This is a genomic window from Microvirga pakistanensis (genome assembly GCF_004458765.1).
Classification (GTDB): Bacteria; Pseudomonadota; Alphaproteobacteria; order Rhizobiales; family Beijerinckiaceae; genus Microvirga; species Microvirga pakistanensis.
Genome location: NZ_SPJX01000710.1, coordinates 1 through 55,934, shown reverse-complemented (window position 1 = coordinate 55,934; position 55,934 = coordinate 1). Strand labels below are relative to the sequence as shown.

General features: G+C 66.4%; 53 protein-coding genes (1 of these 53 running past the window's edge). 30 read left to right on the top strand and 23 right to left on the bottom strand.

Annotation, left to right across the window (positions count from 1 at the left end; translation table 11 throughout):
* The 4 genes from E4K09_RS27085 to E4K09_RS27070 form a co-directional block, all read left to right on the top strand.
* Positions 1-2,023, top strand: the 3' portion of a protein-coding gene (locus tag E4K09_RS27085; protein ID WP_134500716.1) for a TonB-dependent hemoglobin/transferrin/lactoferrin family receptor. Its footprint begins 131 nt before the window's first position; the window shows 2,023 of its 2,154 coding nt (coding positions 132-2,154); its start codon lies beyond the left edge, outside the window; the stop codon is at positions 2,021-2,023.
* 39 nt (positions 2,024-2,062) lie between these two features.
* Positions 2,063-2,398, top strand: coding sequence for a heme-degrading protein HmuQ (hmuQ, locus tag E4K09_RS27080; RefSeq protein ID WP_134500715.1), 336 nt, complete (start codon positions 2,063-2,065; stop codon positions 2,396-2,398).
* Complete coding sequence (gene hutX, locus E4K09_RS27075; RefSeq protein WP_134500714.1) at positions 2,398-2,928, top strand: heme utilization cystosolic carrier protein HutX; 531 nt, start codon at positions 2,398-2,400, stop codon at positions 2,926-2,928. The genes hmuQ and hutX overlap by 1 nt, the downstream gene beginning before the upstream one ends.
* Before the next feature lie 103 nt (positions 2,929-3,031).
* Positions 3,032-3,772 carry a HugZ family pyridoxamine 5'-phosphate oxidase gene (locus tag E4K09_RS27070; RefSeq protein WP_425293889.1) on the top strand — a complete coding sequence of 247 codons (741 nt, stop codon included), beginning with the start codon at positions 3,032-3,034 and terminating at the stop codon, positions 3,770-3,772.
* A 102-nt stretch (positions 3,773-3,874) separates the two neighbouring features.
* On the opposite strand, the gene E4K09_RS27065 is transcribed toward E4K09_RS27070, so the two are convergent.
* The gene (locus tag E4K09_RS27065; protein WP_134500713.1) at positions 3,875-6,043 is read right to left on the bottom strand and encodes a calcium-binding protein; all 2,169 of its coding nucleotides are present in this window, start codon (positions 6,041-6,043) and stop codon (positions 3,875-3,877) included.
* A 363-nt stretch (positions 6,044-6,406) separates the two neighbouring features.
* Here E4K09_RS27065 and E4K09_RS27060 point away from each other — a divergent pair, with 363 nt between their 5' ends.
* On the top strand, positions 6,407-7,306 hold the full coding sequence (locus E4K09_RS27060) for a YihY/virulence factor BrkB family protein (protein WP_134500712.1): 900 nt from the start codon (positions 6,407-6,409) through the stop codon (positions 7,304-7,306).
* On the opposite strand, the gene E4K09_RS29560 is transcribed toward E4K09_RS27060, so the two are convergent.
* Complete coding sequence (locus tag E4K09_RS29560; protein ID WP_166802539.1) at positions 7,307-7,471, bottom strand: hypothetical protein; 165 nt, start codon at positions 7,469-7,471, stop codon at positions 7,307-7,309.
* Between the two features lie 265 nt (positions 7,472-7,736).
* Here E4K09_RS29560 and E4K09_RS27055 point away from each other — a divergent pair, with 265 nt between their 5' ends.
* On the top strand, positions 7,737-8,204 hold the full coding sequence (locus E4K09_RS27055; protein WP_134500711.1) for an Hsp20 family protein: 468 nt from the start codon (positions 7,737-7,739) through the stop codon (positions 8,202-8,204).
* Between the two features lie 237 nt (positions 8,205-8,441).
* On the opposite strand, the gene E4K09_RS27050 is transcribed toward E4K09_RS27055, so the two are convergent.
* The gene (locus E4K09_RS27050; RefSeq protein WP_134500710.1) at positions 8,442-8,993 is read right to left on the bottom strand and encodes a sigma-70 family RNA polymerase sigma factor; all 552 of its coding nucleotides are present in this window, start codon (positions 8,991-8,993) and stop codon (positions 8,442-8,444) included.
* Between the two features lie 385 nt (positions 8,994-9,378).
* Here E4K09_RS27050 and E4K09_RS27045 point away from each other — a divergent pair, with 385 nt between their 5' ends.
* The 10 genes from E4K09_RS27045 to E4K09_RS27000 all read left to right on the top strand — a co-directional run bounded on the left by E4K09_RS27045 (position 9,379) and on the right by E4K09_RS27000 (position 18,359).
* The gene (locus E4K09_RS27045; protein ID WP_134500709.1) at positions 9,379-9,792 is read left to right on the top strand and encodes a response regulator; all 414 of its coding nucleotides are present in this window, start codon (positions 9,379-9,381) and stop codon (positions 9,790-9,792) included.
* A 98-nt stretch (positions 9,793-9,890) separates the two neighbouring features.
* Entirely contained in the window at positions 9,891-10,400 is a 510-nt protein-coding gene (locus E4K09_RS27040; protein ID WP_193557362.1) for a hypothetical protein, read from the top strand.
* A 120-nt stretch (positions 10,401-10,520) separates the two neighbouring features.
* Positions 10,521-11,135, top strand: coding sequence for a ribonuclease D (locus tag E4K09_RS27035; RefSeq protein WP_134500708.1), 615 nt, complete (start codon positions 10,521-10,523; stop codon positions 11,133-11,135).
* A 104-nt stretch (positions 11,136-11,239) separates the two neighbouring features.
* Positions 11,240-12,010, top strand: a complete 771-nt coding sequence (lptC, locus tag E4K09_RS27030) for an LPS export ABC transporter periplasmic protein LptC (protein ID WP_134500707.1) — start codon at positions 11,240-11,242, stop codon at positions 12,008-12,010.
* Entirely contained in the window at positions 12,007-12,630 is a 624-nt protein-coding gene (locus tag E4K09_RS27025; RefSeq protein ID WP_244610717.1) for an LptA/OstA family protein, read from the top strand. The genes lptC and E4K09_RS27025 overlap by 4 nt, the downstream gene beginning before the upstream one ends.
* A gap of 45 nt (positions 12,631-12,675) precedes the next feature.
* Entirely contained in the window at positions 12,676-13,530 is an 855-nt protein-coding gene (gene lptB / locus E4K09_RS27020) for an LPS export ABC transporter ATP-binding protein (protein WP_134500949.1), read from the top strand.
* Between the two features lie 131 nt (positions 13,531-13,661).
* Positions 13,662-15,086: an RNA polymerase factor sigma-54 gene (gene rpoN, locus E4K09_RS27015; protein ID WP_134500706.1), complete on the top strand. Its 1,425-nt coding sequence runs from the start codon at positions 13,662-13,664 to the stop codon at positions 15,084-15,086.
* Positions 15,087-15,176: 90 nt separating this feature from the next.
* Complete coding sequence (gene hpf / locus E4K09_RS27010) at positions 15,177-15,752, top strand: ribosome hibernation-promoting factor, HPF/YfiA family (protein ID WP_134500705.1); 576 nt, start codon at positions 15,177-15,179, stop codon at positions 15,750-15,752.
* Positions 15,753-15,834: 82 nt separating this feature from the next.
* A complete protein-coding gene (ptsN, locus tag E4K09_RS27005; RefSeq protein ID WP_134500704.1) occupies positions 15,835-16,293 on the top strand; it encodes a PTS IIA-like nitrogen regulatory protein PtsN in 459 nt (152 codons plus the stop codon).
* A gap of 74 nt (positions 16,294-16,367) precedes the next feature.
* Complete coding sequence (locus E4K09_RS27000) at positions 16,368-18,359, top strand: methyl-accepting chemotaxis protein (protein ID WP_134500703.1); 1,992 nt, start codon at positions 16,368-16,370, stop codon at positions 18,357-18,359.
* A 79-nt stretch (positions 18,360-18,438) separates the two neighbouring features.
* Here E4K09_RS27000 and E4K09_RS26995 read toward each other — a convergent pair whose 3' ends face one another.
* The 4 genes from E4K09_RS26995 to E4K09_RS26980 form a co-directional block, all read right to left on the bottom strand.
* A complete protein-coding gene (locus tag E4K09_RS26995) occupies positions 18,439-18,846 on the bottom strand; it encodes a hypothetical protein (protein WP_134500702.1) in 408 nt (135 codons plus the stop codon).
* 202 nt (positions 18,847-19,048) lie between these two features.
* The gene (locus E4K09_RS26990; protein WP_166802538.1) at positions 19,049-19,777 is read right to left on the bottom strand and encodes an SIMPL domain-containing protein; all 729 of its coding nucleotides are present in this window, start codon (positions 19,775-19,777) and stop codon (positions 19,049-19,051) included.
* A gap of 90 nt (positions 19,778-19,867) precedes the next feature.
* On the bottom strand, positions 19,868-20,953 hold the full coding sequence (locus tag E4K09_RS26985; RefSeq protein WP_134500700.1) for a polyamine ABC transporter substrate-binding protein: 1,086 nt from the start codon (positions 20,951-20,953) through the stop codon (positions 19,868-19,870).
* 159 nt (positions 20,954-21,112) lie between these two features.
* Positions 21,113-22,267, bottom strand: a complete 1,155-nt coding sequence (locus tag E4K09_RS26980) for an aminotransferase (protein WP_134500699.1) — start codon at positions 22,265-22,267, stop codon at positions 21,113-21,115.
* 133 nt (positions 22,268-22,400) lie between these two features.
* On the opposite strand from E4K09_RS26980, the gene E4K09_RS26975 reads away from it, so the two are divergent.
* From E4K09_RS26975 to E4K09_RS26965, 3 genes are all read left to right on the top strand, one after another.
* On the top strand, positions 22,401-23,405 hold the full coding sequence (locus tag E4K09_RS26975) for a FecCD family ABC transporter permease (RefSeq protein WP_134500698.1): 1,005 nt from the start codon (positions 22,401-22,403) through the stop codon (positions 23,403-23,405).
* Positions 23,402-24,199, top strand: a complete 798-nt coding sequence (locus E4K09_RS26970) for an ABC transporter ATP-binding protein (RefSeq protein WP_134500697.1) — start codon at positions 23,402-23,404, stop codon at positions 24,197-24,199. Before E4K09_RS26975 ends, E4K09_RS26970 begins: the two co-directional genes overlap by 4 nt.
* A gap of 78 nt (positions 24,200-24,277) precedes the next feature.
* Complete coding sequence (locus E4K09_RS26965; RefSeq protein ID WP_134500696.1) at positions 24,278-26,245, top strand: nucleoside-diphosphate sugar epimerase/dehydratase; 1,968 nt, start codon at positions 24,278-24,280, stop codon at positions 26,243-26,245.
* Here the strand turns inward: E4K09_RS26965 and E4K09_RS26960 are convergent.
* The 5 genes from E4K09_RS26960 to E4K09_RS26940 form a co-directional block, all read right to left on the bottom strand.
* Positions 26,178-27,119, bottom strand: coding sequence for an NAD-dependent epimerase/dehydratase family protein (locus E4K09_RS26960; protein ID WP_134500695.1), 942 nt, complete (start codon positions 27,117-27,119; stop codon positions 26,178-26,180). The genes E4K09_RS26965 and E4K09_RS26960 overlap by 68 nt on opposite strands.
* Positions 27,116-28,207, bottom strand: a complete 1,092-nt coding sequence (locus E4K09_RS26955) for an MraY family glycosyltransferase (protein ID WP_134500694.1) — start codon at positions 28,205-28,207, stop codon at positions 27,116-27,118. Before E4K09_RS26955 ends, E4K09_RS26960 begins: the two co-directional genes overlap by 4 nt.
* Before the next feature lies 1 nt (position 28,208).
* Positions 28,209-29,216, bottom strand: coding sequence for an NAD-dependent epimerase/dehydratase family protein (locus E4K09_RS26950; RefSeq protein WP_134500693.1), 1,008 nt, complete (start codon positions 29,214-29,216; stop codon positions 28,209-28,211).
* Positions 29,217-29,309: 93 nt separating this feature from the next.
* Complete coding sequence (locus E4K09_RS26945; RefSeq protein ID WP_134500692.1) at positions 29,310-30,209, bottom strand: MBL fold metallo-hydrolase; 900 nt, start codon at positions 30,207-30,209, stop codon at positions 29,310-29,312.
* A 96-nt stretch (positions 30,210-30,305) separates the two neighbouring features.
* A complete protein-coding gene (locus E4K09_RS26940) occupies positions 30,306-32,825 on the bottom strand; it encodes an ABC transporter ATP-binding protein (protein ID WP_134500691.1) in 2,520 nt (839 codons plus the stop codon).
* Between the two features lie 316 nt (positions 32,826-33,141).
* Here E4K09_RS26940 and E4K09_RS26935 point away from each other — a divergent pair, with 316 nt between their 5' ends.
* Together E4K09_RS26935 and E4K09_RS26930 are read left to right on the top strand one after the other, a co-directional pair.
* Positions 33,142-33,696 (top strand): hypothetical protein, encoded by a 555-nt coding sequence (locus E4K09_RS26935; RefSeq protein WP_134500690.1) that lies wholly within the window; start codon positions 33,142-33,144, stop codon positions 33,694-33,696.
* Positions 33,697-34,004: 308 nt separating this feature from the next.
* Positions 34,005-34,502: an MmcB family DNA repair protein gene (locus E4K09_RS26930; protein WP_134500689.1), complete on the top strand. Its 498-nt coding sequence runs from the start codon at positions 34,005-34,007 to the stop codon at positions 34,500-34,502.
* Positions 34,503-34,514: 12 nt separating this feature from the next.
* Here the strand turns inward: E4K09_RS26930 and E4K09_RS26925 are convergent, their stop codons facing one another.
* Together E4K09_RS26925 and E4K09_RS26920 are read right to left on the bottom strand one after the other, a co-directional pair.
* Positions 34,515-35,072 carry an ActR/PrrA/RegA family redox response regulator transcription factor gene (locus E4K09_RS26925; protein WP_134500688.1) on the bottom strand — a complete coding sequence of 186 codons (558 nt, stop codon included), beginning with the start codon at positions 35,070-35,072 and terminating at the stop codon, positions 34,515-34,517.
* Between the two features lie 59 nt (positions 35,073-35,131).
* Positions 35,132-36,508 carry an ActS/PrrB/RegB family redox-sensitive histidine kinase gene (locus tag E4K09_RS26920; RefSeq protein WP_134500687.1) on the bottom strand — a complete coding sequence of 459 codons (1,377 nt, stop codon included), beginning with the start codon at positions 36,506-36,508 and terminating at the stop codon, positions 35,132-35,134.
* A 231-nt stretch (positions 36,509-36,739) separates the two neighbouring features.
* Here E4K09_RS26920 and E4K09_RS26915 point away from each other — a divergent pair, with 231 nt between their 5' ends.
* The 4 genes from E4K09_RS26915 (at position 36,740) to E4K09_RS26900 (ending at position 40,582) form a co-directional block, all read left to right on the top strand.
* Complete coding sequence (locus tag E4K09_RS26915; protein WP_134500686.1) at positions 36,740-37,969, top strand: polyhydroxyalkanoate depolymerase; 1,230 nt, start codon at positions 36,740-36,742, stop codon at positions 37,967-37,969.
* A gap of 109 nt (positions 37,970-38,078) precedes the next feature.
* Entirely contained in the window at positions 38,079-38,822 is a 744-nt protein-coding gene (locus tag E4K09_RS26910) for a M48 family metallopeptidase (protein ID WP_134500685.1), read from the top strand.
* 129 nt (positions 38,823-38,951) lie between these two features.
* Positions 38,952-39,206 carry a hypothetical protein gene (locus E4K09_RS26905; RefSeq protein WP_134500684.1) on the top strand — a complete coding sequence of 85 codons (255 nt, stop codon included), beginning with the start codon at positions 38,952-38,954 and terminating at the stop codon, positions 39,204-39,206.
* A 128-nt stretch (positions 39,207-39,334) separates the two neighbouring features.
* Positions 39,335-40,582 (top strand): multidrug effflux MFS transporter, encoded by a 1,248-nt coding sequence (locus tag E4K09_RS26900; RefSeq protein WP_244610716.1) that lies wholly within the window; start codon positions 39,335-39,337, stop codon positions 40,580-40,582.
* A 381-nt stretch (positions 40,583-40,963) separates the two neighbouring features.
* On the opposite strand, the gene E4K09_RS26890 is transcribed toward E4K09_RS26900, so the two are convergent.
* The gene (locus E4K09_RS26890) at positions 40,964-43,105 is read right to left on the bottom strand and encodes a transglycosylase domain-containing protein (protein ID WP_134500683.1); all 2,142 of its coding nucleotides are present in this window, start codon (positions 43,103-43,105) and stop codon (positions 40,964-40,966) included.
* A 142-nt stretch (positions 43,106-43,247) separates the two neighbouring features.
* Between E4K09_RS26890 and E4K09_RS26885 the strand changes: the two genes are divergently transcribed.
* Complete coding sequence (locus E4K09_RS26885) at positions 43,248-44,489, top strand: cation:proton antiporter (protein ID WP_134500682.1); 1,242 nt, start codon at positions 43,248-43,250, stop codon at positions 44,487-44,489.
* 3 nt (positions 44,490-44,492) lie between these two features.
* Here E4K09_RS26885 and E4K09_RS26880 read toward each other — a convergent pair whose 3' ends face one another.
* The 4 genes from E4K09_RS26880 to E4K09_RS26865 form a co-directional block, all read right to left on the bottom strand.
* Positions 44,493-45,935, bottom strand: coding sequence for a UdgX family uracil-DNA binding protein (locus E4K09_RS26880; RefSeq protein ID WP_134500681.1), 1,443 nt, complete (start codon positions 45,933-45,935; stop codon positions 44,493-44,495).
* Positions 45,932-47,146, bottom strand: coding sequence for a putative DNA modification/repair radical SAM protein (locus E4K09_RS26875; protein ID WP_134500680.1), 1,215 nt, complete (start codon positions 47,144-47,146; stop codon positions 45,932-45,934). Before E4K09_RS26875 ends, E4K09_RS26880 begins: the two co-directional genes overlap by 4 nt.
* Positions 47,147-47,457: 311 nt before the next feature.
* Positions 47,458-48,096, bottom strand: a complete 639-nt coding sequence (locus tag E4K09_RS26870; RefSeq protein ID WP_134500679.1) for a PRC-barrel domain-containing protein — start codon at positions 48,094-48,096, stop codon at positions 47,458-47,460.
* Positions 48,097-48,252: 156 nt separating this feature from the next.
* Positions 48,253-48,675 carry an OsmC family protein gene (locus E4K09_RS26865; protein ID WP_134500678.1) on the bottom strand — a complete coding sequence of 141 codons (423 nt, stop codon included), beginning with the start codon at positions 48,673-48,675 and terminating at the stop codon, positions 48,253-48,255.
* 123 nt (positions 48,676-48,798) lie between these two features.
* Here E4K09_RS26865 and E4K09_RS26860 point away from each other — a divergent pair, with 123 nt between their 5' ends.
* Together E4K09_RS26860 and E4K09_RS26855 are read left to right on the top strand one after the other, a co-directional pair.
* Positions 48,799-49,440, top strand: a complete 642-nt coding sequence (locus E4K09_RS26860; protein ID WP_134500677.1) for a DUF1345 domain-containing protein — start codon at positions 48,799-48,801, stop codon at positions 49,438-49,440.
* A 151-nt stretch (positions 49,441-49,591) separates the two neighbouring features.
* Entirely contained in the window at positions 49,592-50,140 is a 549-nt protein-coding gene (locus E4K09_RS26855; protein WP_204985798.1) for a GNAT family N-acetyltransferase, read from the top strand.
* On the opposite strand, the gene E4K09_RS26850 is transcribed toward E4K09_RS26855, so the two are convergent.
* From E4K09_RS26850 to E4K09_RS26840, 3 genes are read right to left on the bottom strand one after another with little or no spacing between them, the layout of a single operon-like run.
* Entirely contained in the window at positions 50,137-50,682 is a 546-nt protein-coding gene (locus E4K09_RS26850) for a regulatory protein RecX (protein WP_134500675.1), read from the bottom strand. The genes E4K09_RS26855 and E4K09_RS26850 overlap by 4 nt on opposite strands.
* Positions 50,679-51,431, bottom strand: a complete 753-nt coding sequence (locus E4K09_RS26845) for a phosphatase PAP2 family protein (protein ID WP_134500947.1) — start codon at positions 51,429-51,431, stop codon at positions 50,679-50,681. The genes E4K09_RS26850 and E4K09_RS26845 overlap by 4 nt, the downstream gene beginning before the upstream one ends.
* Positions 51,432-51,474: 43 nt before the next feature.
* Positions 51,475-52,668, bottom strand: coding sequence for a winged helix-turn-helix domain-containing protein (locus tag E4K09_RS26840; protein ID WP_134500674.1), 1,194 nt, complete (start codon positions 52,666-52,668; stop codon positions 51,475-51,477).
* Between the two features lie 227 nt (positions 52,669-52,895).
* Between E4K09_RS26840 and E4K09_RS26835 the strand changes: the two genes are divergently transcribed.
* Complete coding sequence (locus tag E4K09_RS26835) at positions 52,896-54,398, top strand: MDR family MFS transporter (protein ID WP_134500673.1); 1,503 nt, start codon at positions 52,896-52,898, stop codon at positions 54,396-54,398.
* On the opposite strand, the gene E4K09_RS26830 is transcribed toward E4K09_RS26835, so the two are convergent.
* On the bottom strand, positions 54,399-54,632 hold the full coding sequence (locus E4K09_RS26830; protein ID WP_134500672.1) for a hypothetical protein: 234 nt from the start codon (positions 54,630-54,632) through the stop codon (positions 54,399-54,401).
* A gap of 298 nt (positions 54,633-54,930) precedes the next feature.
* On the opposite strand from E4K09_RS26830, the gene E4K09_RS26825 reads away from it, so the two are divergent.
* Positions 54,931-55,934, top strand: a 1,004-nt coding sequence (locus tag E4K09_RS26825; RefSeq protein ID WP_134500671.1) for a helicase HerA domain-containing protein, incomplete at its 3' end; no start/stop codon positions are given.

The window sequence follows — 55,934 nt, the reverse complement described above, 5'->3', positions numbered from 1 at the left end:
CGCGAACGGGGAGCCCGTGCTGGAGCTCGACACCATCACGGTGACGTCCGGCAAGACCGAGGACAGGGTGATCGATGACCTAGCCGGGTCGAGCGTGGTGACGCGCCGCCAGATCGACCTGCTGCAATCCTCGCGCGTGTCCGACGTTCTTCAGGGCGTGCCCGGCGTCGCCGTGCAGGAGACGGGCACCGATCCCGGTCAGGCGGTCAACATCCGGGGTCTGCAGGATTTCGGCCGCGTCAACGTGCTCGTCGACGGCGCCCGGCAGGATTACCAGGTGAGCGGCCACGGCGCGAACGGCACCTTCTACCTCGATCCCGAGCTGATCGGGCAGGTGGACGTGGTGCGCGGGCCGGTGTCCACCGTCTATGGCTCGGGCGCCATCGGCGGCGTGGTGTCCTTCCGGACGCGGACCATCGACGACATCCTGGCTCCCGACGAGCGCTATGGAATCGTGCAGAGGCTGGGCCTGGGAACGAACGGGGCGGGGGCCGTCACCAACACCATGGCCGGCGCCCGCATCGGCACGGCCGCGGACGTGTTCGGCCAGTTCGTCTATCGCAACACGGATACCTATCGCGACGGCAACGGCGACAGGGTCGAGGATTCCGATTCCGAGCTGACCTCGGGCCTGTTCAAGTTCAACGTCTTCCCGGCGGACGGCCATGCCCTGAGCGGTTCGGTTCTGCTGCAGAACTACACCTTCGCCAACAACGGCGACACGGGTGTCGGAACCCGCTTCAGCAACGACGTCACGGCCAACACCTATACCCTCGGCTACCGCTTCAGCCGGCCGGACAATCCCTGGATCGATCTGAGCGTGAAGGGCTATTACACCACCACCGAGGACAACAAGCGGGTCGTGGCGCCGAGCGGAACCTACGGGGCGATCGGCGTGAGGCCGGGCGACATTCTCGACTACAGCATGGACACGCTGGGCTTCGACATCAGCAACACGTCGCGGTTCGACGCTTTCGGGATGGGGCATGCTCTGACGGTCGGTATCGACGGAGCGCGCGACCGGGGCGAAACCGTCGATCGGGCGGGCGGCTACGGCGCGGCCTTCACGCCGTCAGGAGAACGCAGCCTCTTCGGCGGCTTCGTTCAGGACGAGGTGCGGATCACGCCCTGGCTGCGCACGATCGGGGCGTTGCGCTTCGACACCTACGAACTGGATGGCGGCGGCGTCAGCGCGGACGGTTCGCGCGTGTCTCCGAAGATCACGGTGGGCGTGGAGCCGATCACGGGCATCGAGTTCTACGGCACCTATGCGGAAGGGTATCGTGCGCCGTCGATCACGGAAACCCTCATCCAGGGCACCCATCCGTTCCCGATCTTCAACATCCTGCCCAATCCCAACCTCCGGCCCGAGGTCGCGCGCAATCTCGAGGGCGGCGTGAACCTCCAGCACGACGACGTCTTCACGGAGGGCGACAGCTTCCGGGCCAAGATCTCCGTGTTCCAGAACCGGATCGACGACTACATCGACATCGTCGCGGTGGGGCCGGTCTACAACGTGCCGGTCGTGCCGGGCATGCCGGTCGAGGCCTGCGCCTTCGCTCCGTATCTCTGCCTCATCGGGATTCAGGACCAGCAGTATCAGAACATCGCGAGAGCCCGGCTGCACGGAGCGGAACTCGAAGCGGCCTACGACTGGGGCGGCGGATTCGTGACCGTGGCGGGCACTGTCATCGAGGGCAAGAACGACATCACGGGCGATCCCCTGAACTCCGTCATTCCGAACCGCATCAGCACCACGCTCGGCTTCAGGCTGCTCGACAGCAAGCTCACTCTCGGCACCCGCCTGACTCTCGTCGACAGCAGCAAGGAGGATGTCACGAATCCTACCGCAGGTTACGGTCTCGTCGATCTCTTCGCATCCTATCGCTATGACGAGAACATCAGCGGCGACATCACCATCCAGAACCTGTTCGACCGGCAATACACGCAATATCTGAACAGCGAGCCGAGCCCCGGCCTCACGGCCAAGTTCGGTCTCACGGTGAAGTTCGCAAGCCGCTGACAGCCGCTCAACTCCCCCGATCCAAGGAGATCGTTTTCGATGTTCATCGCCATGAACCGCTTCAAGGTTCTCAAAGACGTCACCGAAGAATTCGAAGAGCGCTGGCTCACGCGCGAGAGCCATCTCAACGAACTCGAAGGCTTCCTGGAATTCCACATGCTGCGCGGACCGGAGCGTGAGGATCACGTGCTCTATTCCTCGCACACCCTGTGGGCCAGCAAGGCGCATTTCGAGGCTTGGACGCGCTCGGAGCAGTTCCGCGCCTCGCATACCCGCGCCAGCACCGGCGGCAACAAGCCGCTGACCCTCGGCCATCCCGAATTCGAGGGTTTCGAGGTTTTCCAGACCATCCGCCGCACGCCGAAGGCGGCCTGATGAACGCGATCACGACGATGCAGGACATCGAGGCCTTGATCCGCGAGGATCTCGCGGCAAGACCCGACGGGGTTCTGGAAGCGATCGCGGAGGCGCGCGACGTGCCGCTCCAACGGGTGCTTGATTGTCTGGAACCCCCGGCGGCGGCGCGGGTTTCGGGCGAGCTCTACGAGACGATCTGGCATGATCTCACCACCTGGGGGGACATCACCTTCGTGGTGCACACCCGCGACGGCGTGTTCGAGTGCAAGGGCAGGGTGCCGCCGGGCACGTCGGGACGCGGCTATTTCAACATCCACGGCAGCAGTCCCATCGGCGGGCATCTGCGTATGGATCGCTGCCGCGCGATCTATTTCGTCGACCGCCCGTTCTTCGGCAAGCGCTCCTGCTCGGTGCAGTTCGTGAACCAGGACGGCGGCGTGATGTTCAAGATCTTCGTCGGGCGCAACGAGGACCGCAGCCTCAAGGCCGACCAGCTCGCCCGCTTCGAGGCCTTGCGCGCCGGTTGTCTCGGACGGGGGGAGAGCTAGAGCGCTTTCCCCTTGCGGGGAATCGGCTCATTTCTTCGATTGCCGCATTTTTGATCGGCGAAGCGGAGCCAATTCGCCGAAAAAATGCTCTAGGATCGCGGCCATGATGGAAAAAGACCCAACTCTTCCGGTGGACGACGAGGCGCGGCAGCTCGCCAAGAGGCTGATCCGCACCGCGCGTTCCGGCGCGCTCGCCACCAACGGCGCCGACGCGGGCATGCCCTTCGCCAGCCTGGTGGCGGTGGGCACCGATCTCGACGGCTCGCCCGTGATCCTCACATCGCAGCTCTCGGTGCATACCCGCCTGCTCGCGGCGGACCCGCGCTGCTCGCTCCTGCTCTCCGCCATCGGCAAGGGCGACCCGCTGGCTCATCCGCGCCTCACCCTGCTCGCCGAGGCCGAGAAGCTCGAGCCCGGTTCGGACAAGGCGCAGCAGGTTCGCCGCCGCTATCTCCTGCAGCATCCCAAGGCGGCGCTCTACGTGGACTTTCCCGATTTCGCCTTCTGGCGGCTGAACGTCGCCTCGGGCAGCCTCAACGGCGGCTTCGGCCGCGCCTACCGCATGGCCCGGGAGGATCTGCTGACCGACATGTCCGCCTTTCCGGGCTTTGCGGAGCTGGAGGCGAGCGCCGTCGCGCACATGAACGAGGATCATGCGGAGGCGGTCGCGCATTATGCGACGAAGCTCTGCGGCGGCCGCGAGGGCGCGTGGCGGCTGATCGGGATCGATCCGGAGGGCCTGCAGCTGGCACTGGGCGACGACCTCCTGCGACTGACCTTCCCGCATCCCTTACAAGGACCGGAGGAACTGCGCCCCACGCTCGTGACGCTCGCGCGATCGTGACGGCGGCCCGACCGCATGCTTTGCGGTGGATAGGCGCGGTTTGCTTCCGGTGCCGGATGGAGCGCCCCGACCATGGGCCGAGGCGCTCCAAGGTTTTCTTCATCAGATGACGTAGAAATCCGCATTGGTCAGAGCAGGTTTCGTGGTCAGCTTGGCGAACAGGACGGCCTTGTAGGCGCTGCCGGATCCGTCCTGGTCGTAGTACAGGAAGCCCGACGCCTTGTCGTAGAGGATGCGATCGTCCGACTCCTTGGCGAGCTTGCCCAGCTGGAACGCCCCCTTGGCGAGGGGGCCGGTCGTCTTGAGGCCCGTGAAGATCGCGTTCTCCAGCCGGATCGTATCGTCGACCACCACGAAGTCCTGAATCGTATCCACGTTGGCGGATGCACTCGGGGCCGTATCGAACACGAAGCTGTCCTTGCCGGCCCCGCCCGTGAGGATGTCGTTGCCGCCCTTGCCGTTGATGAGGTTGGCGCCCGCATTGCCCGTGACGGTATTCGCAATGGCGCTGCCGGTGAGGTTGATCACCGTCGTGGCCTTCGCGTCGATGGTGAGCAGAACCTCCACGCTGGCCGTGGACCTCAGGGCATAGCTCGTGCCGGCATAGACCGTGTCGGCTCCTTCGCCGGCGATCTCCTCCACCCAGTCCTGCGCATTGTCGACCACGTAGACGTCGTTTCCGCGCCCGCCTGCCATTCCGTCGGCGCCGCCCTTGCCGTCGATGCGGTTGTTGCCGGCATTGCCCGTGATGTTGTTGTTGGTCGAGCTTCCGGTCAGGTTGATGGCCGCGGTGCTCAACTCGTTGGTGGTCTGGAGGACTTCCACTTCGGCACTGGCGCGCAAGGTGAGGCTCACGCCCGTCAAGACCGTGTCGTAGCCGCCGCCCGCCACCTCGATCACCTGATCCAGGCCATCGTCGACATCGTAGGTGTCGTGACCCGCGCCCCCGTCCAGGACATCGGCTCCGGCTCCGCCCGAAAGGGTGTCCCTTCCATTTCCGCCGCTCAACGAGTCGGCGCCCCCCTCGCCGCTGAGATCGTCGTTGCCGTCGCCGCCGCTCAGGGTGTTGTTGACCCCGTTGCCGATGATGACGTCGTTGACCCTGGTCCCGATGACGATCTCGATGCCGCTGACCTTGTCGACGGTTCCAAAGCCGTCGCGAACTGTGGACCCGGCCAAGTCGGCGCGTATGCCGGCGGGGCCGCCGCGGCGAAGGTCGGGCATGTAGTTGAGCGTATCGATGCCGCCGCCGCCGTTGATGCTGTCGTTGCCGCCGAGGCCTGTGAAGGTCTCATTGGCGGTCGAACCGATCATGGTGTCGGCGTTTCCGGTTCCGCGCACGGCCTCGATGCCGCTGATGGTGTCCTGGAAGCCCCAGGGATCGCTCACGACCCTGCCGGCGAAATCGATCTTGATGCCGTTGCGGCCGGCATAGGCGTCGTACCAGACCGCGTCGATTCCGGCGCCTCCCGACAACCTGTCGGCGCCCTCGCCACCCTCGAAGGTGTCGTCTCCCTCAAGGCCGTTGAGAACGTCGTTTCCGGAGAAGCCGATGAGCTGGTTGTCGGATGCGTTGCCGGTGATGCTATCCGACCAGAAGGTCCCCTCGACGCCCTCGATGAAGGAGAACACGTCCGTATCACCGAACGGATCGGTGAAGGTGCCGGTTCGAAGGTCGAACGTGATGCCCTTGTCGACCCCTTGCGTTCCGGGCAGCCTCAGGTCCCAATAGCTGAGCGTGTCGTAGTCGAGCCCGCCGGCGACGTAATCCTTGCCGCCATAGATCGTGTCCGATCCCGCGCCGGGGTTGTACTGGTTGTTGCCTCTCCCACCCTGGAGAACGTCGTCGCCGTTGCCCGCGAAGAGGGAATCGTCCTTGTCGCCGCCGTCGAGCGTGTCGTCCCCGGCAAAGATGAGGGAGATCACACCCGACGGAGAGTTCCACCCATAGGCGAGGGACGCGCCGAAATCGGCGGCGTCGACGGAGAAATCGGTGATGTCGGCAAGCTTCGTCGTCCAGTCGCGGGTCCAGAGCTGGAGGCCCGTGACGGTGCCGCTGATCCATCCGACCGGGTCCGCCGGATCGTAGACGAGATCCACGCCCTCGACGACGAGCCTCTCCCCGGAGGGGATGTTCATGAAGATGGCGGTGGGAGAGCTCAAGGACACCGATTTCGACGATACTCCGGAGAACATCATCTGGTAGCGGAAGTAATCGTAATCGACAGGTTCGCCATCGAGGCCGATGGCACTGGTGCTTATGGTCGCCATAGAAGTCCAACTTTTGTTATATTATTTCATGAAAACGAGCGTATTCATGTGGCGGAAATTCTATGAGACTTCAGTTTTCGAATGGTGAAAGGCCAAGACTAAACTTAGTCGGTAAGCAGGTATAAGGTAATTCTTTCGTCGATGGGCTGCAGCCGGAGGGGCGAGGCCGTTCTTGGAGCCAGTCACGTCTGTCCTTTCGATGTCAACCAGCGGAGAGAGGAAAACCCGGCTCTCCCGTCCCCGGCATGATCGCCCCACAGCGGCATCTTGGGGCCTTGTCATCCGCCTGCCGAGCTTGCAACAAGGAAGCAGGATCGCGCAGGCCCCGGCGCGGCCCGCCGATCCTCAAACCTCACGCGCGCCATGCTCCTTGCCATCCTGTCCACCCGAATCCGCCCGACCCTTGCGGCTGTCGCCGACGCGGGGGCGAGCTTTGCGCGCAACGACGGCTTGGCCATGGCGAGCCATGTAGCGCTCTCCCTCGTCGTCGCCTTGTTTCCTTTTCTCATCTGCGTGGCGGCGCTCGCGGCCTTTCTCGGCGCGGGGCGCATCTCCATGCATATCGTCCACCTGCTCTTCGACGTCTGGCCCGAGGGCGTGGCGGGGCCGCTGGCAAGCGAGGCGGACAAGGTTCTCGTGCCCAAGCGCAACGTGCTGACGGTCTCCGTCGTCATCACGCTTCTGGTGGCGACCAACGGCGTCGAGAGCCTGCGGGTGGCCCTCTGCCGCGCCTATGGGGCTGCGCGATCCAGGCCCTGGTGGCAGGCGCGGCTCATCGGGATCGGCTTCGTGGCCGGGGGCGCGCTCGCGCTGGTGGCGGCATCCGTTCTCGTGGTGCTGTGGCCCACGATCTGGCGGACCGCCGGATCCTATGTGGCGGACCTGAAATCGGTGCGCCTCACCTACGACCTCGTTCGGTATGCCCTGGCCTCCATCGTGCTCGTGGTGGGATTGACGGCGGCGCATCTCTGGCTGGCGGATACGCGGCCGGCCTTGCGGGACGTCGCGCCCGGCATCGCGGCGACGCTCGTGCTGTGGCTCGCGGGGGCGACGCTCTACGGCGAGTTCCTGGCGCATGTCGCCCACGTGAAAGCGACCTATGCGGGGCTGGCCGGCATCCTGACGGCCTTGATCTTCCTGCAGATCTCCGCGGCGATCTTCATCTTCGGCGCGGAGCTCAACGCCGCTCTGCGCCGCCGCAGGCAGGCGCGGAACGGGCCGCCGGCCGTGGCGCCGGACACGGTTTGCGTGGCGCAGGTCTGATCAGGAACTCACGTCGTCCTGGCGGCTGCGCTCGCAATCCCGCTTCGGGGTTGCCTGCGGCGGTTGCTGTTGCTGCTGGGAGAGGATGACGGCGTCGGCGGCCAGAGGCGCGGGCGACGGGGCTGCCAGGATCGTCAGGACGGCGAGGGAGAGCGCGCGAAGCATGATCGGTCGTTCCTTCATCGAAGCCGCGCCATCCTAGCGCATCGTGCGCAAAAGGGGACCCGGTTTTCGCTGACGCGACCCTTCGGGTCCGGCGGAACGATGCACCCTTGAAATTGGCCCCGAAGCGGCGCCTGAAGACCCTCTTGAAAATTGGACGCGGCAATCCTAACATCATGATCGCCAAGGCCTTTTGCGGCTTGGCCATACGGGCGCCGGCGGGTGTCCGGCGTCCTTGTGGTTACGTTGCTCATTGGAGGATGTAGCTATGAGATCCGCTTTCGACTTTTCTCCCCTCTACCGCTCCACGGTCGGGTTCGACCGGCTGTTCGATCTGCTCGACCAGTCCTCGCAGATCGATTCCATGGCCAACTGGCCGCCCTACAACATCGAGAAGGCGGGCGAGGACCAGTACGTCATCACCATGGCCATTGCCGGCTTCTCGACCGATGAGATCGAGATCACCCAGAAAGAGAACCAGCTTGTCGTCACGGGCCAGAAGAAAGGCTCCGAGGAGGGCAAGCAATATCTGCATCGCGGCATCGCGACCCGCGCCTTCAAGCAGACCTTCAATCTCGCCGACCATGTGAAGGTCACCGGCGCGAGCCTCGAGAACGGTCTGCTGACGATCGATCTGAAGCGCGAGGTGCCCGAGGCCCTGAAACCCCGCCGGATCGAGATCGCGACCAGCGTCAAGTCTCAGCCGCAGCAGATCGAGCACAGCAAGGCCGCGTAACGGCGGAACCCTTTTCTGCGGATCACGGTGCCGACGCGAAGCCGGCACCGAACCGTGATGCGTGCCTGAAAGGAGGAAGGCCGCCGGCCCGGAGCATCGTGCGGACCCAGAGGGCCGCAACAAACGATGCTCCTTCCTCAGGGAGAAAGCATCGGACCCAAAAGTGCAAATCCACTTTTGGGTCCGATGCTTTACGCCTGGCGGCGCTTCCGGCCTGTTGCCCGAGCCGTTTTGCGGTCAGGCCGAGCTGTGCATGAAGAGCGCGGCCTTGACGAGGCGGTCGGGGCCCAGGTCGTCCTGCGCATCGAAGTTCATCAGCTCCGTGAGCCGGCGGCGTGCGCGATTGATGCGGCTCTTGATGGTGCCGATATTCGTGCCGCAGATCCGCGCGGCGTCTTCGTAGGTCAGCCCCTCCGCCGCCACGAGCAGGAGCGCCTCGCGCTGGTCGAGCGGAAGTTGCGCGAGGGCCTTCAGCATGTCATCGAAATCGAGCCGTGACCCTTGTTCCGGCATCACGGCCACCTTCTCGGCCCATGACCCTTCCGGATCCTCGATCTCCCGCTTCTTGCGACGGGCCTGGGTGAGAAAATCGTTGCGCAGGATCGTGAAGAGCCACGCCTGCATGCTCGTGCCGGGCTGAAACTTGTCGAGATTGCTCAGGCCCTTCAGAAGGGCGCCCTGCACCAGATCGTCGGCGCGGTCGACGCTGCCGCAAAGAGAGATCGCGAATGCGCGCAGATGAGGAATGGCGGCGAGCATCTGCTCCTTCAGGGGTGTCTCAGCCGCCATTCGCATCCCTTCCCATTTCAGAACTCACGAACAGACGCCTCTTGGGGGACTGATGCATTAACCTATGTGAAGCTCCGCCGCTTTCCCGGCAGGCCGGACGTCTCGGAACTAATGAGCCCGCGGAAGGCGGCAAGTCTTTACCGGCAGCGCAGTTCCACCATCGAAGGAAAAGGCTTGCGTGGCAATGGATCTTCGAAGGGTTAGCTTCGTCCTGAAGGGTTAAGCTTTCCCAAATCCGAGAATCACATAGGTGAATGAAGGCCCAAGCGAAAGTGACCAAAGTAACTCTTCGTGGCTCGGTGCCTTGATTCGCCCCACCAGCCTTACCCTACTGCCCTCCAGGCCTCCTTGAGCCTGTGATCGACCTGACAGGTAAGCAGATCCCATGCCCCCGACACGCTGCATGATCGTGGAAGACCAAGCTCTGATCGGCCTGTCGCTCGAGGCTTCGCTCGAGGACGCCGGCTTCGCGGTGGAGGGTCCTTTCATGAGCAAGGCCCAGGCCCTGCACTGGCTCGAGAACGATACCCCGGACATCGCCCTGCTCGACATCATGATCAAGGACGGGACATCGGTGGAGATTGCCCGCACTTTGAGGAGCCGTGGCGTTCCCTTCGCGATCTATTCCGGCCTGCCTCCGAGTGCCCAGGGCCCGTTCGAGCTGCAGAACGTGCCGTGGCTGGAGAAGCCCGTCAGCCGGGAAACCCTGATGGCTGTTCTGGAACAGCTCGTGATGCAGCCGCAATATCCGGCACCGGAGGGCGAAAGCCCGTTTTTCCAGTCACCGGGAAGTCCTTGAAGAACATCGGCCTTCCCGGCCGGGCGCGCATCGGCCCGAAGCGGAACACGGGATGGCGGAAACCCGTTGTTCAAGCGTAACGTGTCCTGGAGGATGCCATGCGCGCATCGTTCAAAATCCTGATGGCTGCGGCCCTGTTCCTGGGCGGTGCCCCAGCCCTCGAGCCGAGCCCCGCCTCGGCGCAGCCCCGCTTCGAACGGGGAATGGGCTCCCGGGCCGCCATTCGGGCGCCGGTCTATCGGCAAAGGGCGGTTGCCGGCCCCCGGTATTACCGAGGCGCCCGCTACTACGGTCGCGGCTACGGGGGCTATCGCCCGACCTATTACGGGCGGCGCTACGGGGGCTATCGCCCGGCCTATTACGGGCGGCGCTATTACTATGGCGGCTATCCCTATTATTATCGCCGCAGCTATGGCTATGGCGGTGGTGCGGTTGTGGCGGGATTGCTCGGGGGGCTCGCCCTCGGCACGATCGCGAGCCCGTATTACGGTTACGGTTATCCCTATTACAGGCCGGCCTATTACGGCCCGCGCTGCGTGCTCGAGCGCAGGCGCGTGGTCAACCGCTACGGCCGCCTCGTCTGGCGGCGGGTCGAGGTCTGCTACTGAGGCTGGCCTTATGCCATCCGGACAAGCCCCGCCTCGCGCGGGGCTTGTCTTGATCGTTGAAGATCGCCTTAAGACAGGCTAGAGCCGCACCTGGCATCTTTCGCAACTGGCTTACCCTCCATGACAACGCGCTTTCATCGCGGCGACCTGCCCGCGGATTATCAGCCCGGCTCCGCGATCGCGATCGATACCGAGACGCTCGGCCTCAACCCGCATCGCGACCGCCTCTGCGTGGTGCAGATCTCGAAGGGCGACGGCGAGGCCGACGTGGTGCAGATCCTCAAGGACGGACCCCGGCCCGAGAACCTGATCCGGGTTCTGGGGGACGAGAGCGTCCTCAAGATCTTCCATTACGCCCGTTTCGACCTCGCGGTGATCTTCCATGCCTTCGCGGTGATGCCGCGGCCGGTCTATTGCACCAAGGTGGCCTCGAGGCTGGTGCGCACCTACACGGACCGGCACGGCCTGAAGGATCTCGTGCGGGAATTTCTCGGGATCGAGCTGTCCAAGCAGCAGCAATCCTCCGATTGGGGGGCCGAGACGCTTACCCCCGCCCAGCTCGACTATGCGGCTTCCGACGTGCTGCATCTCCATGCCCTCAGGGACAAGCTCGACCAGAGGCTGGAACGGGAAAACCGGCTCGGCATCGCCCATCAATGCTTCGCCTTCCTGCCGACCCGGGCGCAGCTTGACCTTCTCGGCTGGCCCGAGACCGACATTTTCGCGCATAGTTGACGCAGGCTTAAACTTTCCCGCATAAACCCCATATCCGTCATAACATCGCCATCACCGATCGGCATGGCGCCTGGAGCGGTGAGACGGAAGGGATTGGATTCAACGTGGCGGGATTTCAGGGCACCACGATGCAGGGGAGCCCGGCCTCGAGGCCGGCCGCGCGCACGCGCGCCTTCAACAAGGCCCGACGCCATTCCCGCTGGGTGCGTTTCGCGAAATTCGCCATTCCCGTCGGGTCCGTCCTCGCGATGGGAGTCGTGGGGTTTTTCGCCTATTTCGAACCCTTCAAGCAGATCGAGAACCTGAGCTTCGACAATATCGGGGTCAGCGGCACGAACGTGACCATGGAGGCCCCCAGGCTCACCGGGTTCAAGAACGACAACAGGCCCTATGAGGTGACCGCCAGCGCCGCCACGCAGGACGTGCGCAAGCCCAATTTCGTGGAGCTGAAGGATCTGCGCGCTCGCATCGTCACCGACGACAAAGGCAGCGTTGCCCGGCTCGAAGCCAATATGGGCGTGCTGGACACCCAGAAGGAGCAGATGAACCTGAACCAGGGCGTCCGCGTGACCACGAATGCGGGCCAGGAAGTCCAGATGATATCCGCCTTCGTGGATTTCAAATCCGGCGGGGTCACCTCCAACGAGCCCGTCACGGTGATCCTCGGCGGCAACGGCCGGATCGAGGCCGAGGGGCTGAAGGTCGTCGACAACGGCAAGGTCCTCAGCTTCAAGGGGCGCGTCCGCACCACCTTCATGCCTTCGACGGCCCCCGAGCCTGATGCTCCCGCCCCGCCGGCCACGGATTCCAAGGCCCCCGTCTCCCCTCCTGCCGCCGAACGCCCGGCGGCTCAACCGACAAGTGTTCGTCCATGATGAGTCTCGCACGCCACGCGCTTGCTCTCGCGCTCCTCGTTCCGGCCGCGACCTCCGCCGCCTGGGCCCAGTCCTCCAAGGAGCGCGCGGTGGGCTTCGGCAATTTCGGGTCCAGCAAGGAGCCGATCAAGATCGACGCCAATAAGCTCGAAGTGTTCGACAGGGAAGGACGCGCGGTATTCTCCGGCGACGTGGTGGCCGTTCAGGGCGAGAGCACCATGAAGTGCACCGCCATGACCGTGTTCTACGAGCAGCAGAACCGGGAAGGCGGCGCCGCGCAGCCTGCCGCGCAGCCCGCCGCGGCACCCTCGCAGGCGCCCGGCGAGAGCGCAATCAGGAAGATCGACTGCAAGGGACCGGTCACCATCGTGTCCAAAACGCAGGTGGCCACCGGCGACAATGCCACCTTCGACCGGGGCGCCAACAAGATCCTGCTCAACGGCAACGCCGCCCTCAGCGACGGTCCCAACGTGACTCGAGGGGAGCGCGTGGTCTATGACATCAATACGGGTGTCGCGAGCATCGACACCAAGCCCGGCGGCCGCGTGCGGGCGCTGTTCGTGCCCGGCAGCGGCGGACCGGCTCCGACCGGGGCCGGCAACGCCAAGCCCAGGCCGTAGCTCCTTTCACAGGGCCGGAGGAGATCCGGCCTTCTCTTTGTGGTGATGGATCCCGTGAAGTCTCTTTTCAACCGCGCCCAATCCGCCCCGGCGGACACGACGACCTTGGCCCGCCAGACGACCGGTCCGGCGCCGCATGTCTTCGGCCGCACGGAGAATACGAGCGTATTCGGCGGTCCGGGCATTCTGGCCGTCAAGGGCCTGCAGAAGAGCTATCGCGGCCGCACGGTGGTGCAGGACGCGGGCCTCAACGTGCGCGCCGGCGAGGCGGTGGGCCTTCTCGGCCCCAACGGCGCCGGCAAGACCACGATCTTCTACATGATCACCGGGCTGGTGCAGGCGGATCGCGGCGTGATCAGCCTCGACGGGCACGACGTGACGGGCCTTCCCATGTATCGCCGGGCGCGCCTGGGCATCGGCTATCTGCCGCAGGAGGCCTCGATCTTCCGGGGCCTGAGCGTGGAGGACAACATCCGCGCGGTCCTGGAGATCGTGGAGCCGAGCCGGAAGGAGCGCGAGCGCAAGCTCGATGCGCTCCTCGATGAGTTCAACATCACGCGCCTGCGCAAGGCCCCGTCCATCGCGCTGTCGGGCGGCGAGCGCCGCCGCTGCGAGATCGCCCGCGCGCTCGCGGGCGAACCCACCTTCATGCTGCTGGACGAGCCTTTCGCGGGTATCGATCCGATCGCCGTGGGCGACATTCAGAACCTCGTGCGGCACCTCACCCGCCGCGGCCTGGGCGTTCTCATCACCGACCACAACGTGCGCGAGACCCTGGGCCTGATCGACCGCGCCTATATCATCCATTCCGGCCGCGTGCTCACCGAAGGCTCGCCGGACGCCATCGTGGCCAACGAGGACGTGCGCCGTCTCTACCTCGGCGAGGATTTCCGTCTCTAATCCGATGCTCCACTCCCAGGAGAGCGCATCGGAGAGAGGTCCAGGATCGAGGCGATCCGCCTTTTGACGTTACGGCCGGCACCGCAGTACAAGAATCAGGCATGCAAGAAGCATGCCCGAAGGATGCGGCGATGAGTGCGATGCAACGGCTCGAGATGCGCCAGGGCCAGTCCCTGACCATGACTCCCCAGCTCGTGCAATCCATCAAGCTGCTGCAGCTCTCCCACGCGGAACTGGTTGCCTATGTGGAGGCGGAGCTCGAGCGCAATCCGCTCCTGCAGGAGGCGGAGGCGCAGGGGGATCGCCCCCTTCCGAGCCTCGCCGATTTCCTGCGCGCCAAGCAGAGACATGCGCAATCCGGCGGACGGATGATCCCGGGGCCCCCGCCGTCGCGGAGCGGCGGCGCGGCCGGAGCCTCGTCCCAAGGGGCGGCCTCCCATGCCGAGCTGGGCCCCGAGCTGGAGGCCACCCTCGCGGGGGCCCAGACCCTGACGGAGCATCTCGAGGCCCAGCTCGAGCTCGCATCCGCCGATCCTCCCCTGCGCGAGATCGGCCGGCATCTCATTCATTCCCTCGACGAGGCCGGATACCTCGCCGAAGGGCTGGGGCCGGTGGCGGACCGGCTCGGCGTGTCGCCCGATCGCATCGAGGCCGCTCTGCGGCTCGTCCAATCCTTCGAGCCCTGCGGCATCGCTGCCCGAAACCTGAGGGAGTGCCTGGAAATCCAGTTGCGGGAACGGGACAGGCTCGACCCCGCCATGCAGATCCTGCTCTCGCGCCTCGATCTCGTGGCCCGGCAGGATTTCGCCACGCTCGAGACGCTTTGCGGCGTGGACCGGGAGGATCTCGCCGACATGCTGGCGGAGATCCGCCGGCTGGAGCCGAAGCCCGGCCTTGCCTTCACGCCAGCTCCCTTCGACGTTCTCGTTCCCGACGTGCTGGTGCGGCCGGCGGCGGACGGCGGCTTCATCGTGGAGCTCAATCCCGACACGCTCCCGCGCATCCTGCTCGACCGCAGCTATTACGCCGAAGTGGCAAAGGCCGTGCGGCGGGACGAGGACAGGAGCTTCCTCTCCGATTGCCTGCAGAGCGCAAGCTGGCTCACCCGCAGCCTCGACCAGAGGGCCAAGACCATCCTGACGGTCGCGGGCGAGATCGTCCGTCAGCAGGAGGGCTTCTTCCGGGAGGGGATCGCGGCGTTGCGGCCCATGACCCTGAAGAGCGTGGCCGAAGCCATCGGGATGCATGAATCGACAATCTCCCGGGTGGTGGCCAACAAGGCCATCGGCTCAGGCGGCGTCACCCATCCCATGAGGTTCTTCCTCAGCGCCGCGACCGGCGAGGGGGAGCATGCGGCCAAGGCCGTGCGCCACCGCATCCGTCAGCTGATCGAGGCCGAGACCCCCGAGCGTGTGCTCTCCGATGAGGCACTTGCACAAGTCTTGAGAGCGGAAGGCATCGCCGTGGCCCGCCGGACCATCGCCAAATACCGGGAGGTCCTGCGCATTCCCTCTTCGGCGCAGCGCCGCAGGAGAAACCGGTTCAGGATGTCGTAGCCGCCGCAAATATGTTTGCTTTGCCGGTGGTTCCGGGCATCATGCGCCCAACCAGTCCCGTCAAATGGGCATTTTGAGAGGGAGACCGCCATGTCGCTGAGGATTTCGGGAAAGAACCTCGATATCGGTGAGGCCCTTCGATCCCAGGTGATGGCGCGCATGGCGGGCACCATGTCGAAATATTTCGACGGAGGCTATTCCGGCCACGTCACGGTTGCCAGGGACGGCACCGGATTTCGCACCGATTGCGTGCTTCACCTGACGTCCGGCATCACCATCGAGGCCTCCGGCGCCGCCCAGGATGCCTATTCCAGCTTCGATCAATCGGCGATTCGCATCGAGAAGCGCCTGCGCCGCTACAAGCAGCGGCTCAAGGACCATGCCAGTCCGGGCCAAGCGCGCGAAACCGGCCTGGAAGCCCCCTATGCGGTCTTCGAGGCTCCCACCGACGAAGCCGTGGAGGAGGAGAGCTATCATCCTGTGGTCATTGCGGAAACCACGAAGCCGCTTCATCGGTTTTCCGTCAGCGAGGCCGTGATGCGGCTCGATCTGACGGGAGCTGCCGCTCTCGTGTTCATCCATGCTAGCACCGGCCGCGTGAACGTCGTATACCGCCGCGGTGACGGGGCGATCGGCTGGGTCGACCCACCGCCCGCTCAGCCTTGATGGGGTTAATCCCTCTTGGCCTGGTTTTTGCCTGGAACGGTGAGAGGCCTGAAAGCCTTCACACCCAAATGCAGCGTGATCAATGCCCTTGCTGGATTTTCTAGACCCTCAGGCCGTTCTGCCCGCCCTGCGCGTGGGCAGCAAGAAGCAGGCGCTCCAGGAGCTGGCCACCCATGCGTCCAAGCTCACCGGCTTGCCCGAGAGCGCCATCTACGAGGCCCTTCTCCAGCGCGAACGCCTCGGCTCGACCGGGATCGGAGAGGGACTCGCCATTCCCCACGGCAAATTGTCGGGCCTGACCCGCATCTTCGGCCTGATCGCAAGGCTTGAGAAACCGATCGATTTCGAGGCCCTCGACGGTCAGCAGGTGGACGTGCTGTTCCTGCTCCTGGCACCCGAGGGCGCCGGAGCCGACCACCTGAAGGCCCTGGCCCGCGTGGCGCGGGTGCTGCGCGAGCCCGGCCTCATCGAGCGGGTGCGCGCCACCAAGGATGCGGCCGCCCTCTACGCGATCATGACCGAACTGCCCAAGGCTGCCTGATCTCACCTCAGCGGCGCCATCTTCACGCAAGCTAGGCTGATTATTGTCCTTCCCATAAAAGGGGATCAAGGGCAATGCTGAACCGTGCCGGGTTGCGTTGGCCGTCTGTCAGGGTGCGCGTGGCGACCCTGAGCGGCGTCATGGTGATGGGCTTCGCGGTGATCGGCGCCGTGTTTCAGATCGGCCGTGGCGAGGTGGAGAACGCCCTCAGGACGCAGCGGATCTATTTCGTTCTGGCCGAGAAAGCCTATCAGTTCCGGGGCCGGGTCGATGCCCTGAAGGCCGTCACCCAGGACTGGGTCGCGACCCGCCAGGGACACCATGGCCAAGCCTTCCTGGCGCAGCACAAGGCCCTGGCCGCGGAGCTCGACGGGATGGGGGCGGCGTCGGGAGCGGCTCTGATCAGGGACGAGATCCAGGATCTCCAGCAGAAATCCGCCGTCTTGATCGAGCAGGGGACAGCCCTCGACAAGCTCTATGCCGGCCTCGGCTACATGGCCCATGAAGGGGCGCTGGGGCGCCTTCTCGCGGCGGAGGACAACCTCGAAAAGCTGATCAGGCCGCTCACCGGAAGCGGCGAGGCGGCCGCCTTCCGTTTATGGGCCGCCACCCTGGGAATGTTCCGGCAGGAGGCCCGCCTCCGTCACGTCATGGACGAGACCCTTTTGGGTGCCTTCGAGGTCGACCAGGGCCGCTTCACCCGGGCCCTGGCGCAGCTGCCCGGTGGTCTTTCGGCCGAGAAGGCCTCAATCGAGCGGGCGGGCGAAGCCTATCGGGCCGCATTCGGCGCCTGGACCGAGCTGGAACAGCAGGTATCCGGGCAGAGCGAGCGTCTGAAGGGACAATTCGACCTGATCGTGCCCGTTCTCGATCAGCTCCTGGCCAAGGTTAATGCGGAAGCGGAGCGGACGGCCGAGGCCCTTACGGCCTCGCAGGAGCGCACCTTCACGCTGATCCTGTGGGCGATGGGCCTGACGCTGCTTCTGGGGCTTGCGCTCAACCTTCTCGTGGGGCGCTCGATCTCGCTGCCTCTGACCCGTCTCCAGCAGGCGATGCAGCGCCTGGCCGACGGGGATGCCCGCGTCGAGGTGCCCTCGACCGCCGCATCCGACGAGATCGGCGCGATGGCCCGCACGGTTCTGGTTTTCCGCGACAATGCCCGCGAGCGCGAGCGGCTGACGCAGGAGCGCGAGGGGCAGGCCGCCTTCGAGGCCCGGCGCGCCGAAGTCATCGCCGAGGCGATCGCCGGGTTCGACGCCTCCGTGGAGCAGATCCTCGGAGAGGTCCGCCGCGCGACCGGCGATCTCGCCACGGCCTCCGGGCAGCTGGAAGGCTCGGCCCATCAGGTGACCCAGCAGGCGCAGGTCGCCGGCAGCGTCTCTTCCCGCACGTCGCAGAACATGGCCACGGTGGCGAGCGCGGCCGAGGAGCTCGATGCCTCGCTGGCGGACGTGGCGGCTCGCACGAGCGCCTCGGCGGAGGCCTCCCAGCGTGCCGTCGAGGAAGCGCGCGGCGCCTCCGGCAGCATGACAATCCTGGCGGAGGCCACGTCCCATATCGGGCAGGTGGCCGATCTCATCCGCTCCATCGCCTCGCAGACCAACCTCCTGGCCCTCAACGCCACCATCGAGGCGGCTCGCGCGGGCGAAGCCGGCAAGGGCTTTGCCGTGGTGGCCTCCGAGGTGAAGGAGCTGGCGGGCCAGACCGCCAAGGCCACCGAGGAGATCGCGCGGCAGATCGAGGCGGTCCAGGCCGCCTCCCGTGAGACCCTCGTGGCGCTCGGCTCCGTGCAGGCCTCCGTGGACGATCTCGCCGGGGTAGTGTCGGCGGTCGCCGGAACGGTGAGCCAGCAGACGGTGGCGGTGTCCGAGATCGCGCGTTCCGTCGCGCAGGTGTCGTCGGAGGCGCAGGCCGGGGCTTCGGCCATCGAGACCACCGGGAACGTGGCCGTCCGCTCGCTCGATGCGGCCCGTGCCGTGGCGCGGCTCTCCACGGCCTTGGACGAACAGGCGGAGCGTCTCGGCCGCGAGATCCACCGGTTCCTCGCCAGCGTCAGGGCCGCCTGACGCCTGCGGCTCTTCGCGTGAGAGGTGCCAGGAGCATCGAACGTAAAAAGTGAGAAGCGGTTTTGCGTGACAAGATGCTCTAGGTCTGCGCCGGGCGGTCGTCCTCGCGGGAATGGATGCGAACCCGGCGGTCCCCCGCCCCGTCCGGCCGATCGGCGGAGGCCGGTTCTTCCTGCTCTTCCGTTCGCTCGGACGCCTGCTGCTCGTCGCGGTCCAGCACGCCTTCATCGTCCAGAATCTGCACGACCCGGCCGACCTCGTCGTCGGCGCAGCTCACGATGACCACGGAGCCGCCGTGAAGCACGCCCTCCACATAGGCATCCGTGTCGGCCCGCGACACGCCCGCGTCCTCCAGAAGGGGGGCGAGGTTGATCGAAGTCGACCAGATGTCGATCCCGCTCCTGGGGATGCCGGCCTGCTCCAGACGGTGTGCTGCGATGTCCGCGTGCCGCGCGCTATGGAAGAGGGAGGTGACGGTTTTCGTCATCGGGCCGGTCTCCTGCCAGGTGATGCGGGCTGACCCGCCTGCGAAGAGATGAGCCGATCCTGTTCGACCGCAGACGTCACCGGGGACTCGACGAGGCGACCGGATGGCGAGAGCGATCGGATCGATAGGCTCCATGGACGAGCCGTCAATCTATCATGGTGCGCCTGGCTTCACCATCCGTCCATCCGATGCGCGAGCCCGATCAGGGCTTCTGCGCCAGCTCCCAGACGAGTTGCACGTTCGCGGTGTAGCGGATCGTCGCCGGCGGCACGAGGGGAACGGATTCGGCGCTCTTGGCTGCCCTCATCTCCATCCGCATGTCCGCATACGGCTCGACAGGCTGGGCGGAGCCGTCGCGGATCTCGACCAAACGGCCCAGGGTCACGCCGGCCGCATTCGCGTAGACCTCAGCCTGGCGCTTGGCGTCGCGCACGGCGGCCTCGCGGGCTTGATCGCCGCCTTCCTCCTGGCGGTCGAGCCCGAAGGAGACGGACTGGAAGGTCATGTCACCGCTGGCGAGAATCTCGCCCGCAAGCTGTCCGACGCCGTCGATGTTGCGGGTCTTGACGCGCAGCCGATGGGTCGCGGAGAACTTCGGCTGCTTGATCTCCTTGCCGTCGGGCCCGATCTGCGGCGGCGTCTGGAAGACCTGGAAGTTCGCCGTCTGGATGTCCTCCTTCTTGATCCCCAATCCTTGAATGCGGGCCAGCACGCGCTCGGTGCCCGCGCGGTTCGCGTTCGAGGCCTGGGTCACCGTATCGCCCCTGGTCTCCACGCTGACGAGAATGGTGGCGAAATCCGGCTTCAGCTCGGCCTCACCCGTGCCCATGACGCTGATCGTCGGCTGGCGCGGCGCGGGAGGAGTCTGGGCGAGGGCCGGAGAGGCGAGGCCGAGAGCCGTGGCAAAGGCCGCTGCGAGGGCGAGGCGCATGGTCGAAAGTCCTTTCCAAAACGAAAGCTCCGCCCGAGGGCGGAGCTTGATGGGCGCAACACTCATGCGCGATCGAACCTGAGCGGCCGATTAACGGCCCGTCTTCACCCTGGTCCACAGGCGGGTGACGGTGCGTTGCGAGCGCTCGTCGTAGGCCGTGTTGGTGAAGAGGCGCTTCATGGTGGCCTCGTCCGGATAGATGCCGGGATCGTTGAGGATCGCCGGGTCGACATGCTGCTTGGCGGCGAGGTTGCCGGACGCATAGGACACGTAGTTCGTGTTCATGGCGGCGACCTCGGGCTTCATCATGAAGTTGATGAACGCGTGCGCCTCGGCCACGTTCTTGGCGTCCGCCGGGATCACGAAGCTGTCGAACCACATCAGCGCGCCTTCGCGCGGGATCACGTAAGCGATCTCGACCCCGTTCTTGGCCTCCTCGGCGCGCTTCTTGGCCTGGATCATGTCGCCCGAATAGCCCACCGCCACGCAGATATCGCCGTTGGCGAGCGCGTTGATGTATTCGGAGGAGTGGAACTTCTGGATGTTGCCGCGGATGCGGAAGAGCGCATCGCCCGCCTTGGTCAGGTCCTCGTTGCGCTTGGAATCGGGGTTCAGGCCCAGATAGGCCAGAACGCCGGGGAAGAGGTCCTCGGGGCTGTCCAGCATGTAGATGCCGCAGGCCTTGAGCTTGGAGGCGATCTCCGGCTTCATCACCAGGTCCCAGGTGTTGAGCGGCACGTCGCCGAGAATCTCCTTCACCTTCTTCACGTTCACGCCGATGCCGGTGGTGCCCCACATGTAGTTCACGGCGTATTCGTTGCCCGGATCGAACACGGCGAGGTTCTTCGTGATCTCCGGCCACTGGTTCGGGAGGTTGGTAAGCTTCGCCTTGTCGAGCTTCTGGAACACCTTGGCGCCGATCAGCCGCTGCACGAAGGGACCCGACGGCACGACGATGTCGTAGCCGGACTTGCCGGCCAGAAGCTTGGTCTCGACGATCTCGTTGTTGTCGTAGGTGTCGTAGACCACCTTGATGCCGGTTTCCTTCGTGAACTCGTCCAGCGCCTTGGGATCCACGTAATCGGACCAGTTATAGACGTTGACCACACGCTCTTGGGCGGCGGCGGCGGTGATAAGGCCGAAGCCCAGAGCAACCGAAGCGAGAAGACGGATCATCAGGGGTGGGAACTCCTCTGGAAAGAGAGAAAAGCCGTGGCCGGCGAGACGCTTACTTGAAATCCTCTTGTGTCCGTCGTCAAGGCCGTCCGGGACGGGCTGTTGATGAGGCGCGGCGCAGGCGGGGATGCTGCCCCAGAGGTTTCATGCGCACGGGTCTCAGGCCGCCCGCTTCACCACGTCCGCGAGCCGCTCCAGACCCGCATCCAGCGTCGCGTCCTTCTTGGCGAAGCAGAAGCGCACCACGTTCTTCACCGCGCCTTCGGCGTAGAAGGCCGAGACGGGAATGGCCGCGACCCCGTGCTCCATGACGAGGCGGCGGCAGAAGGCGACGTCGTCGGTCTCGCCGAGGGCCGAGATGTCGATGTTGAGGAAATAGGTGCCCTGGCTCGGGATCACGTCGAAGCCGAGCGTCCTCAGCCCCGCCGTGAAGCGGTCGCGGCTGCGGGCGAAGTTTGCCCGCATCCCGTCGAAATAGCTGTCCTCCTTGGCCAGGCCGTAGGCGACGGCGGCCTGCAGGTTCGGCGGGGTGGTGAAGGTGAGGAACTGGTGGGATTTCGCCAGCACCTTCATGATGTGGGGGGCCGCGGCCACGAAGCCGACCTTCCAGCCCGTGAGGCTGAAGATCTTGCCCGCCGAGCCGATCTTCACCGCCCGATCGCGCATGCCCTCCAGCCCCAGCACGGGCTGATGCTTGATGCCGTCGAACACCACGTGCTCCCACACCTCGTCCGAGATCGCGATGGCGTCGAACCTGCGGCAGAACTCCGCGAGTAGCGCGAGATCCTCGTTGGAGAACACGGTTGCCGTGGGATTGAGCGGGTTGTTGAACACCACCGCCTTGGTCTTGGGCGAGAAGGCCCGGGACAGGGCCTCCTCGGTGAGCCGGAAATGGGGCGGCTGCAGGGTGACGAATTTCGGCACGCCGCCGGCAAGCCGCACCAGCGGCAGGTAGGCGTCGTACATGGGCTCGAAGAGCACCACCTCGTCGCCCGGCTCCACGATGCCGAGGATCGCGCCCGCCAGCGCCTCGGTGGCGCCCGAGGTCACCATCACCTCCGTGTTCGCGTCGAGGTCCACGCCTTGCCAGTGCCGGTAATGCGCCGCGATGGCCGAGCGCAGCTCGGGGATGCCCATCATCGAGGGATATTGGTTGTAGCCGTTCAGCACCGCGTCCGCCGCCGCGCGCCGCACGTCCTCCGGCCCGGGATCGTCCGGGAAGCCCTGGCCGAGATTGATCGCGCCGGTTTCCCGGGCGAGGCTCGACATGACCTCGAAAACAGTGGTGGGCAGGTTCGCGAACAAACGGTTCATGCCGGTCCCTCAAGCGATGCGCGGTGATGTGGATGCGTTCGTACCACGGAAGAATGGGAAGATCGAACCCGTAACATAGGGTGACACCCGGCGGCGGCGTTGCTATCCCGGACGGGTCAACACCAGTTCCATCATGCGTTTGTCCCGGCTGCCCCTCATCCCCGGCCTCATCCTCGTCATCGCAGGCTTGAGCGTCGCCTCCCTCGTCGTCGGGCCAGCCCCGATCGCGCCCCTCCGGGCGGTGACGGCGCTTGTCTCGGACCAGGGCAGCGCCACCGTCGTGGTGCGCGACATCCGTCTGCCGCGAACGCTGCTGGCCATCCTGATCGGCTGGATCTTCGGGCTGACCGGAGCGGGGCTGCAGGGGCTGCTGCGCAACCCCCTTGCCGACACTGCCGTGTTCGGCGCGCCGCAGGCCGCCGCCTTCGGGGCGGTGCTGGTGATCTATTCCGGTCTCGTGGGCGCCCTATCCTGGCTTTTGCCCTTCGCGGCCATCCTGGGGGCGCTCGCCTCGGTGGCGCTCGTGGTCGCCGTCGCCGGGCGCAGGGCCACGGTGGTGGTTCTCGTCCTCTCGGGGTTGGCCGTCGGGAGCCTGGCCGGGGCAGGCACCTCGCTCGCCATCAGCTTGTCGCCCAATCCGTTCGCCGTCACGGAAATCGTGTTCTGGATCCTGGGATCCTTCGAGGATCGTTCGATGGTCCATGTCTGGCTCGCCGCACCCTTCATCCTGGTGGCCTCGGGGCTCGTGCTGTCCTCCACGAACGGGTTGCGGGCGCTGGCCTTGGGAGAGGAGACCGCGCGCAGCCTCGGGGCGAACGTCATGCGCCTGCGGCTCCTGCTGGTGGCGGGAGCGGCCATCGGGACGGGAGCCTCGGTGGCGGTGGCGGGCTCGATCGGCTTCGTGGGCCTCGTGGCGCCCCATCTGACGCGCCCCTTCGTGGGCTACGACCCGGCCCGCACCCTCGTGCCGTCCGGTCTCGTCGGCGCGGCGCTCCTGCTCGCCGCCGACTGCGCCGTGCGCCTCATCCCCTCGCAGACCGAGATCAAAATCGGCGTGCTCACGGCCATTCTCGGGGTTCCGTTCTTCCTCTGGGTGATCGCCCGCCGCAAGGCGGAGCTGGTGGAGATGCCCGCATGACGGAGCTTCACGCCCGCGGCCTCTCGGTCGATCTCGGCGAGCGCCACGCGCTCTCAAAGATCGACCTCGCCCTGCGGCCCGGCCGCCTCACCGTTGTCGTCGGCCCCAACGGGGCCGGCAAGACGACGCTGATGCGCGCGCTCGCGGGCCTTCTCGAGCCGGCGGGAGGGCAGGTGGCCCTCGACGGGCAGCTGATCGCCAACATGAAGGATGCGGAGCGGGCGCGCTCCATCGCCTACCTGCCTCAGGGCGGCACCATCGCCTGGCCGCTTCCGGTGATCGATGTGGTCGCCCTCGGCCGCCTTCCCCATGGCGAGCGACCCGGCAGCCTCTCCCCGGCCGGACGGGAGGCGGTGACGGCCGCCATCCATGCGGTGGGCCTCGAAGGTTTCGCGAGCCGCGCCGCGACGGAATTGTCGGGCGGAGAGCGGGCGCGCGTCCTTTTGGCCCGCGCCCTGGCGACGCAGGCACCCGTGCTCCTGGCGGACGAGCCGGTCGCCGCGCTCGATCCTCGTCATCAGCTCGTCGTGCTCGACGTGCTGAGACGTCAGGCCCGGGCCGGCAGAACGGTGGCGGTCATCATGCACGATCTGACCTTGGCCGCACGCTTCGCAGATGAGATCATCCTTCTCGATCAAGGAAAGGTTGCCGCCTCGGGAGGACCGGAGACGGTTTTGACCGAGGCGGCACTCGCCACCCATTTCGGCATCCAGGCTCATGTCTCCCGGGACGGAGGCCATCTCATCGTGGTGGCGGATCGCCCGCTCCCGGAGATACACCGGGACGACCAATGATCTGAAATTCTGTAACAGCATCGCATTGACAAAGCGGAGAGCTGGATCGATACCCCCACTTCAGGCAACGGCAAGACGATGAATCGGCAGGATTTCAAGAAAGCGCTTATCATTGTGCACGACCTCGTCATGACGGGCGTGGCCGTCGTCGCGACGTTCTTCGTGCGCTTCGAGGGTGCGGTGCTGAGCGAGCGCCTGGTCTATCTGCCCGCCTTCCTGCCGCTCTTCATCGTCTTCGCGAGCGTCGTCTACTGGTTCTTTGATCTCTACCGGTCCAAGTGGCGCTTTGCCTCCCTGCCGGATCTCTTCAATATCTTCCGGGCCTCCACGGTCCTGGCGCTCGCGCTGCTGATCATCGACTACATCGTTCTTTCGCCGCAGTTCTACGGCTCGTTCTTCTTCGGCAAGATCACGATTGCCCTGTACTGGCTGATTCAGATGTTCCTGCTGGGCGGCCCGCGCCTGGCCTTCCGCTATTTCAAGTTTGCCCGCTCGCGCCACACCCTCGGCCGCGACTCGAACACGCCGACCCTGCTTCTCGGTCGCGGCAGCGACATCGAGATCATCCTGCGCGCCATCGAGGCGGGCACGGTCAAGAAGATGCGTCCGAAGGGCATTCTGTCCTACCGCACCGACGATCTCGGCCAGTCGATCCGCGGCGTGCCGGTGCTGGGCACGTTCGCCGATCTCGACCAGGTGGTGGAGGACTTCCGGGCCCGGGGCGAGGTGATCCGCCGCCTCGTGGCCACGCCGGGCGCGCTCTCGCCCGAGGCCAACCCGGACATGCTGCTGGCCCGCTCCCGCCGCCTCGGCCTGCCGCTGGTGCGCGTCACGAGCCTCGGGGAAGGCATGCGCGACGCGGAGCTGGCACCGCTGGAGATCGAGGATCTCCTGCTGCGCCCGACCGTGCAGATCGACCGGCAGCGGCTGGAGACCTTCATTCGCGGCAAGCGCGTGCTCGTGACCGGCGGCGGCGGCTCCATCGGGTCGGAGATCTGCACCCGGGTGGTGGCTTTCGGGGCGAGCGATCTCATGATCCTGGAGAGTTCGGAGCCGTCCCTGCACCACATCCTGGAGCATCCCTCGCTGATCGCCAGCGATGCCCGTGTGGACGGGGTCATCGCCGACGTGCGCGACAGGGCGCGCGTGCAGGAGGTGATGGACGAGTTCCGTCCCGACGTGGTCTTCCACGCCGCCGCTCTCAAGCAGGTTCCCTATCTCGAACGGAACTGGACCGAAGGCATCAAGACCAACGTGTTCGGCTCGGTCAACGTCGCGGATGCCGCCGTGAAGGCAGGCGTGTCCGAGATCGTGATCATCTCGACCGACAAGGCCATCGACCCGGTCTCCATGCTCGGCGCCACCAAGCGCTTTTCCGAGATGTACGCCCAGGCTCTCGACGCGGAATTCAACGGCCACAACGGCGCACCCCGCCTCATCGCCGTGCGCTTCGGCAACGTGCTGGGCTCGGTCGGGTCCGTGGTGCCGAAATTCAAGGCACAGATCGCCCGCGGCGGCCCGGTCACCGTCACGCATCCCGACATGGTGCGCTACTTCATGACGACCCGCGAGGCGGCCGATCTCGTGCTCACCTCCGCGTCCCATGCGGACGACGGGCGTCACGGTCTTGCGGGCGAGGACGGCTCCTACGAGCGTGCCTCGGTCTATGTGCTGAAGATGGGCCAGCCCGTCCGCATCTACGAGCTGGCCGAACGCATGATCCGCCTCGCCGGCTATGAGCCGGGCGAGGACATCGAGATCGCCGTCATGGGCACCCGGCCGGGGGAGCGGCTGCACGAGATCCTTTTCGCCCGCGACGAGCCCATGGCCGAGATCGGCATCGACGGCGTCATGGCCGCCAAGCCCATCTTCGCGGATCGCGCCAAGGTCGATCAGTGGCTCGAGATCCTGGTGAGGGCCGTCGCAGCCGGCGACCGGGCGGCGGCCGAGCGGGTGTTCGAGGAAGCGATCCCCGAATTTAAGCGCCGGGAGCAGAATCGGCAGCATGCCGCGCCAGTTGCGCCAGCCCGTCTCGCGTCCCGTTGACCGGCCGCCAGCCGAGCTTCGCCAGAGCCTCGGGACTCGCCACGAGAGAGCCGGCGATGCGCTCGTAGGCCTCGCCCCGCCCCGTCAGCGCCGCCGCCGCCGCCAGGGCGAAGGACGGCACGGGGAACAGGCCGGGCCCGCGTCCGGCTCCCTTGCGCAGGGCTCCGATGATCTCAGGCACGCTCAGCGGTTCCGGATCGGCTGCGATGAAGGGCCGCCGCAGGGGGCCGGAGGCTCTCAGAAGCGTCTCGAGGGCGCCCGCGAGATTGTCGAGGGACACGAGGGAGCGTTTGGCTTTCAGGCCGCCCAGCGGCAGGGGCCAGGGCGAACGGGCGAGAGCCAGGAGCGACGCCATGTTGCCCTTCACGCCCGGCCCGTAGACGAGCACCGGGCGCAGCGCCGCCCAGTCGATGGCGAGGTCGGCCAAGCCCTTTTCCGCCTCGAGCTTCGAGCGGCCGTAAGCATCGGTGGGCCTGGGCTCCATGTCCTCGGTCAGAACGCCGTCCGCCACCGGCCCGCTCTGCGCGCGGATGGAGGAGAGGAAGACGAAGCGCTTCACGCCCGCGCGTTCCGCGGCCTTCGCGAGCCTGATCGTTCCGTCCGTGTTGATGGCCCGGTAATCGTCCTCGGGACGGCCCGACATGGAATGGGCGAGGCCCGCGGAATGGATCACCATGTCCACGTCGCGCAGGGCCGCCGCCATGTTCTGGGGCGAGGCGATGTCGCCGATCACGGCGCTCGCGGCGCCTTCCGGCACCTCCGAGGGGCGGCGCAGCAGGACCCGGACCCGATAGCCGCGCTTCGGAAGCTCGCTGAGAAGATGACGGCCGATGAAACCCGTTGAGCCTGTGAGCGCAATCAGGGGTGCATTCATCGGGAAACCTCCACAGGTGCCGTCATACGGGATCGGGAAAAGCGCCTGAGAACCAGGCCGACGAGAACGAGCCCCGCAAGCAGGGCCGCAACCTGCACAACGCTCGACGGCCAAACAAGTGTCACCCCGGCGAGCGCGGCGAGCGCCAGATTGAGCACCAGCACATGGGCGACGACGGCCATCATCGAAAAGCCGTTGTCCGTGGCGCGCTGATAGAAGTGGCTGCGATGCGCCTCCCACACCCGCTCCCCCTTCGCGAGACGCCTGAACAGGGTGATGGTGGCATCCATCAAATAGTAGAGCGGCAACAGGATCGCGGCCACGAACGCGCCGGTTCCGGCGAGTTCGAGCAGCATCCAGCCGACGAGCAGGCCGATGGGCAGCGAGCCCACGTCGCCGAGGAAAAGGCGCGCGACGGGCTTGTTGAACGGGGCGAAGCCGAGAAGGGCGCCGCAGAGGGCTGCCGCGACAAACACGAAGGGCGTGGCGGTCATGATGCCGAGGCCGGCCAGGAACGCGGTGATGGGCACCATCTCGGCCGCGGTGATCCAGTCGAGGCCGTCCATGAAATTGACCAGGTTGACGAACCATACGCCCCCCAGCACGAGAACGGCCAGCTGAACGCCATCCGGAATCCAGGCCGGGAAAACGGGCCTGCCGGCGATTCCCACGACCGCCGCGACGGCAACGAGCTGCAGCAGCAGCCGAGGCACGGCAGGCAACGGGCGGATGTCGTCGACGGCGCCGACGACCGCCAGACCGATGGCCGCGAGAAGCACGATCCCGATGAAGCGGAAGCCGTTGCCGCTGCCCCATTCCAGCTTGATATCGGGCGCGGTGACGACCATCAGGATCGCGATCGGGATCACGGTCGCGGCGAGCACCGCGATGCCGCCGCCCTGCGGCGTGGGGATGCGGTGGCTCGAACGCGCATTGGGCCTGGCAAGCGCATAGCGCTGAAGCAGCGGCATCAGCACCACGATCAGGGCCGCTGACAGAAGGGCCGAGACGACGAGCAGGCCGGCCAGCACGGTTTCTCTCTCCAGCGGGCCGAGAACGCCGAGAGCGAAGTTCCGGAAGGAGACCATCTTAGCTCCCGTGATACTCGCGGTACCACGCGACGAAGCGGTCGACGCCGTCCTTCAGGGAGGTCGCAGGCGCGAAGCCCACGTCCCGGCGCAGGTCCGTCACGTCGGCGCGCGTCTCCAGCACGTCGCCCGGCGGCAGGGGCACGTCCACGCGGTTCGCCTTCCGGCCCAGCGCCGTCTCGATCAGGGCGATCAGGTCGTTCACCTCTTCCGGGTTGTCGTTGCCGATGTTGTAGAGCCTGTGCGGAGCGGCGCTGGTGGCCGGGTCGGGGCGCTCGGCGTTCCAGTCCGGATCGGGGGAGGGGGCCTTCTCCACGAGCCGCACGATGCCCTCCACGATGTCGTCCACGTAGGTGAAGTCGCGCCAGACCCGGCCCGCATTGGCCACCTGGATCTCCCGGCCCTCGGCGATCGCGTGGGTGAACTTGTACACCGCCATGTCGGGCCTGCCCCATGGCCCGTAGACCGTGAAGAAGCGCAGGCCCGTGGAGGGAAGGCCGAAGAGCGAGGCGTAGGAATGCGCCATCATCTCGTTGGCCTTCTTGGTGGCGGCATAGAGGCTGATCGGGTGCTCGGTGCCGTCATGCTCGGAAAACGGCAGCTTGCGGTTCGCCCCGTAGACCGAACTCGACGACGCATAGACCAGGTGCTGGACACCTCCGTGCCGGCAGGCCTCCAGCATGTTCATGAAGCCCATGAGATTGGACGAGGCATAGGGCGTGGGGTCGACGAAACGGACGCCGGGCTGAGCCGCGAGATGGATCACCCGCTCGAAGCGGTGACGCTGGAACAGGTCGCGGGTGGCGGCCGGATCGGACAGGTCGATCCGCTCGCCCAGGAAGCTGTTGCGGGGCGAGAGCCTGGCGAAGCGCGCCTCCTTCAGGGCGACGTCGTAATAGGGGGTGAAGCAATCGACCCCCACCACGTGATGGCCCAGCGCCAGCAGGCGCTCGGCCACATGATAGCCAATGAAACCGGCCGCTCCGGTCACGAGGATGGGTGTCGGCATGCAATAACCCGCTCGGCTGTTTGTCGGCCCGTCGTTTCATGCGGACCGAAGATTCGCGTCGGCGAGGATGAACTTGGTTCTTCGCACGATGCGCTAGACGGCGGGCACCTTAGCGGTCCTGGGCCAATCCGCAACCGCTTCTCCACCGGATGCGTCCAAGGTCACGGATTGCCGCTCGCGCGCCACGAAGGCGGTCGGCATCACCGATTGCATCTCGGCTTCCAGGGCGCGGATGTAGGCGTCGTCGTGGCCCGGATAGAGGTGGAAGATGGCCAGGGCCTTCACGCCTGCGGCGCCGGCGAGTTCCACCCCCTTCCTCCAGGTGGAATGGCCCCAGCCCCGGCAGCGCGGATATTCGGCCTCGGAGAACATGCCGTCATAGATCATGAGATCCGTGCCGCGCACGAAATCGGCGAGGGCCTCGTCCGGCCAGGGTTCGGAATGCTCGATGTCGCTGATGTAGCAGACGCTGCGGCAGCCGTGCCGGAAGCGGTAGCCCGTCGCTCCCCCGGGGTGGTTCAGGGAATGGGTTTCGACGCTGGCGCCGTCGTCGAAGGTCAGGGTTTCCCCGGCTCTGAAGCCCACATGCTCGAACTGGGCCGGAAACTGGCTCAGGCGCACCGGAAACAGCGGCGGCGAGAACAGCTTGTCCAGGGAATCCATGGCGCTGTCGCCGTCGAGATTGCCGCAATAGGTGCGGACCAGCCGCTCCTTGGTGAGGGCGGGCTTGAAGAAGGGCAGGCCGCCCACATGGTCGAGGTGCAGATGGCTGAGGAGGATGTCGATGGTGTCGGGCACGTCGTCGCCGAGCGCGCTGCCGAGCGCCGCGATGCCGGTTCCCGCATCCACGATGAAGAGGCGCTCGCCGCAGCGGATCTCGACACAGGCCGTATGGCCGCCGAATTCCACGAACTGCGGGCCTGAAGCGCATGTGGAGCCGCGGATGCCCCAAAAGCGGACCTGAAGCTCGTCGGAAGTTGCAACTCGGCTCATCGTTGGATCATGCCCGGCTGGAAACCCCATCTCTGTGCGATACCGCACACCACATTCAGATGACCCCAGGAAATTCCGGATAGCAAGTGCGGGCCGTCATGCACTCATCGTCTCCGGTTCCCGCGCCCGGGGAACCGTCACAGGCTCGCCCCGCTCGAAACGGATAACGGCATCGAAAGGCGGATGATCCATGGCCGGGGAAATCGCGGGCGTGACGATGACCAGCCCGCGGCCGACCATGGCGCGGCGAAGGGCCGAGACCAGCCTGTCGGCGGCCGGTCCCGGCAGCCCGTCGAGGGCCCGCTGCACCACGAGAACGCTCGGCCGGCGCACGAGGCAGCGCACCAGGTCGACGGCGGCGATTTCGGTGAGGCTCAGGTCGTCGCCCTGCGGGTCGATCGGAAGATCGAGGCCGATGCGGGACACCTCGCCGTCCAGCCCCCGCTCGGTGAGCACCCGGCGGATCACGTTCTGCACGGCGTCCGCCGCGCCGGCCTGATCGGCGGCGATACGCCCGAAGAGCAGGTTGTCCTGCACGCTCGCCGCCGAGCAGAAGCTCGCCTGGTCGTAGAACTCGATGGAGGGCTTCAGGCTCACCGGCAGCATGCTGGCGAAATCGCCGCGGGCCGTGAGGATCCGCGCTTCGAGCGCCTCGTCGAGGAGCCCGAGGCGGTGGCGGCTTTCGTTGTAGCGCAGCGCAAGGCCGATGAGGCGCTCCTGATCGCGCCCGGGCCGCCGCTGGCTGCTCTGGCGCTCGACCAGATCCTGGAAATAAGGGCGGTCCGAGGCGGAGAAGAACGAGAAGCGCTCGAAGAGCGGATGCCCGTCCGGAACGTCCGCGAAGATCTCCACCATGCTCGAGGCGATGGACAGGCCGATCCGGCTCAAGGTCTTGGTGAGGTCGTTCGCCTCCAGGATGGCGCGTGCGTAGGGATGGGCCGAGAGCCGGTCCTCCCGGAACGTGTCGCCCACCGGCTTTCCGAACAGCAGGTTCTCGCCGATCGTGGCGTAGCGGTTGTAGCGGGCGGCATCGAAGGGATCGACGAAGCGGTCGAGGCCTTCCTCGCGCAGGGCCGACTGCACGAACCGCCGGGCCTCCACAATGGCCGCCGCCACCGCGGGCTCCCGCTTGGGATCGAGCGTTCCGGACAGGCCGCGCGCATGGGTGAGCCGGTCGAGCCCCGTGATCGCGACGGCCTCCGACAGGCGGTGCTCGAGCTCCTCCGCGGGAGCCTGGCTGCCGTAGAGAAGGTTTTCGCGCAGGCTGCCCTCGATGAGCACGGTCTCGCCCGCGAAGGCGATGCGCTGGCTGCGCTCGAAGGGATTGGCCTCGACCAGATCGACGCCGCCATAGGTGATGCGCCCGACCGAAGGGTGGAGCTGCCCGCTGATGAGGGCGGCCAGCAGCCGCGGGCCGGAATCGCCGTCGCCCACGAGGGCGACATGGGACGGAAAGGCGAGGTTCAGGTTGACGGAGGTGATCCGCGCGCCGCTCGCGGGGTCATAGGCCGAGACGCCCTGCGCCACGAAGGCGCCGTTCTCCGGCAGCGAGACCTTGCCCTTCCGAACGTCGCGGGGCGTCAGGGCGGACAGGCTCTTGGCCACGTCCGTCAGCAGGGCGCGGGCCCGCACGGCCATGCGATGCCAGTGCACGAGCTCGCGCACGCCGTAGGCGGCCAGCGCCGAGGCCAGCGCGCAGACCGCCACCGTGCCCGGCGTCAACGGGTGCGACCGGGCAAACCACGCGCCGAACGCCAGCACCGCGACCGGCGCCAGCATGAGCACGACGGCCGAGGTGGAATCGACGAGGGCCAGACGGTATTCGCGCCGGGCCACGGGACGATGTCCCTCGACGAGAAGACGGCGCACCCGGTCCCGCTCGTAATAGCCGGTGCCGTGGGCGCGCATGGCCGGGATGCGGTGTTCGAGATCGGCCAGGATGCCTTCGGCGACCTCGCCTTCCCGGCGGCGGGCGTGGGTGGCGTCGAACCGCAGGAGGGCCCGCCGCCCGTTCAGGATGGCGCCGAGCGCCAGCACGGCGGCCAGCACGGCGCCGAGCGACCAATCCATCACGAGCACGGACGCGAAGGCGAGCCCGATCATGCCGCCGAGCTTGACCGGCACGAAGAGGCTCAGGCCCAGCACCGAGTTTTCCCGGGCAAGCCCGTGGGCGGCCAGCGCCGTGGCGGTGGAGACATCCTCCTGCGCCGTGGGCGGCGCCTTGAGGATGGCCTCGAGAGCCCGGGCGCGGAGCGCCGCCAGGGCGCGCGAGCCGATGCTCACGGCGATCCAGTCGAGGGGGATGAGCAGCAGCGCGATGAGCAGGGGAACGAGCAGGATGCCGACGATGGCGGCGAGCAGGAAAACGTCGGGACCGAGGGGGATTCCCGGAAACAGAACGAGCGGTTCCGGCCGGATGCCCGCCGGCGGCGTGAGGACGACGCGCAGCAGGGGAGGCGGCGTCCCGCCCGTGCCTGAGACGGCCCAGTCCACCACGACCCGGATCAGGTCCAGGCCGGCCAGCAGGAGAAGACCGGACAGAGCCAGAAGAGCAAAGCCGAGGACATGACGGAGCGGAGAGGTTTTCCACGCCAGGCGCAGCGGGTCGCGCTCCATGACACCTCCTTCGTCGATGATGTCTCAAGTGGGATCGAGGTCGCGCAGGAAAGTAGAGCATCGTGCGGAAAAGTGGATCCGGTTTTCACTAACGTGGCCCTACGGGTCGCTTGCGCGGCCCTTCGGATCCGCCCGAACGATGCTCTTCCCTTGAGAGGATAGCATCGGATCAATCCACTTTTGGGGTTGATCCGATGCTATAGCGAAGGCTGGCCGCTCCGGCCAGTCCAAACTCTGCCTTTGGCCCTCGCCGCTCCGCTTTTCGCCCCTATGTCCCCTCCAGGTGCATGTTCCAAGAGGGTGTTCGGACTCCATCATGTCGTCTTCGCTGCCGGTCGACCCGGTTTTCCACCTCATCCTGGAGACTCCAGAGCGCGTGCCGTCGCCCGCTCTGCCGAGCCGCCTGCGCGGGCTCTTCAGGGAACTGGCCGGAGCGGACCCGCAGCGGCCGGTGGAGGAGATCGAGGATCAGATCTGGACGCTATGGAGCTCGCATGAGGACCGGGTAGCGGAGGAGACCCTGGCGGCGGCGGTGGAGGCCATCGCCTCGGGCGAATTGCAGAAGGCCAAGCCGCTGCTCGATCACCTGGTCGCCAAGCACCCCGACTGGGCGGAAGCCTGGAACAAGCGCGCGACGCTCGCCTATATCGAGAAGCGCGATGCGGACAGCCTGCTCGACATCGCCCAGACCCTGCGTCTGGAGCCCCGCCATTTCGGCGCCATCTCCGGTTTCGGCAATGTCTGCCTGCGCAACGGCCATCTCAACGAGGCCCGCGCGGCCTTCCAGATCGCGCTCGCGATCAACCCGCACATGGAGGAGCTGCGGGACATGCTGGAGAATCTCTCCCCGCACAATCTGATGCTTCATTGATCATCGCCCGGCGCCTAAGCGGGGGGAATCCGGAGCCTCTTCCGCCACATGGCCAGCTCTCACCCGATCATCCCCGGCCTTGAGCCGGGCCCCCACGTCTTCGAACTGCAACGCGAAAAGACGGAGATGGCCGCAACAAGTGCGGCCATGACGGGGAGAGGCACGGCTCCGACACCCCCTGGTCCCAGCCTCTCCCATGCTATCACCGGCTTCGTGCCGGTGAGCCCTTTGGGGTGAAGCGCGGCGCGCTTCTCACGCGCGACATTCCTGCCGTTGCAGGACCGGACTGAGCGGCTACTCTGCCTCTCATGTCCGATTCGTCCGCCCTTCGCGTCTCCAACATCGTCTTGTCCCCGGATGGGCGGCAATCGCCCGTGGCCGCCGGCATCCAGCGCGGCGTGCGCCGGCTCTTCGCCCAGCTCGGCCACGTGACGCTGCCCGAATTCACGCTTGCCAACGGACGGCGCGCCGACCTCATCGCGCTTGCGCCGGACGGCGTGCTGACGATCATCGAGATCAAGTCGAGCGTGGCGGATTTCCGGGCCGACCGGAAATGGCCCGATTACGAGGATTTCTGCGACCGGTTCTACTTCGCCATTCCGGAGACGGTGCCGTTCGACATCCTGCCGGAGGATCGCGGCCTGATCATCGCCGACAGCTTCGGCGCGGCGGTGCTCCGTGAGGCCGCGCATCATCCGCTCGCCGGTGCGCGCCGCAAGGCCGTGACCTTGCGCTTCGCCCACGCGGCCGCCTCGGCCCTGCATGCGCTGGCCGATCCGGACCGGATCGCGGACGGACGCTTGTGACGGCCATAGGGCTCAGCGCGGCGCGCGCTTGGCGAGAATCCGCTGCAGCGTGCGGCGGTGCATGTTGAGCCGGCGCGCCGTTTCCGACACGTTGCGGCCGCACAATTCGTAGACGCGCTGGATGTGCTCCCAGCGCACCCGATCGGCCGACATGGGGTTTTCCGGCGGCAGGGCGCGTTCGCCCGGCTGGGCCATGAGGGCCGCGTGGATCTCGTCCGCGTCGGCGGGTTTGGCAAGATAGTCGAACGCCCCCATCTTCACGGCCGTCACCGCGGTGGCGATGTTGCCGTACCCGGTCAGAATGACGCCGCGTGCATCGGGGCGGCGGTTCTTCAGCCGCTCGATGACGTCGAGGCCGTTGCCGTCGCCGAGCCGCATGTCGATCACCGCGAAGGCCGGCGGATCGCTGTCGATCGCCGCGATGCCGTCGGCCACGCTTTCGGCGACGCGCACCTGATAGCCGCGGCCTTCCATGGCGCGGGCGAGACGGGTCGAAAAGGGCCGGTCGTCATCCACGATCAAGAGGCTCTTGTCGGCTCGATCCTCGAACGCAACAGGCGCGTCGGCCATCAGAACATCTCCTTGCATAACGGAACAATTCCTTCCTGAAACAGGCCGAAAGGCCCATTCTAGATATGGGAATTCTTCCCCTGTTCTTTGAGAGACCCCGTGGAGTCTCCCTGCGGCGAAATTGCCGCACCCTGTTCAAACGCATGACGGGGCCAAACGATCCGCGCGACCGCTCCCGTGGCGGGCGGGGCGGCGTTGGTCAGGACCAGTTCCGCGCCCGAGCGCTCGATCAGCGTCTTGGCGATGAACAGCCCCAGACCCAGTCCGCCTCCTTCGTCGTTGTCGGCCTCGGTGCGCTCCGCCGCGCTGCGGGTGGTCACATAGGGTTCGCCCACACGAAGCAGAATATCGGGCGCGTAACCCGGTCCGTCATCGCGGATCTCGATGAAAACCTCGTGAGGGCTCCATCCCGCCTCGATAGTGACCTGGCTGTCGGCGAAGTCCGTGGCGTTGTCCAGAATGTTCGAGAGGCCATAGACGACCCCAGGATTGCGGCGGCCCATGGGCTCGGGCCCGTCGCCGCGGGTCGACACCCGCACGTCGAATCCCACCGCGCGCTGCGGCTCGACGATCTCCTCGACGAGATGGCTCAGCGAGACCGTCTCGAGGAAGCCTTCTTCCTCCTCCCCCATGGAGGTGAGCTTGGTGAGGATCGAGCGGCAGCGCTCCACCTGCTCCTGCAGGAGCCGCAGGTCCTCCGCCACCGGGCCGTCCTTGGGCAGGGCATGCGCAAGCTCCTTGGACACGAGGGCGATGGTGGCGAGCGGCGTCCCGAGCTCGTGGGCCGCGGCCGCCGCGAGGCCGTCGAGCTGCGAGAGGTGCTGCTCGCGGGCCAGGACGAGTTCCGTCGCCGCGAGCGCCTGCGCGAGCTGGCGCGCCTCCTCGGCCACGCGCCAGGCGTAGATGCCCGTGAAGACGGTTCCGAGAAGGATCGCCGTCCAGATCCCCGAGACGTAGAGGAAGGGAAGGCTCAGGGTCTGTCCGGGAAACCAGGGCAGGGGCCTGTGGGTGAGCACGAGAAAGGTGGCGCAGCCCACGGCCAGGAGGCCCAGCGCGAGAGTCCGCTCCGGCGTGAGTGCGGTGGCCGAGATCAGCACCGGCGCCAGGAACAGCATGGCGAACGGATTCTCCAGCCCGCCCGTGAGATAGAGCAGCGCCGCCAGCTGCAGGATGTCGAAGCCGAGCAGGGCCGTGGCGGCGTTGTCGCTGAGCCGGTGGCTCGCGGGATACTGGATGCGCAGCAGCAGGTTCGTCCACACCGATGCGGCGATCACGAGAAAGCACAGTTCGAAGGGGAGCGGGAAACCGAGGCCGAACCGCACGGCCGCGACCGCCGCCGACTGGCCTGCGACTGCGAGCCAGCGAAGCCTGACCAGGGTGTCGAGACGGAGCTGGCGCGGCGACGGTTTGAGACTTTTGGTGGGGATGGCGGCCATGATCGAACAGAATAGGGTCGTTGAACCGTTCGCCAAGCAACGGACTCAGGGTAAACAATCCTATTCGTCGGAGCCGGATGCTCCAAACGGGGTAAAGCACCAGGGAATTCGGCGGCAATGGATAAGGACGTTGCAATAAGCGAAAGGAACTTTAATCTTAAAATTACGGTTGAGGATAAAGCCTACCCCGCGATGCGGGAGAAACCAGGCGCCCGGCCTTTGGGGATACAGATGAATTTTTCATATTACTGGTACGATACGGCACATTGGCTCCTGAAGCCCGCCCGCGCCGCCTCCGATATTACAAAGCTCTTCTTCGACAATCCTGTTAATCCGCTCACCAACACCCCTTACGCGCGCACGGTTTCCGCCGCCTGCGAGCTCTTCGAGCGTACGACCCGCCGCTACGCCAAGCCCGAGTTCGGGCTCGGCACCACCACCCTCGGCAACCGGCAGGTGGCCGTGACCGAGGAGACCGTGTGGGAGCGTTCCTTCTGCCGCGTGATCTCCTTCAAGCGCGACCACGCCATGGCGGCGAATCAGCCCAAGCTCCTCATTGTCGCTCCCATGTCGGGCCACTACGCCACGCTCCTGCGCGGGACGGTGGAAACCTTCCTGCCCACGCACCAGGTGATGATCACGGATTGGGCGGATGCGAGCATGGTGCCCCTCGCCGATGGCCGCTTCGACCTGGACGACTACATCGACTACCTGAAGGCCATGTTCCGGGATCTCGGTCCGGACCTTCACGTGATGGCCGTGTGCCAGCCGGCGGTGCCGGTCATCGCCGCCGTCGCCCGCCTCGAGGCCGAGAACGATCCGGCGATCCCGCGCTCTATGATCCTCATGGGCGGTCCCATCGACACCCGCCGCTCCCCGACGGCCGTGAACCGGCTGGCGGAAGAGCGCGGCATCGAATGGTTCGAACAGCATTGCATCGTGAGGGTGCCGCCCACGCATCCGGGCTTCTGGCGCGAGGTCTATCCGGGCTTCCTGCAGCTCTCCGGCTTCATGGCCATGAACATCGACCGGCATCTCTCCGCCCATTGGGAGATGTTCAACCACCTCGTGGAGGGCGACGGCGATTCGGCCGAAAAGCACCGGGATTTCTATGACGAATATCTCGCCGTCATGGACCTGACCGCCGAGTTCTACCTACAGACCGTCGAGAAGGTGTTCGTCCGGCACGAACTGCCCAAGGGCGAGATGATGCATCGGGACGAGCCGGTGGATCTCAAAGCCATCCGCCGCTGCGCCATCATGGCTATCGAGGGCGAAAGAGACGATATTTCAGGGGTCGGCCAAACCCTGGCGGCCCTCGACCTGACCCCCAATCTTCCGTCCGACAAGAAACTCTATCACCTGCAGGCCGAGGTCGGTCACTATGGCGTCTTCAACGGTTCTCGGTTCAGGGCTCAAATCGCTCCTCGAATCGTTGAATTCATTCAGAAGCAGGGCTGAGAACCACCCCGGAGGGTCTCGTCAAGAGCGTAGCAGCGTTCTCGATACGTTCCTGGGAGCGGCAAACGGCTGCGCTGACAGAATCGACGTGAGCGGGCAGATTGCGGACATGAAATCCGCTCTGTTCCGCCGCGTTCCTGCGGACCCACCTCATTTGAGAGTTTCCCACGAGGGCCAGACATTCAAGGTGGCCCTCAAACGGCGTCCGACCGCCAAACGGATCACGCTGCGCGTCTCCCACGCGACCGGCGAGGTCGTGCTCACGATCCCCGAGCGCACCGATGTGGGCCTGGCCCAGAAATTCGCCGACAGCCACAGCGCATGGATCGCAAGCCGCCTGGCCAAGGTGCCGGACCGGGTGCTCTTCGCGCCCGGCGCGCTCGTTCCCCTGCGCGGCGTGCCGCACCGCATCGTCCATTGGTCCTCGATCCGCGGGATCACCCAGGCGGCCCGCGACAGCGCGGGCGAGCCGATCATCGCCGTTGCCGGCGAGGCCGCCCATGTGGCCCGCCGCGTGCGCGATTTCCTGGAGGCCGAGGCCAGGCGCGATTTCGCCGCTGCCGTGAGAAAGCATACGGCTCAGCTTGGGGTTCAGGCCAAGCGCATCACCGTGCGCGACACCAAGAGCCGCTGGGGGTCCTGCTCGGCCAACGGCGCTCTCAACTTCTCCTGGCGCCTCATCATGGCTCCGCCCTTCGTGCTCGACTATCTCGCGGCGCACGAGGTGGCGCATCTGCGCGAGCTCAACCATTCCTCGCGGTTCTGGAAGATCACCTACCAGCTCTGCCCGCGCACCGACGAGGCGGAAGCCTGGCTCAAGGACTACGGCAGCGCCCTGCACCGGATCGGGTGAGGGGGCTGCCGGTTCCGGCACGCGAACGCCATCAGCTTCGAAAAGCCTGAATGGCCATGGAAGGCCTTTCAGTAAGGGCTTGATTCGAGGGCGCTGAAACATTTTTCCATTCCCCAGAAGGTTGTGGCGGTGGTGTCTCTCATGGGGCTCGTCGCCGCCATGATCGCCGTGATGGCTTGGCACAGGACGACCAAGCTCAAGACCGCCATGGAGGTCGCAGGCTTCCGCGAAGAGGCCGCCCGCGAGGCCATGGACCTGCGGGTCGGCGTCATCGCGATCAGCCGCATGACCTATCAGCTGGCGCAGGAGCCCCGGCGGGCCGCGGATTTCAGCCAGGAGTCCGACCGGCAGAGGAAACCGAAACCGCGGCCCGTCACGTCCTGACCTCGTCCTCAGGCATCGTGGGAGAGGCCGAGCATCTGCGCCAGCAGGTCAACGGCGTCCTGGCGAATGTCGGGGCCGCGTGACCGGCGCGCCGGTCATCGGTTTGAGAGAAAAGAAGCGGATGACAGGTGGGGCTTTTCGGCTTAGGCCAGCCCATCGCCTGTCATGACCGTTCCGATTCCATGCTCAAGCCCGATACCCTCGCCCTGACCGCCGTGCTGGCGCTGCTCACCGCGCTCGGTCCTCTCTCGACGGACATGTACCTGCCCTCGCTGCCGGATATCGCGCTGGGCCTGCAGGCGACCACCGGGCAGACGCAGATGACGCTCTCGGCGTTCCTGATCGGGTTCGCGGCAGGCCAGTTCTTCTACGGGCCGGTGTCCGACCGGGTCGGCCGCAAGCCGGTGCTGCTCCTCGGGCTCGGGCTCTTTACGGTCGCCAGCCTCGTCTGCGCGCTCGCGCCCAATATCGAGATCCTGATCGCGGCACGCTTTCTTCAGGCGCTCGGTGCCTCCGGCCCCATCGTGCTCGGGCGGGCGATCGTGCGCGACTTCTACGAGGGGCCGCGCGCCGGCAAGGAATTGTCGCGCATGGGCTCGATCATGGGCGTCGTGCCGGCCGTGGCGCCGGTCCTGGGTGGGTTGATCGCCCAGGCTTACGAATGGCGTGCGACCTTCGTGGTCATGCTGGCCTGCGGCGTCGCCCTGGCGGCCGTCGTCCTGCTGCGCCTGCCCGAGAGCATCCGGACGAAATCCAGCGATCCGATCTCCTTCGCGGCGATTCTCCGGGGCTTCGGAACGCTGCTGCGCCACCCGGGCTATCGCACCTATGTGAGCTTCTCGATGCTCGCCTATGGGGGACTCTTCGCCTTCATCTCCGGCTCGTCCTTCGTGCTGCAGGGGGTGTATCGCCTGGACGAGCTGGCTTACGCCTTCTCCTTCGCCTTCATGGTCGTGGGCTATATCGGCGGCACGGTCCTGGCGCAGCATCTCGTCGGCCGATACGGACTCGACGGCACCATCCGGTTCGGGGTGGCGAGCCTTGCGGCAGGCGGCGCGCTGATGTTCGTGCTCGTCGCGTCCGGCGTGCCGTCGTCCTTCGCCATCACCGGGCCGATGGCGATCTACGCGATGGGCGTGGGCCTCACCATGCCGCAGGCCATGGCCTCGGCCCTGATGCCGTTTCCGGAGCGCGCGGGCGCGGCCTCGTCGCTCCTCGGCATCTGCCAGATGACGTTTGCCGCCATCCTCGGCATCGTGCTGGGTCAGAACCTCGGCGGCTCGGCCCTGCCGCTGCCCACCGCCATCGCGGGCACCGGCATTGCGGCGCTGATCGCCTTCGCGGGGACGGGGCGGGCGCGCGGAAAGCCGGCGTAAGACGGGTCAGGACATCTCACCGGTCAGAATATCGGTCGCCCGGTGGTCGTGCGGCACGCCCTGGATCAGGATGACGTCGCCCGTGGAGTTCCGGGCCCGCAGGGGCAGGATCTCGTGGTAGGCAGGGGAGGCCGTACCAGTCGAGGGCGTGGGCCCTTCATGCGGCTATGACGCCCGGAAGGTCACCGGGCCGGATAGATCAGATGTAAACTATATAATGTCAGAACGTGCTCGTTGAAAAGGGAGACCCCGGAGGCGCTCGGCCGCTCGAGAAGGCCCGAGTGACGAGATTCCCTTATGAAGTAACGGGTTCGTGGAATGCGCCGAATCGCCCGCTGGCTCGCAAGACGATTTTGCGAGAAAGCAAATTAAGAGGATTTCCTAGAGTCCGAACAGCTTTTCGAAGAAGTTCTTCTCGCGCGACGCCCGGCGCTGCGGCTGTGGCTGAGGCTGAACCCAGCCCGTGTCGTCGTTGCCGGCATTGGCATAGCGCGGATCTGCGCCGGAGCCGGCCACGGGCACGTCGTCGCGGAAGCGCTCGAGGCCGGGCAGCGGCACGGGCTGCTTGTCCTTCAGGGCGATCTGCATGAAATCGTGCCAGACCTCCCTTGGCAGATTGCCGCCGCTGACCCGCTTGGTGAGCGCCCCGTCGTCGTTGCCGAGCCAGACGCCGGCCACGAGGTTGCCCGTGAAGCCGACGAACCATGCATCCTTGTAATCGTTGGTCGTGCCGGTCTTGCCGGCCATCGGCCAGCCGGGAATCTGCGCGGCCCTGGCGGTACCGATCACGAAGGTGTTGTGCATCATCTCGTTCATCATCGCGACCGCGGACGGATCGATGACGCGCCCGAGGCCGCCGGCGGAGGCCGGGCGCTTGTAGATGATCTTGCCGTCGAGGGTCTTCACCTCGGAGATCACGTAGGGCGTCACGCCGGTGCCGCCGTTGGCGAAGGCCGCATAGGCGCCCACGAGTTCGAGCGGCGTCACCTCCGAGGTGCCGAGCGCGAGCGAGCCGTTCGCCTGGAGCGGCGAGGTGATGCCGAGCCGCTGCGCGGTCTGCGCCACGTTCTTCGGGCCAACCTCCATGTTGAGCTTGACCGCGACGGTGTTGAGGGACAGGGCCAGGGCATCGCGCAGGGTGACGGGTCCGCGATACTTGCGGTCGTAGTTCTGGGGATTCCAGCCCTTGTAGCTGACAGGAGCGTCCTCCATGACCATGTCTGGCGTATAGCCCCGCTCGACGGCGGTCAGATACACGAACGGCTTGAAGGAGGAGCCCGGCTGGCGACGGGCGGCGGTGGCCCGGTTGAACTGGCTCTCCTCGTAGTTGCGGCCGCCGACAAGGGCCTGAACCCCGCCGTCCGGCTTCATGGCCACGAAGGCGCCCTGGCTCACGTTGAACTTCTGGCCCTTGGCGTTGAGCTCGTCCACCAGGACGCGCTCGGCGGCGGCCTGGAGCTTGGGATCGATCGTGGTGAAGACCGCGATGTCCCCGTCGATGGTGCCGACGAAATCGTCGAGCACGTCCATCACGTAATCGGCCGCGTAATTAGCCGAGCCGGCACCGTTGGGGCGCACGGGCTCGGCCGGTTGGCCCAGGGCGGTCTTGGTCATGTCGGGCGTGATGAAGCCGAGTTCGTGCATGGCCGCGATCACGAGCTGCGCGCGGGCATTGGCCCGGTCCGGGTTGCGGTTGGGCGCGAGGCGCGAGGGCGACTGGACGAGGCCCGCGAGCACGGCGGCCTCCGAGAGGGACACGTGGCGCGCCGACTTGCCGTAATAGCGCTGGGCGGCGGCCTCGACGCCATAGGCGCCCGCGCCGAAATAGACCCGGTTGAGGTAGAGCTCGAGGATCTGGTCCTTCGAATAGTTCCGCTCCAGCCAGAGGGCGAGAATGGCCTCCTGGATCTTGCGCGAGGCGGTGCGCTCCTGGGTGAGGAAGAGGTTCTTGGCGAGCTGCTGCGTCAGCGTCGAACCGCCCTGGAGGCCGCCGGAATGGGTGAGATTGCGGTAGACCGCGCGGGCGATGCCCTGCGGGTCGATGCCGAAATGGTCGTAGAAGCGCCGGTCCTCGATGGCCACGAAGGCTTTCGGCAGATAGGGCGGCAGCTCCTTCAAGGTGACGGTGCGTCCACCCGTCTCGCCGCGGTTCGTGATCAGCGAGCCGTCATTGGCCAGGATGGCGATGTTCGGCGGACGCTTGGGAACGGTGAGTTGGTCGATGGGTGGCAATTGCGAGGCGTAATAGGCCACCACGCCGCCGACGGCAATGACGCCCCAGAGGCAGAGCACGACGCCCGCATAGACCAGCTTGCTCAGAAACGAGCGGCCCTTGCGCCTGGCCTTCTTGGGTCGGGAGCCGCGACGCAGCGGCCGTTCGTCATCGCTGTGCCTCGAGCTACGTCGTCCTGCCATGGATGATCCCCCTGCCCGGTCTTCGGGCGAGAGGCGAAAGTCCAGCTCCCCCGCCCCCGTAGCGGGCGCATCGAAAACCGGCTCACGCCGGTCACGTCCCTTCGCCACGTCTGTTTCTAACCCCGCATTCCTTCGCCGCCGGTTCGATTCCGGCCTTGATGCTCTGGAGCACTCTAAATGTGGCGGTTTAAGGGGCAGTTAACCGCTCGGAACAGTGGAACTGCCGAGTCTGCGCCGCGTTCGCTGCCTTATGAGCGCTTATGTCGTCGTGCTGGCGGGCTTCGGGGTCGTCGTTCTGCTGACCGCCTGGCTTCCCATGGTCCTGAAGGAGCTGCCCCTGTCCCTGCCGATCTTCTGCGTCGGCCTGGGCGCGCTGATCTTCGCGATCCCCCAACTGCCGGGTGTCCTTCCCCATCCCATGGAGGAGCTTGCTCTCGTCGAGCATCTGAGCGAGCTGGTCGTCATCATCTCGCTCATGGGCGCGGGCCTGAAGATCGACCGGCCCTTCGGGTGGGGCCGGTGGAGGCTCACTTGGCGGCTGCTCGGAATTTCCATGCCGCTGACCATCCTGGGCCTCACCTGGCTCGGCTCCAGCTTCCTGGGCCTGAGTCTGGCCGCGGCGGTTCTGCTGGCCGGGGCCCTCGCCCCCACCGATCCGGTGCTCGCGAGCGACGTGCAGGTGGGGCCGCCCGGCGGCGGGCAGGAGGACGAGGTACGCTTCACCCTCACGTCGGAAGCGGGCCTCAACGACGGCCTGGCCTTTCCGTTCATCCTGCTCGCCCTCGCGCTTGCCCAGGAGGCGAGCATGGGAAGCCTGGCGGAATGGTTCGCCTATGCGGTGTTGTGGAAGATCGGAGCGGGCGTCGCCATGGGCTTCGTGGTCGGGCGCGTTCTCGGATGGCTCACCTTCCATCTGCCGAACCGGGCCAAGCTCTCGCGCACGGGCTCGGGTTTCGTGGCGCTCGGCATCACGTGCCTGGCATATGGCGTCACCGAGATGGTGAAGGGCTACGGCTTTCTCGCGGTCTTCGTCGCCGCGCTCGCGTTGCGGGCCACGAAGCGGGAGGATGCCTACCACGAGAAGCTGCACGACTTCGCGGAGGAGCTCGAGCGTCTTCTCATGATGGCGCTGCTCGTGCTTCTGGGCGGCGCGATGACCGGCGGAGAGCTGTTCCGCGCGCTGAGCTGGGACGTGGCGATCTTCGGCCTCATCGCGCTGTTCGTGATCCGGCCGCTCGCCGGCTGGATCGGGCTGATCGGAACCGATCCTCCGCCGGGCGAGAAACTGGCGATCAGCTTCTTCGGGATTCGCGGTCTCGGCTCGATCTATTACCTCGCCTATGGCCTCAATCATCATGAATTCGACGGCGCGGACACGCTCTGGAGCACGGCGGGCTTCATCATCCTCGTGTCCATCGTGCTCCACGGCATCACGGTGACGCCGGTGATGCGCCACCTCGACCGCCGGCGTAAACTCGCGGCGGGCGCGTGACGGTCACTCCGCCGCGAGCGGCAGCTCGCCCGTCTCGGGATCGGCCTTAGCCAAATCGTGGATGCGCCGCAGGTCGTTGAGGAAGGCCTCGTAGGCCTCGCGCTTCGTCGCCTCGTCGGGCAGGCGCAGCAGATAGCTGGGATGCACCGTGACGTAGCCGTCATAGGTTCCGAAGCGCGCCCGCCCGCGCGAGCGGGAGATGGGCGTCGACTTGCCGGTGAGCGCGAGAACGGCCGTTGCGCCGAGCGCCACCACGAGCTTGGGACGCACCAGTTCCAGCTCCTTCATCAGCCAGGGCCGGTAATGCTTCACCTCGCCGGCGGTCGGCTTCGCGTGGATGCGGCGATGACCGCGCTGCTCGAACTTGAAGTGCTTCACCGCATTGGTGAGATAGGCCTGTCCGCGGTCGATCCCGGCTTCCCGCATGGCCTTGTCGAGGAGTTTGCCGGCCGGCCCGACGAAGGGGCGGCCCTGCAGATCCTCCTGATCGCCCGGCTGTTCGCCCACGAACATGATATCCGCGCGTTTCGGCCCTTCGCCGAAGACCGCCTGCGTGGCGCCGGGCACGAGCGGCCCCGCTTTCGCGATGATGGCGTTGAGTTCTTCGAGCGTCTTGGGCTCCTGATCCCACATGGCCTCGAGAGCGCGCTCCGGCGTGCGTTTGGTGGGCATGGTCGCCTCCTGTTCGATCATGATTTCAACGCGCTGGGAGGCGGTTTGGATCAAGCCCGGGATCGAGGCGGTTTCCGGCAGGTTGCGCCAGTACTTCTTCGGCATCTCGGCGCGCATCGCGGCGGGGTTCACCCGCGCGGGGTTGAACACGCTCTCGTAATAGCCGCGCCAGCCCTCCTCGAAGCTGTCCTCGTCAGGCGCGTCCTCGCGTCGGGCCGCCGGGCCGAAGCTCAGCGCGTGCCGATCCCAGCGCATGGAGCCGATGGGGGTCAGGATGGTCCAGTCGAGCGAACGGAACCGATCGATGAAGAACGGGGCCGAGGCCTCCAGGATGAAGTGCTCCGGCTCGTACCAGGCGGCGAAACGCTCGAGATTTTCGCCGCCCATGCGCCGGAAGCGCACGAAGGCGTACATTTTGTGAAGGTCGCGCCGCACCGTGCGGGCCATGGCGTCGACCCGGTGCACGAGGGGATCGCTCGCGATCTCCAGGAGATCGCGCTCGCCGTTCAGCACGCGCCAGACGAGCTGGTAGAGCAGGGCATAGCGCTCAGGATCGCTGTGGCACACGCCGAGCTCGACGAGGCGCGCCACGCTGCGCGGCAGCGCGACCGGCGGCGCATCGCGCACCTCCTCGCCGCCGAAGAGGCTCGGAGCATCGTCGAGCGACCACACGATGTGCTGCGGCGCGAGTTCCTCCGCCATCAGCCAGCGCACGGCCCGGCGAAAGCCGTCGAGGTCCGCGCCGTTCCTGAGAGTGATGCGGTGCAGGTTCATGCGAACAGGCTCAGTTGCTGGGGTTTCTCGATCAGACGCTCCCGCAGATCCTGCCGGTCGAGCTTCGCTTTGGGATGATGATCGGCGGCGATCAGGAAGGCCTTGGCGCGCCTGAGGCCGGAGGTCAGGCGCGCCACGTCCTTGAGCCGCAGGGTGGTGTGCCGCCGCGCCGCCACGATCTTGTCCACGGCGCGGGCACCCAGACCTGGAACGCGCAGCAGGATCTCGCGTTCGGCGCGGTTCACGTCGACGGGAAAGAGGTGGCGGTTCCTGAGCGCCCAGGCGAGCTTGGGGTCAATGTCGAGATCGAGCATGCCCCGGTCGCTGCTTGCGGCGATCTCCTCCGCCTGGAACCCGTAATACCGCATCAGCCAGTCGGCCTGGTAGAGCCTGTTTTCGCGCATGAGCGGCGGCGGCTTCAGCGGCAGGATGGCGCTCGAATCGGGAATCGGGCTGAAGGCGGAGTAATAGACGCGCTTCATGGCGTAGTGGCTGTAAAGCTTGGCCGAGGTGCGCAGCACCTGCGCGTCCGTTGTGTCGTCCGCGCCCACGATCACCTGAGTCGTCTGCCCGGCGGGAGAGAAATGGCGGCGCTCCTGACGGGCTTCCTCGATGCGCTCGGACATCTGCGCCATGGCGCCCTCGATGGACGCGCCATCCTTCTCGGGCGCCAGCCGCTCCAGGCTCTTTTCCGTCGGCAGTTCGAGGTTGATGGACAGGCGATCCGCCCAGAGACCCGCCTCCTCGATGAGCCAGGGGCTCGCCTCCGGAATCGTCTTCAGGTGGATGTAGCCGCGAAACCCGTGATCCCGCCGCAGCTTCTTGGCCGCCAGCAGCATCTGCTCCATGGTGTAATCGGGCGAGCGGATGATCCCCGACGACAGGAACAGGCCCTCGATGTAGTTGCGCTTGTAGAACTCGACCGTGAGCGTGACCACCTCGTCGACCGAGAACTTCGCGCGCCTCACGTTCGACGAGCGCCGGTTCACGCAATAGGCGCAGTCGAACAGGCAGTAATTCGTCAGGAGAATCTTGAGCAGCGAGACGCAGCGCCCGTCCGGCGTATAGGCGTGGCAGATGCCGGCTCCCGTGGTGGACCCCAGGCCGTCGATGTCGGCCTTGCGGCCCGGCGCGCCGGACGAGGAGCAGGAGGCGTCGTATTTGGCCGCATCGGCCAGGATCCGCAGCTTGCGGCTGAGCTTCTCGTCCATGGAATCAAAGGCCTTCCGCTGGCATGTTCGTGTTTTGTTCTAGCATGGAAAATGCGGGAAGGCGAGTTCGCCAGCAGGGGCGGGTGGTCGCATTCGCTCAAAGGAGCTGCCGAGCAGCCGGCTGGTCAGGAGGCAGGCTCTCGCATCCGGAGGGCTGAAGAGGTTTGCCCCAGCTTTACCCGGCGGCGATAGAGCCTTCGGCGGCAGGCCGATGCAGGGTGCTCTGGATGCGGCGAAGCCGGGGGAAAGAGCCGTCTTGCGACGAAAGAAAGGGGCCCCAGGCCCCTTTCCCTTGTCGGATGCCGATGAGCTTAGCGGCTCATCTTGAATTCGGGCATGCCCTGCAGCTGTTCCTTGGTCATGTTGACCATGGCGTGATCGGGCGCCGTGCGGTTCGCATTGTTGCCGGCGGTCGTGTTGGCCACGGAGCCGGTGGTGTTCGGCGCGGTGCCGGCCGTGTTGCCGGCCATGCCGCCGGTCGTGCCGCCCGCACCGGTTGTGCCGCCCGCACCGGTCGTGCCGGTGGCATTGTTCGAGGCGGACGCATTGGTCCGCGGCTCGTTCACGAACTTGACCTGCTCGAACGGGATGGCCACGTCGCGTTCGCCGATGCCGAGGAAGCCGCCGACGCCGACCACGACGGCCTGGATCTTGCCGCTCTGATCAACCAGCATTTCGCTGATGTCGCCGATCTTCTCGTTGTTGTTGTTGTAGACGTCCAGGCCCTCGATCTGCGAAGCGCGCCACTGGCCGGGCTGGATCTGCGTCATCGAGCCCGCACCGCCCATGGTCGAGCTTCCGGCGGCGGACGAGCCGGTGTTGTTCATCGTGGGGGCGGCGCCGGTCGACGGATTGGCGGTCGAGCCGGAGCCGGGAGAGGTCTGCGCCAGCGCAGGGGCGGCCATCAGGGCTGAACCGAGAAGAGCCACCGCAAGATGTTTCGCAACCATGTATTCCTCCTAAGCGTGTGAATACGGCGTGAAGCGCCGCTTGCTGTCACAACGGGCCAGGTGGGAATTGGTTCTGTCATGAATCTTCACAGTCTCGCGGGCGCGCTCCCGGAAGGGTGGCCGGACCGGTCCGGCCACCTGAAAGGCCTTGTGATATCAGGCGAGGGTGAAATCCATGGTGATATCGGCATTGAGCACTTTCGAGACGGGGCAGTTCTTCTCGGCCGTGCGGGCCAGCTCCTCGAATTTCGCCCGGTCGATGCCGGGAACGTTGGCATTGAGCGTAAGAGCCGATTTCGTGATCACGAACCCGCCGCCCTGCTGCTCGACCGAGACCACGGCCTCGGTGGAGAGTTCCGTCGGGGTGAAGCCCGCTCCCTGCAGCTGGAAGGCCAGAGCCATGGTGAAGCAGCCCGCATGGGCCGCGGCAATCAGCTCCTCGGGGTTCGTGCCCTTTTCGTTCTCGAAACGGGTCTTGAAAGAATAAGGCGTGGACGACAGCACCCCGGAATCGGACGTCAGTTGCCCTGATCCATCCTTGCCCGTGCCCTGCCAGACGGCTCTTGCCTTTCGGTTCATCGTGATCTCCTTTGAAGGTCGACGGGGGTGATGTAGGACGAAGCCTTCCGGGCTCCAGCCTGGCGCTGCGCAAAGCAGCCTTGCCGCCACGTCGCTTCGGACCCGGCCACGTGAGACATATTCATGATCCACCTTCATCCCCGCCTGCGGCCCCGGCTTCTCGGCTCGACCCTCCTGGGGATCCTCGTGTTTGCCGTCCTGCCGCGAACCTGGGAGGTGGTCTCGCGGTTCCTGATAGCGTGGGACGTCGGTGTCGGCTGCTATTTGGCGCTCGCCTGGAGGATGGCGGCGCGCTCCAGCACCGCGAAGATGCAGCAGCGGGCGGGGACGGAGGACGAGAAGGCCGTGGTGATCCTGATCCTGACCCTGTCGGCGGCCGCCGCCAGCCTCGTGGCCATCGGCATCGAGCTGTCCGGCATTCGCGATGCCGGAAGCGAGAAGGGCTTCCGCCTCGCGGTTGCGGGCGTCACGATCCTGTGCTCCTGGTTCTTCGTGCACACGATCTACGCCATTCATTACGCGCATGAATATTACGGCGACCGGGGCGAGCGGCGGGGCTTGGCCTTCCCGCATGACGACAAACCCGACTACTGGGATTTCCTCTACTTCTCGTTCAGCTTCGGCGCGGCGGCCCAGACCTCCGACGTGTCGATCGTCTCCAAGCGGATGCGCCGTCTGAGCCTGGCCCATGCGATTCTGGCCTTTCTGTTCAACACCACCATCCTGGCGCTCGCCGTCAACGCGGGGGTGGGGCTGCTTCAGTGAGACCGCCCTAAAGCATCGGATTAATCCGATGCTTTCTTCTTAAGTTAAGAGCATCGTTTGGTGCGGCCCTCCGGATCCGAACGATACTCCAGGCGCGCGCGTGCATCGCCATTGCAAGGGACGCGCACTCGTGCAGATTCGTGGGATGCCGATGTCCTTTCCGTCCGTGGCCGCCGCTCCGATTCTCGAAACCGAGCGCCTCGTTCTTCGCACCCACGGCGTCGCCGATTTCGCCGGGAGCCTGGCCCTCTGGAGCGATCCCGAGGTGACGCGCTTCATCGGCGGACGGCCGTTCACGCAGGAGGAGATCTGGAGCCGCCTCGTGCGCTATGTGGGACATTGGGCGTTGCTGGGCTTCGGCTACTGGGCGGTCGAGGAGAAAGGCACCGGCCGCTTTCTCGGCGAGGTCGGCTTCGCGGATTTCAGGCGCGTCATCGAGCCGTCCTTCGACGGCATGCCGGAGATCGGCTGGGTGATCGCGCCCTACGCGCACGGCAAGGGCTATGCCACGGAGGCCGTGCGCGCCGCGATAGTCTGGGGCGACGCTCACCTCGAGGCGGCCCGCACCGTCTGCATCATCGCCCCGGAGAACCGGGCCTCGATCCGTGTGGCGGAGAAATGCGGGTATCGGGAGTTCGTGCGCACGACCTACAAGGACAACCCGACGATCGTGTTCGTGCGAGACCAGCCGAGCCGTTAGGCCTCTGGATCGTCCCTCTCTCCGTCGATGACGCTGCGGGCCACGTCGAAGCGAAAGCCCGCACGGGCGAGGGCCGCGAGATCCTTGTCGCGATACGGGGCCCGCTCGCCCGGGCGATAGGGGCCGAGCTTGCGGCGGCGGGCGAGCGCATGGGCGGCCTTTTCCTCGTCCTCCTCCTCGCCACCCTCCAGGGCCGCCGCGATGGTGGCGCGGTTCACCCCCTTGGCCGAAAGCTTCGCCTGGATCGCCCGCGCCGAGCCGCCGCGGCGACGTAAGGTGGCCACGCGGGCTTCCGCGTAGCGGGTATCGTCGATGAGGCCGGCGCGCAGGCTCTTGGCCACCACCTCGTCGATCATGTCCTGGAATTCCGCCGGATCCTCGCCGCGCAGGCGGCAGCGCTTGTCGACCTTGCGCCTCAGGACGCGCCGCAGGTTCTCGGCCGAGGAGGCATAGCGTTCGAGATAGGCGAGCGCCGCCCGCTGCAGATAGGCGGCGCTGACCTGCCGTGGAGGCTTCCGGACGGGCTTCCCGTCGTCCGTCATGCCTGATCGGCCTCGGGCGGAAGGGAGGTCTCGCCCGGCTTCTCCACCTGTCCCCCGCGTTGCAGCTGCAGGGCCACGAACCAGCAGAACGACGCCCAGGCGGCGCCGACGGACCAGCCGGCCACCACGTCGCTCGGCCAGTGGACGCCCAGATACACGCGGCTCGCGCCCACGAGCAGGGTCACCCCGATGGCAAGGCTCATGAGGAAGGCGCTGATGCGGCGGCTTTTCTCCACGCGGGCGAGGAGCGCGCCGAGCGTCAGGTAGGTGATGGCCGACAGCATGGCATGGCCGCTCGGAAAGCTCGCGGTATAGACACGCGTCGCATGGGGCACGAGGTCGGGCCTGGGCCGCTCGAAGCCGATCTTCAGGCCCGTCGAAAGCAGCGTCCCGCCGACGATCGAGATAAGCACGAGAAGAGCCGCGCCACGCTTTCCCACCATCAGCAGATAGGCGACCGTCGCCGCGGTGAGCAGGGTCAGGATGGCGTAGCCGCCGAGACCCGTGAAGTCGCGCGCGGCCTCCTCGAGCCAGCTCGGTCCCAACGGGTTGGCGAGATCCTGAGGATTGCGCAGGGCCAGTAGAATCGCGCTGTCGAGGGCATGGGTCTCGCCTTCGGAGACCTCGTCGGCGACGGCCATGAAGGCCCAGGCGAAGAAACCGCAGGCGGAGAGCGACAGAAGCGGGCCGATCTGGTTCAGACGCAGGCCAAGCCAGACGCTTCTGATAGGGGCGAGATAGGTGTTCATGAACGCTGGAGATAGGGGCGGGCGGCGATCCGGCGAGGGCATGTCAAAGCTCCAGCATCCGGCGCCACTCCTTGGGGGCCTCGATGCGGGCGAGCCCGAGCCACCCGGCCATCAGGCGCAGCTCGTCCGCGAGGGCGGGCGCGATCTCCTCCGGCGCGATGGCTCTCTCGGGATGGATCGCATGCGCGATGAGGGTGCCTCGCGCGCGATCCGCCTTCAGGTCCACCCGGGCGACGATCCTTTCGCCGAGCAGGAAGGGCAGGCAGTAATAGCCGAACTCGCGCTTCTCGGCGGGCGTGTAGATCTCGATCCGGTAGCGGAAATCGAACAGGCGCTCCGTGCGCGTGCGTTCCCAGACGATGGGATCGAAGGGCGACACGAGGGCGCGCGCCTCGACGCGGCGCGGCAGCTTCGCCTGCGGATCGAGATAGACCGGTCCGCTCCAGCCTTCGACAGTCACTGGGATGAGGTCGCCCGCTTCCACGAGTTCGGGAATCCGGCGCTTGGCATCCTGCGCCTCCAGGCGGAAGTAATCCCGCAGGCAGCGCTCGGACGCGATGCCGAGGGCCCGGATGGAGCGCCTCAGAAGTTCCCGCTGGGCCTCGTCCTCGGCGGGCGTGGGCGCGCTCAGGATGTCCGACGGCAGCACCCGCTCCGGCAGATCGTAGAGGCGCTCGAAGCCCCGTCGCGTGGCGGTGGTCACCTCGCCGGCCCAGAACAGCCATTCGAGGGCGCGCTTGCCATCGCTCCAGCCCCACCAGGACCCCTGGCCCTTGCCGCCCATCGACAGATCGCCGGCGCCGATCGGTCCGCGGGTTGCGATTTCCCGCCGCACCTCCTCGATGAAGGCGCGCTTCTCCCGGCCGAACCGCGCGAGCCCGCCATAGATGCCCTCGCCTGCGGCGGCACGGGCCATGCGCCAGCGGAACAGGGGCTGGAGGTCGAGCGCAATCAGCGAAGCCTCGTGGCCCCAATATTCGAAGGTGTCCCGCTTCTTCGGGTGATAGGCGAGTCTTTCCAGAAGCGCGCGGTCGTAGGCGCCGAGCCGCGAGAACAGCGGCATGTAATGGGCGCGCACCAGCACGTTCACGGAATCGATCTGCAGGAGATGCGAGCGCTGCAGCAGGCGCTTGACATGCCGGGCATTCGCCCGGTCGGGTCGTTCTTCGTGGAGGCCTTGGGCCGCAAGAGCGATCCGGCGGGCCTGAGCGAGGGAGAGCTTGGTGCGGGCGGTCATGGGATTCGTGCGGAAACAGGCAACCAGCTAGCGTGACCGCGACGTGTCCGGCAAGGGCCTTGCATCGGGCGCGGCCGCCTGAACCGTTCTCGGGGGCGGCGGTTTTGTTGTCGTGACGCCCGGATCCGGCATCCGACCATCTCCGGCGCATATCTGCCCTGCAACAGGATTTGGGACAAAACGGCGCCGATCTCCTAGAGGGGCGAGCCCAACCGCGAAGGATACCGATGGATCAGCCCGCCCTTCAGGCCGCGAGAGGCCATGCGACTCCCGTCTTGAGCCACGCTGAAATCCGCACGATCATCGTCGGCATCATGCTCGCGATGCTGCTGGCGGCCCTCGACCAGACCATCATCGCCACGGCGCTTCCCACCATCGGCCGCGAGCTCGGCGACCTGGAGCACCTGCCCTGGGTGGTGACGGTGTACCTGCTCACCTCCACGGCGGTCACGCCGCTCTACGGCAAGTTCAGCGACAGCCACGGCCGGCGCGCCACCATGCTGATCGGCATCGTGATCTTCATCGTCGGATCCATCGCCTGCGCGGTCGCACCCACCATGCTGGCCCTCATCCTGGCGCGGGGCGTCCAGGGCCTCGGCGGGGGCGGCCTGATCGCCCTGGCCCAGACCATCGTGGCCGATATCGTCGCCCCCAGGGAGCGGGGCAGATATCAGGTCTATTTCGCCAGCGTCTTCATGACCGCGAGCCTCGTCGGCCCGGTGCTCGGCGGCTTCTTCGCGGAGCATCTGCACTGGTCGGTGATCTTCTGGATCAACCTGCCGCTCGGCCTCCTGGCCTTCGTCCTGGTCTTTCACAGCCTCAAGAAACTGCCGCGCCACGACCGGCCGCACCGGCTCGACCTCCTCGGTGCCCTGCTTCTGGTCAGCGCGACGGTCTCGTTACTGCTGGCGCTCAGCTGGGGCGGCCTGCGCCATCCGTGGTTGTCCCTGCCGATCTTCGGGCTCGTCGCGGGTTCGCTGGTTCTGTCGGGCCTGTTCGCCATCCGCATGCGCCTCGCGCCGGAGCCCCTCATCCCGCCGGGCGTGCTGCACAATCCGGTCGTGCGCATGGGCGTGCTCTCCGCCTGCTTCGGCATGGGCACTTATATCGGCCTCACCATCTACCTGCCGGTCTATTTCGAGGCCGTGCGCGGGCTCTCGGCCTCGCTCTCGGGCCTGGCCCTCATTCCGCTCATGGCGGGCACCGTCTGCGGCACCATGATCTCCGGGCGCAGCATGGCGAAGGTGAAGCATTACAAGCGCCTGCCCCTCGGCGGCCTCTTGGTCGCCATGGTGGCGACCGGAATCCTGGCCGCCTTTGCGCGCGATCTGTCCATCGCGGCGGTCGAGATCCTGCTCGCCGTCATCAGCATCGGGCTCGGCACGCTGCTCCCGGTATCCACGGTGGCGATTCAGAACGCGGTGATGCCCCACGAACTCGGCACCGCGACCGGAACGGCCAATTTCTTCCGCTCCCTCGGGGGCGCGCTCATCGTGGCGGTCTTCGGCGCCATCGTGCTCAGCGGCTCGGGGCTGTCGGGAGCCGCGAGCTTCGAGAGCCTGGGAGAGGTGGCGGCCAAGAGCGGCATCAACCTCGCCGACATCTTCTCCTATGTTTTCATCGCCGCCATCGTGGGCTTTGGTCTCGCCCTGGCCTTCCTGCTCGCCATGGAGGAGCGGCCCCTGCGGGGCGGCGCCGTGAAGGCGGCGGAGGCGGCCGTCGCCGATTGATCAGCGCCTGCGCCGCGACCGCAGGAACAGGATCACCACCGCGAAGACGATGATCAGGCCCGAGATCATCATGCCGAAGACCCCGAAGGCTCCCTCGACCCGCTCCGTGCCCGGCGGCTGGGTGCTGGGCTCCGTCAGCCCCCCGCCCGGTTGTCCCTGGGCCTGAACCCGGACGACAGGGGCGTGATGAAAAGGGTGGCGATCCTGGGCGATTCGGAGATCGGGAAGTGGCATGGCTTTTCCTGGAACGGCTTTCCCTGGTAATCGCCTCTCCCGCCCTCCGGTTTCTTCGCCTCTGCGGCGTCATGCCTGGGGATAGCGGGGCTCACCTGTGGAGGACTCCCGGTCCTCCGGCACTTCCACGAGCCTTGCCGTGTTAAGGCATCGGACCCAAAAGTGGTCCTGCACTTTTGGGAGCCATCCGATGCTTTCTTCTTTAGTGAAGAGCATCGTTTGTTGCGGAAAACCGGATCCACTTTTCCGCACGATGCTCTAGAAGCAGGGCTGTTTCGAAACCTTGCGAGGGAGGCTGATGAAGGTCGGCATTGATATGGGGGTCGTGTCTTCCGCCCCCGGAGGACAGAGGGCTCAGCTCGATCTGGAAGAGCTGCTGGCGACGCGCCTGCTCGTCCAGGGCAATTCCGGCTCCGGCAAGTCGCACCTCCTGCGCCGCCTTCTCGAGCAGAGCGCGTCCCTCGTGCAGCAGGCCGTGATCGATCCGGAGGGAGATTTCGTCACGCTCGCCGACAAGTTCGGCCACGTGGTGGTGGATGCCTCCCGCAGCGAGGGCGACATCCAGCGCATCGCCGCCCGCGTGCGCCAGCACCGGGTCTCGGTGGTTCTGAGCCTGGAGGGCCTCGACGCCGAGGCGCAGATGCGCTGCGCGGCGGCGTTTCTCGGCGGCCTCTTCGATGCGGAGCGCGACTTCTGGTACCCCATGCTCGTGGTGGTGGACGAGGCGCAGCTCTTCGCCCCCGCCGCCGCGGGCGAGGTTTCGGACGAGGCCCGAAAGGTCTCGCTCGGGGCCATGACCAATCTCATGTGCCGCGGCCGCAAGCGCGGGCTGGCAGGCATCATCGCCACCCAGCGTCTGGCGAAGCTCGCCAAGAACGTGGCGGCGGAGGCCTCCAACTTCCTCATGGGCCGCACCTTCCTGGACATCGACATGGCCCGCGCCGCCGACCTTCTGGGCATGGAGCGCCGCCAGGCCGAGATGTTCCGCGACCTGGAGCGGGGCCATTTCGTGGCGCTCGGCCCTGCGCTCTCGCGCCGCCCGCTGCCGATCCGCATCGGCGAGGTGGAAACCGCCGCCCGCTCGGGCTCCTTCAAGCTCATGCCGCTCCCCGAGCAACCCAAGGAGGATGCGCGCGATCTCATCTTCAAGGCGGGCGAGGACGAGGTGACGGCCCGCCCCCTCATGCCGCGCCGCGCGCCGCCGCCGCCGCCCGCGCCCTCCACCAACGATCTTCTGGCCCAGCTCGCCCGCACCCGCGCGGCGGCGGCCCCCGAGCCGCAGGTCGAGGAGGCCACCGAGGA

Bases quoted from the DNA above. Each gene is read 5' to 3' on its own strand.
- hmuQ (WP_134500715.1), top strand. From the start codon at position 2,063: ATGTTCATCGCCATGAACCGCTTCAAGGTTCTCAAAGACGTCACCGAA.
- hutX (WP_134500714.1), top strand. From the start codon at position 2,398: ATGAACGCGATCACGACGATGCAGGACATCGAGGCCTTGATCCGCGAG.
- E4K09_RS27070 (WP_425293889.1), top strand. From the start codon at position 3,032: ATGATGGAAAAAGACCCAACTCTTCCGGTGGACGACGAGGCGCGGCAG.
- E4K09_RS27065 (WP_134500713.1), bottom strand. From the start codon at position 6,043: ATGGCGACCATAAGCACCAGTGCCATCGGCCTCGATGGCGAACCTGTC.
- E4K09_RS27060 (WP_134500712.1), top strand. From the start codon at position 6,407: ATGCTCCTTGCCATCCTGTCCACCCGAATCCGCCCGACCCTTGCGGCT.
- E4K09_RS29560 (WP_166802539.1), bottom strand. From the start codon at position 7,471: ATGCTTCGCGCGCTCTCCCTCGCCGTCCTGACGATCCTGGCAGCCCCG.
- E4K09_RS27055 (WP_134500711.1), top strand. From the start codon at position 7,737: ATGAGATCCGCTTTCGACTTTTCTCCCCTCTACCGCTCCACGGTCGGG.
- E4K09_RS27050 (WP_134500710.1), bottom strand. From the start codon at position 8,993: ATGGCGGCTGAGACACCCCTGAAGGAGCAGATGCTCGCCGCCATTCCT.
- E4K09_RS27045 (WP_134500709.1), top strand. From the start codon at position 9,379: ATGCCCCCGACACGCTGCATGATCGTGGAAGACCAAGCTCTGATCGGC.
- E4K09_RS27040 (WP_193557362.1), top strand. From the start codon at position 9,891: ATGCGCGCATCGTTCAAAATCCTGATGGCTGCGGCCCTGTTCCTGGGC.
- E4K09_RS27035 (WP_134500708.1), top strand. From the start codon at position 10,521: ATGACAACGCGCTTTCATCGCGGCGACCTGCCCGCGGATTATCAGCCC.
- E4K09_RS27025 (WP_244610717.1), top strand. From the start codon at position 12,007: ATGATGAGTCTCGCACGCCACGCGCTTGCTCTCGCGCTCCTCGTTCCG.
- lptB (WP_134500949.1), top strand. From the start codon at position 12,676: ATGGATCCCGTGAAGTCTCTTTTCAACCGCGCCCAATCCGCCCCGGCG.
- rpoN (WP_134500706.1), top strand. From the start codon at position 13,662: ATGAGTGCGATGCAACGGCTCGAGATGCGCCAGGGCCAGTCCCTGACC.
- hpf (WP_134500705.1), top strand. From the start codon at position 15,177: ATGTCGCTGAGGATTTCGGGAAAGAACCTCGATATCGGTGAGGCCCTT.
- ptsN (WP_134500704.1), top strand. From the start codon at position 15,835: ATGCCCTTGCTGGATTTTCTAGACCCTCAGGCCGTTCTGCCCGCCCTG.
- E4K09_RS27000 (WP_134500703.1), top strand. From the start codon at position 16,368: ATGCTGAACCGTGCCGGGTTGCGTTGGCCGTCTGTCAGGGTGCGCGTG.
- E4K09_RS26995 (WP_134500702.1), bottom strand. From the start codon at position 18,846: ATGACGAAAACCGTCACCTCCCTCTTCCATAGCGCGCGGCACGCGGAC.
- E4K09_RS26990 (WP_166802538.1), bottom strand. From the start codon at position 19,777: ATGCGCCTCGCCCTCGCAGCGGCCTTTGCCACGGCTCTCGGCCTCGCC.
- E4K09_RS26985 (WP_134500700.1), bottom strand. From the start codon at position 20,953: ATGATCCGTCTTCTCGCTTCGGTTGCTCTGGGCTTCGGCCTTATCACC.
- E4K09_RS26980 (WP_134500699.1), bottom strand. From the start codon at position 22,267: ATGAACCGTTTGTTCGCGAACCTGCCCACCACTGTTTTCGAGGTCATG.
- E4K09_RS26975 (WP_134500698.1), top strand. From the start codon at position 22,401: ATGCGTTTGTCCCGGCTGCCCCTCATCCCCGGCCTCATCCTCGTCATC.
- E4K09_RS26970 (WP_134500697.1), top strand. From the start codon at position 23,402: ATGACGGAGCTTCACGCCCGCGGCCTCTCGGTCGATCTCGGCGAGCGC.
- E4K09_RS26965 (WP_134500696.1), top strand. From the start codon at position 24,278: ATGAATCGGCAGGATTTCAAGAAAGCGCTTATCATTGTGCACGACCTC.
- E4K09_RS26960 (WP_134500695.1), bottom strand. From the start codon at position 27,119: ATGAATGCACCCCTGATTGCGCTCACAGGCTCAACGGGTTTCATCGGC.
- E4K09_RS26955 (WP_134500694.1), bottom strand. From the start codon at position 28,207: ATGGTCTCCTTCCGGAACTTCGCTCTCGGCGTTCTCGGCCCGCTGGAG.
- E4K09_RS26950 (WP_134500693.1), bottom strand. From the start codon at position 29,216: ATGCCGACACCCATCCTCGTGACCGGAGCGGCCGGTTTCATTGGCTAT.
- E4K09_RS26945 (WP_134500692.1), bottom strand. From the start codon at position 30,209: ATGAGCCGAGTTGCAACTTCCGACGAGCTTCAGGTCCGCTTTTGGGGC.
- E4K09_RS26940 (WP_134500691.1), bottom strand. From the start codon at position 32,825: ATGGAGCGCGACCCGCTGCGCCTGGCGTGGAAAACCTCTCCGCTCCGT.
- E4K09_RS26935 (WP_134500690.1), top strand. From the start codon at position 33,142: ATGTCGTCTTCGCTGCCGGTCGACCCGGTTTTCCACCTCATCCTGGAG.
- E4K09_RS26930 (WP_134500689.1), top strand. From the start codon at position 34,005: ATGTCCGATTCGTCCGCCCTTCGCGTCTCCAACATCGTCTTGTCCCCG.
- E4K09_RS26925 (WP_134500688.1), bottom strand. From the start codon at position 35,072: ATGGCCGACGCGCCTGTTGCGTTCGAGGATCGAGCCGACAAGAGCCTC.
- E4K09_RS26920 (WP_134500687.1), bottom strand. From the start codon at position 36,508: ATGGCCGCCATCCCCACCAAAAGTCTCAAACCGTCGCCGCGCCAGCTC.
- E4K09_RS26915 (WP_134500686.1), top strand. From the start codon at position 36,740: ATGAATTTTTCATATTACTGGTACGATACGGCACATTGGCTCCTGAAG.
- E4K09_RS26910 (WP_134500685.1), top strand. From the start codon at position 38,079: ATGAAATCCGCTCTGTTCCGCCGCGTTCCTGCGGACCCACCTCATTTG.
- E4K09_RS26885 (WP_134500682.1), top strand. From the start codon at position 43,248: ATGAGCGCTTATGTCGTCGTGCTGGCGGGCTTCGGGGTCGTCGTTCTG.
- E4K09_RS26880 (WP_134500681.1), bottom strand. From the start codon at position 45,935: ATGAACCTGCACCGCATCACTCTCAGGAACGGCGCGGACCTCGACGGC.
- E4K09_RS26875 (WP_134500680.1), bottom strand. From the start codon at position 47,146: ATGGACGAGAAGCTCAGCCGCAAGCTGCGGATCCTGGCCGATGCGGCC.
- E4K09_RS26870 (WP_134500679.1), bottom strand. From the start codon at position 48,096: ATGGTTGCGAAACATCTTGCGGTGGCTCTTCTCGGTTCAGCCCTGATG.
- E4K09_RS26865 (WP_134500678.1), bottom strand. From the start codon at position 48,675: ATGAACCGAAAGGCAAGAGCCGTCTGGCAGGGCACGGGCAAGGATGGA.
- E4K09_RS26860 (WP_134500677.1), top strand. From the start codon at position 48,799: ATGATCCACCTTCATCCCCGCCTGCGGCCCCGGCTTCTCGGCTCGACC.
- E4K09_RS26855 (WP_204985798.1), top strand. From the start codon at position 49,592: ATGTCCTTTCCGTCCGTGGCCGCCGCTCCGATTCTCGAAACCGAGCGC.
- E4K09_RS26850 (WP_134500675.1), bottom strand. From the start codon at position 50,682: ATGACGGACGACGGGAAGCCCGTCCGGAAGCCTCCACGGCAGGTCAGC.
- E4K09_RS26845 (WP_134500947.1), bottom strand. From the start codon at position 51,431: ATGAACACCTATCTCGCCCCTATCAGAAGCGTCTGGCTTGGCCTGCGT.
- E4K09_RS26840 (WP_134500674.1), bottom strand. From the start codon at position 52,668: ATGACCGCCCGCACCAAGCTCTCCCTCGCTCAGGCCCGCCGGATCGCT.
- E4K09_RS26835 (WP_134500673.1), top strand. From the start codon at position 52,896: ATGGATCAGCCCGCCCTTCAGGCCGCGAGAGGCCATGCGACTCCCGTC.
- E4K09_RS26830 (WP_134500672.1), bottom strand. From the start codon at position 54,632: ATGCCACTTCCCGATCTCCGAATCGCCCAGGATCGCCACCCTTTTCAT.